Below are 57,671 nucleotides of genomic sequence, written 5' to 3'. Positions count from 1 at the left end.
GTCGCCGAGCCAGAAGCCGTAGTCCTTGGCCAGGCTGTTGGCGATGTCGGAGAACGTCGCCGTGCCCTTGTCGGCCGCGACGACGAGGTAGGTGTCGTCGCCGTCGTGGCGGACGACGTCGGCCGGGGGGACGACCTTGTTGTCGACCAGGTTGTCGGTGATGTCGAGCAGGCCGGAGATGAACTGGCGGTAGCAGGCCACGCCTTCCGCCATGAGCTCGTCGCGCCCGCCGCCCACTGGCGGACGTTTCACGACAAATCCACCCTTAGACCCGGTGGGCACGATGACCGTATTTTTCACCATCTGGGCCTTGACCAGGCCGAGGACCTCGGTCCGGAAGTCCTCCATGCGGTCCGACCAGCGCAGGCCGCCTCGCGCGACCTTGCCGAACCGAAGGTGCACGCCTTCCACCCGGGGCGAGTACACGAAGATCTCGTACTTGGGCCGGGGCAGCGGCAGCACGCTGATCGCCGAGGAGTCGAGCTTGATGGAGATGTACGGCTTGCGCCCGCCGTCCACCCGCTGGAAGGCGTTGGTGCGCAGCGTGGCCAGGATCATCTCCAGGTAAGCCCGCAGGATGCGGTCCTCGTCCAGCGAGGCGACCTCCTCCAGGGCCGCGAGCACCTCCTCGTGCAGGGCCTCGCCGAGGTCCTCCCTGGCGTCCTCCGTGCGGCGCGGGTCCAGCCTCGCCTCGAAGAGCCGTACGAGCAGGTTGGCCAGCCGGATGTTGCCGAGGAGCACCTTCTCGATGTAGCGCTGGCTGAAGGCGATGCCCGCCTGGCGGAGGTACTTGGCGTACATCCGCAGGATCTGGGTCTGCTCCCAGGTGAGGCCGGCGCCGAGCACGAGCCCGTTGAAGCCGTCGCTCTCGATCTCGCCCCGCCAGAGCGCCGCGAAGGCGTCCTGGAACAGCCGCTTGAACTGCTCGTGGTCGACCACCTCGGAGGGGGCGCAGCGCAGGCCGAAGTCGTAGATCCAGGCGGGCCGCTCGCCCTTCCTGGTGATCTGGTACGGCCGCTCGTCCACCACCTCGACGCCCATGCGCGACAGCAGCGGCAGGATCTCGGAGAGCGAGATCGCGGACCCGATGCGGTAGATCTTGAACCGCCGCTCCCCCTGGGTCAGGTCGCGCGGCTCGTACAGATCCATCCCGATCTGGCCGGGGGTGTCGGTGAGCCGTTCCAGGCGGTACAGGTCGGCGACGGCCGTACGGGGCGTGAAGTCCTCCTTGTAGCCCTCGGGGAACGCCGCGGCATAGCGGCGGGTCAGCGAGGCGGCCTCCTCCTCCCGGGAGAACTCGCCGATCGCCGCGGCGAGGTCCTCCTTCCAGGAGCGGGTGGTGGCCGCGATGCGGGCCTCCAGCTCCGCGAGGTTCACGTCGGTGCCGCCCATCGGCTTGCCGCGCTCGCCGCGGATCACCACGTGCAGGCGGGCCAGCGGCGACTCGCCGATCATGGTGCTGTAGTCGAGGGTGGTGCCGCCGAGCGACTGGATCAGGATGTCCTGCATCCGCAGGCGCACGTCGGTGGTGTACCGGTCGCGCGGCAGGTAGATCAGGCACGAGATGTAGCGGTTGTAGTCGTCGCGGCGCAGGAAGAGCTTGACCCGCTTGCGCTCGCGCAGGCGCAGGACGCCCAGCACCATCGGCACCAGATCGTCGGCCGGGACCTGGAACAGCTCCGCGCGCGGATAGGTCTCCAGGATCTCGATGAGGTCCTTGCCGTCATGGCTGTCGGCGGTGAGCCCCGCCTTGTCGAGCACCTCTTCGAGCCTGTGCCGCAGCACCGGGATGTGCCAGATCGACTCGCTGTAGGCCACGTGCGAGAACAGGCCGAGGAAGCGGCGCTCGCCGATCACCTCGCCCTCGGGCGAGAAGACCTTCACGCCGATGTAGTCAAGGTAGGCGGGCCGGTGGACGGTCGCCCTGCTGTTGGCCTTGGTCACGACCAGCAGCTGTTTCTCGCGGGCCTTGGCCCTGAGCTCGGGGGACATCGCGGCGAAGCTCGCCGAGCCGGCCTTGTCGGCCCGCAGGATGCCGAGGCCGGTGCCGGGCACGGCGCGCAGCCCGTCGCCGTCGGGGCCCACCTCCAGGCGGTACTCGCGGTAGCCGAGGAAGTTGAAGTGCTCGTCCGCGAGCCAGCGGAGCAGCTCCAGGCTGTCCTCCAGGTCGCCGGGCGGCAGCGGCGGCGGCGCGGCCTCCAGGCCGGTCGCGATCTGGAGGGCCAGGGCCCGCATCTTCGGGTAGTCCTCGACGGAGGACCGCACGTCGTGCAGGACTCGCTGGAGGTCCTTCTCCAGCTCCGCCAGCACCCCGGGGTCGGACTGCCGGTCGATCTCGATGTGCATCCACGACTCGACCAGCACCTGGCCGGTGAGGTCGGCCTGCTCCTGGCCGAGCATGCGGCCCGTCATGTCGCGGCGGACCTTCATCTGCGGGTGCACGATCAGGCGGGCCCCCGTCTCGTGACGGTCGAGCTCCATCGTCACCGAGTCGACGAGGAAGGACATGTCGTCGGTGACCACCTCGACGACGGAGTTCCCGAGGTCGAAGCCGTCCTCCTCGACCGTCGGGGTGTAGGCGCGGACCAGGGCCCGGCCCTGCGGGCGGTAGTCCGCCAGCCGCCGGTGCGCCATGGCGGGCCCGTACAGCTCAACGGGGTCGCGGTCGATCACGTCCTCTGGCGCGACATGCCGGTAGTAGAGCCGGAGAAACGCCAGGATGCTCTCACCGTCCAGATGATCGCTTCCGGGGGTCTCTGCACACAGTTCAGCAGCGGACCGCAGCAGCCGGTCCTTTGCCTCGTCGAGCGGCATGTCGCTCTCACTCCTTTGTGAGGGTTCGCCTTTGTTCCAGATGGTTACAACCTGGACCCCGGTCTCCGTTGACCGGATCCTCTCTGGCCGTACCCGATATCAGCCCATCACACGTGATACGTCAACTTGTCCGGAATCGTGCGCAATTCCCTGATCGGACGAGCCTCCTACCCCGCCACGTGCACCGTGACCGATCTGTGATAAACCAAGCCACTCTTACGGACGTCTCACTCAACGAGCGCGACCTTTCGCGACCGATGACCCGCCCTTGGGGGATGAGTGACCATGCGTCCCGCGCTCGACCGACGGAGCTTCCTCCGCGGGTCCGCCATAGCCGCCACGGTCGTGGCAGGAGGATGCGTCCACACCGGGGCCGCGGCGCGCACCGCGACGGGCACATTGGTGGGCACAGCCGCGGGCATGACGGCTCGTACCGGCCCCTCGCCGTCGGACTGGACGTCCCTGGGCAGGGGCCTGGCCGGGCGGCTGATCCGCCCCGGGGACGCCGCGTACGACGCGGCCCGCCGCCTGTACAACCCGTCGTTCGACGGCATACGGCCCGCCGCCGTGGCGTACTGCGCGAACCCGTCGGACGTGGCAGAGTGCCTGGCCTTCGCCAGGCGGCTCCGCGTGCCGGTGACCTCCCGGTCGGGCGGTCACAGCTACGCGGGCTGGTCGTCCGGCACGGGACTCGTCGTGGACGTCTCGCGCATGAACGGCGTGCGGGCCACATCGGGGCGCGCGGTCGTGGGCGCGGGCGCGCAACTGGTCGACGTGTACGACCGGCTGGCCTCGCATGGAGTGAGCATACCGGGCGGCTCCTGCCCGACGGTGGGCATCGCGGGGCTGACACTGGGCGGGGGCATCGGCGTCGTGGCCAGGAAGTACGGCCTGACCTGCGACGCGCTGGAGTCGCTCCAGATCGTCACCGCCGACGGCCGGGTGCTGACCTGTGACGCCGACCATGAACCCGAGCTGTACTGGGCCTCGCGCGGCGGCGGTGGCGGCAACTTCGGCGTCGCCGTGTCGTTCACCTTCCGCACGCACGCCACGCGCGACGTCACGCTGTTCTTCCTGCACTGGCCATGGTCGCGCGCCCGCAAGGCCGTCGCCGCCTGGCAGGCGTGGGCGCCCCACGAGCCGGACGCCATGTGGTCCAACCTGCACCTCACCCAGGACCCCGCGCTCGACCTGCAGATCGGCGGCCTCTACCTCGGCTCGCGCGCGGACTGCGAGCGGCGGCTCGAACCGCTGATCGCCAAGATCGGCGCCCAGCCCTCCACCCGCTACGTCACCCAGACCTCCTACCGCAACGCCATGATGATCGAGGCGGGCTGCTCCACCCGCACGGTGTCCCAGTGCCACCGGCCAGGGAGCCTGCCGGGGCAGACGGCCGACGGGCGCTTCCCGCGCGACGCGTTCAGCGCCAAGTCGCACATGGCCTACCGGCCCCTGTCGGCCTCGGGCATCGGCGCCCTGGTGGAGCAGACGGCCCGCCCGGGACGGCACGCCGTCCTCCTCGACGCGCTCGGCGGCGCGGTCGGGCGCGTGCGACCGGGCGCGACCGCCTTCCCGCACCGCACGGCGCTGTTCAGCGTGCAGTACTACGCGCACATGGCGGGCGCGGCCACCTGGCTGCGCGGCGCGCACGCCGCCATGGCGCCGCACTTCGGCGACCACGCCTACGTCAACTACATCGACCCGGCCCTTCCCGCCTGGCGTCAGGCCTACTACGGCGCCAACGCCGGCCGCCTCGCCAAGGTCAAGGCCGCCTACGACCCCGGGCGCCTCTTCCGCTTCCCCCAGGCGATCTGACCGCGTCCGCGCGGTGACCGGGGTCTTGTACGCCATGGAGTTCAAGGCGTTCGCCGACGACGCCCAGGTCTTCGCGACCTGACGGATACGCGACATGCGCAAAACATTGAAAAGTCAACTATCCGTAGTTCGTCCCGCTACTCTCATACGCCGTGATCAATCAGCAGATACCCGTAGAACATAGCTCTAGCAGCACAAACGGCGCGGCTGCCGCCCCCGAGGCCGCTCCCGCCGAGAAGGATCACGTCACCGTCATCGAGCTGATCGAGCGCATCGCCTCGGTGGTTCTGCCGATCGGCGTCGCCCTCTACGCGATGCTCTACATCGGCGTCGAGCAGATCTACAACGTCTTCGGCATCAGCCCTCAGCAGGCCGGCATCGACCAGGCCGTCCTGTTCGGCCGGCTCTCCAGCGCGCTGGTCCTGCTGCTGCTCGTGGTACTGCCCGCTCTGGGCGTGATCGTCGGGCTGGGCTGGCTGGCCAATAAGGTCACTTTGGGGCTGCTCGCCCGGCTGGTGCGGGCCATCCGGGAACGGCCGTGGGTGATCGCGGTGATCGCCGCGCTGTGGTGCGGCGCCACCTACTGGGGCTTCTTCAACCTCTTCGCCGACCTCGACCTCGCCGTCATGGTCACCATCGCGGTGGGCCTCGGCGTAGTGGCGTTCCTGGTGCCCTTCCGGCTGATGCGCCGCAAGCCGGTCGGCCGCGCCGGGATGAAGCTGCTCGTCGGAGCCATGACCGGGCTCGGCCTCGGCTTCCTGCTCATCCTCCAGATGACGACCGCGGCGGTGGACGCCTACACCACCGGCAAGACGAGCCTGCTGCTGGACGCCGTGGGCTTCCAGAACCAGTGGGCCGTCGTGAAGAACGGCGACGACAAGCCGCTCTACGACGGCCGCCGGATGATGCTCCTCGGTGAGGCCGACGGCGGCATCTACGTCTTCTACGACTGCGACAAGATGATCACCATCCGCCGCGCCGCCGACCACACCAACCTCGGCGAGCTCGAAATCGACCCCGACCAGCCCAAGGGCTTCGCCTGCGGTTCCAAGGCCGAGGAGCAGGCGGCCCAGTAGCCGCCGCCCCAAGGCCCCCGGCCGGGGCCGCCGTACGCCCGGCGGCCCGGACGCACGCCCCGGCCGCCGACCCCCCGGCGGCCCCGAAGTGATCTCTCGACGGCCCGGCATCCGGTCCGGCCTGTCCAGCCCGCCCGGCTTACGGGACGAAGTGCCGCAGAACCTCCGGGTTGGCCATGGCACCGGTGTTGGCGGCCTTCTCGACGGGGGTGCCGAGCAGGATCTTCCGTACCGGCACCTCCAGCTTCTTGCCGCTCAGCGTGCGCGGGATGCCCGGCACCTCGATGATCTCGTTCGGCACGTGACGCGGGGACAGCTCGCCCCTGAGCGCCTCCTTGAGCTTGGTGACCAGGGCGTCGGTCAGCGTGCCGCCCTCGGCCATCGTCACGTACAGCAGCAGCCTGCCCTCCTGCCCGAGCTGGCCGGTGTCGATCACCAGGCTGTCCTCGATCTCGGGGAACCGCTCGACGACGCGGTAGAACTCGCTGGTCCCCATGCGCACCCCGCCGCGGTTCAGCGTGGAGTCGGACCTGCCGTAGATCACGCACGAGCCGTCGGGCATGATCTTGATCCAGTCGCCGTGCCGCCAGACCCCCGGGTAGTCGGCGAAGTAGCTCTCCTGGTAGCGCGTGCCGTCGGGGTCGTTCCAGAACATGACGGGCATCGAGGGCATGGGCCGGGTCACCACCAGCTCGCCGACCTCGCCGACCACGGAGTCGCCCTCGGGGTCGTACGACTCCACGGACGCGCCGAGGCAGCGGCAGGGAATCACGCCCGCCCTGACCGGCAGCACCGGCACCGCTCCCACGAACCCCGTGCACACGTCCGTGCCGCCGGAGAACGATCCGAGCTGGACGCCGGGCAGTACGTCGTACAGCCAGCCGAACCCCTCGGGCGGCAGCGGAGAGCCCGTGGAGCCGACCCCCCTGAGCCTCTCCAGGCCGGACGGCCTCAGCTCGGCCCGCATGGAGGCGATGATGTACGGCGCGCCGGTGCCGAAGTAGGTGACGCCCTCCTCTGCCGCCAGCCGCCAGAGCGCGTCGGGCCCGGGATGCGTGGCGCTGCCGTCGTAGAGGACCACGGTGGCGCCGACGAGCAGGCCGCCCGCGAGGTAGTTCCACATCATCCAGCCGGTCGTCGTGTACCAGAAGAACACGTCGCCTTCGCCGAGATCCTGATGGAAGGTGAGCGCCTTCAGGTGCTCCAGCACGATGCCGCCATGGCCGTGGACGATCGGCTTGGGCAGCCCCGTGGTGCCGGAGGAGTAGACGATCCAGAGCGGGTGGTCGAACGGCACCGGCTCGAAGGCGGGCGGTGCCGGCTCGGCCCGCAGCTCGTCCCAGGAGTCCGTGCCGACCACCACGGTCGCGACCAGGCTCGGGAGCTTGGCGGCGATGTCGGCCACGACCGCGGAACGGTCGAACGAGCGGCCGTTGTAGCTGTAGGCGTCGACCGCGATCAGCACCTTGGGGGTGATCTGCGTGAACCTGTCCACCACGCTGGAGGCGCCGAAGTCGGGCGAGCAGGACGACCAGATGGCACCGAGGCTCGCGGTGGCGAGGAAGGAGATCAGCGCCTCAGGCGCGTTGGGAAGATACGCGGCGACGCGGTCTCCCCGGGTGACCCCGAGCCGCACCAGGCCCGCCCGGACCCGGGCGACCTCCTCCGCGAGCTCCCCGTATGTGAAGGAGCGCCGGGCGCCGGCCTCGTCGCGCGAGATCACGGCGAGACGGCCGGGATCTCCGCGCAGCGCGTTCGCCGCGTAGTTCAGGGTCGCTCCCTCGAACCATTTCGCGGCCGGCATCGTCCCACTGATGACGGGCCCGTCGCCACGATCGCCGACGACCGGGAAATAGTCCCAGACCGACGTCCAGAACTCCTCGGGAGCCTCGACCGACCATCGCCACAGATCCTCGTAATCGCGCTCGGAACGCCCCAGCCACGCGGCGAACCGGGTGATTTTCGCATCACGGATCACCTCGGGGGACGGCTCCCAGAGCAGCGCACCTTCCTCAACCATGGCCCTATCCTGCCGAAGCCCCCGCCCCACCGCCATCCCGCCCGCCCACACATCACCGCCCACCGGCCTGGTATCCCGTCTGTGCGGGGGGCGAGCGTCTGTGCGGGGGGCGAGCGTCAGTGCGCGAGGTGAGGGTCAGCGCCTGCGTGCGAGGGTGATGCCGTCCCGCACCGGCAGCATCACGGACTCGACCCGGTCGTCGCCGGCGATGAGATCGTTGAGGCCGCGCATCGCCAGGTGGTGCTCCTCCTGGTAGGCGGGATCGAGGACGCGGCCTCCGAGGAACACGTTGTCCAGGACGACCAGGCCGCCGGGGCGCAGCCGCCGCACGATCTCCTCGTAGTAGGCCGGGTAGTTGACCTTGTCCGCGTCGATGAAGGCGAAATCGATGGACGGCTCCGCGGGAAGCGCTCGCAGTGTCTCGATCGCCGGGCCGATCTTCAGGTCGATGCGATCGGCCACGCCCGCACGCTCCCAGTACGGCCTGCCGAGGGAGGTCCACTCGTCGCTGACGTCGCAGGCGAGAAGACGACCGTCCTCGGGCAGGCCCCGGGCGATGCAGAGCGACGAGTAACCGGTGAACACCCCCACCTCGACGGCACGCCGCGCGCCGACCATCCGGACCAGCATCGTCAGGAGCGTGCCCTCGTCGTGGGAGACCTGCATCCCGGCCGCGTCGCCGGTGGCCTCGCGGGTCTTCACGGCCAGTTCGCGGAGCACCTCGTCGGCCGGCGTGCAGTGCGTGAGCAGGTAGTCGCTGACGACGGGGTCGATGATCTGCATGGACTCCGCCGTCACGGGAGCCGTCCAGTCGACGGCGAGCTCCTCCTGGGTGGCGAAACGCAGCAGGTGACGCGTGATGACGTCCTGCACCCCGGCCAGGGCCTCGGCGTCTCCGGCCGTGGCGATCAGGTCCAGACCGCGACCCGATGGAACGAGCACGCACTGCCCTCGGCTGAGGGTGATCACCCCCCGGCCGTCGTCCGAGAGCTCCGTGGTGGCCTTGTGGCCCATGTGCGAGATCAGCTGCTTGATGTAGCGCTCGGGGCGGGTGGTGGCGACGTGCGCCGTCGAGGAGGGCATCGAGGTCCTTCGGCTAGGGATTTCGACGTGTGCGAGACTAGCCGGATGCGCCCACGGCGCCGGCCCGGGGCGTCAAGCGCGCGCCTCAGCCGGCCTTCCGGTCGAGGGGGCTGGTGAGCTGGGCGACGGCGGCGACCACCTCGGAGGCGTTGGTCAGATCCTGGAGGACGATGTCCGCGCCCGCCTCCCGCAGCTCGGCCGTGGTGGAGCGGCCCGACGCCACGGCGATCATCGCGGCCCCGGCGATGCGGGCGGCCTGCACGTCCCTGGCCGAGTCGCCGATCAGCACCGTGTTGGACCCGTCGCAGGCGTAGCCGTACATCTGCTTGACCCTGCCCTGGGCGACCTGGAGGAGGGTCGCCTTGGGGTAGACCTCCTCGCCGTACCCGCCGACCTCGAAGTCGACGTACTTCTCCAGGCCGAAGGCCTTCAGCTTGAGGATGGCGTTGCTCTTGATGGTGCCGGTGAGCACCGACTGGACCACCCCGTCGAGCCTCGCCACGGCCTTGAGCGCGTCCTTCGCGCCGGACATGACGCGCCCGTCCTTGTCGAGACGCTTGCGGCGGGCGGCGAACGCGCCGGCGAGGGCGTCGATGAACCGGGGAAGGTGGTCGTCACCGGTCACGATGCCGTTGATGGCGAGCGTCTCGAAGATGATCTCGGAGTCCGGACGGCCCATAGCGGGCGCCAGCTTCACCAGCGGTCGCCCGGTGACCTGCCGGAACGCGTCGGCATAGGCGTCACGGGTGACGATCGCCACGTCGACCAGGGTGAGGTCGACGTTCCACAGCACGAGACGGTTAATGGGGGGCCTCCGAACGCGTAAGGGATGCGCTCAGATTACGACGATCGCGCGCCCCAGAGGCCGACCGATGCCCAACTCGTCACCCTACGAGCGGAATGCCCCGGCCGGCCGCTCCCCGGACGACCGGTCATTTGGCGTGGTCGAACGCCTTGGACAGGGAGTCGACGACGGGGAAGCCGGAGGCCGCGAGGTCGGCGCGGCTGGTCATGCCCCCGGTGTAGAGGACCGCGTGAGCGCCCACATGCTCGGCCGCGTGGGCGTCGTCGATGCTGTCGCCGATCACGAGGATCTCGGACGGCTTCACGTCGAGCGACTCGATGTGGACCACCATGTGCTCGGCCTTGCCTCCGCCCGGCGCGCCGTTGCTCAGGCCGTCGATGCGGGCGAAGTAGCCGTCGATGCCGAGCTCGGATGCCTTGCGCACCAGCCGGTCGTGCGCCCACATGGACAGCAGCGACTGGGTGCGCCCGGAGTCGGCCCAGGTGCGAAGGCAGTCGAGCGCCTCCTCGGCGAGGGCGCACGAGAGCATCAACCGGTGGTAGTGGTCATGGAAGGCCTGGTCGAGCACCTCCCACTCTCCCTCGTGCAGGGGCCGGCCGAGAATGCGCTCGTAGGCCACCCAGATCGGGCGGGTGTACGCGGCCCGGAAGCCGTCGTTGTCGAACGCGGCCACGCCGTAGGGCTTGAAGACCTCGTTCGTGGCTCCCACCACGGCTTCGATGTCGTGAAAGAGCGTGCCGTTCCAGTCCCAGATGATGTGCTTCATATCGTGATCCAGGATAAACGAACCCCCCGGAACAGGCACCGGGATTTCAGGGGTGGCGGCCCGGCCGGTCAGGGGAGCAGGTCGGGGATCTCCTGGGTGGCGTACCACAGCAGCTCGTGGGCCTCGGCGCCGTCGACGTCGAAGCGCGCGTCCTCGTCGCCGTCGTCGGCGGCGAACACGGCCGCGAGCGCCGTCTCCACGTCGGGCACGGCCTGCGGGTCGTCCACGTGGACCGCGGCGATCTTCTTCGTCGGCACCGCGGCCGGGATCCGCACCCGGGAGCGGTCCTCAAGGTCCGTACCGGCCTTGACCTGGTCGTCCGGCACTTCGGCGGCGATCACCACGCGCCGCGCGGGGACCTCCACCCCGTCGGCGCGGCCGGCCGCCAGCATCCGCAGGGACGCCCTGGCGGCGTCCGTCAGGGCGACGTACTCGAGCTCCTCGGTGTCACCGGAGACGTACCACTCGACCAGCGCGGGGGTCACCGCGTAGCCGGTCAGCGGGGCCGGGCCGACCTCCCCCGTGGCGACCACACGGGCCAGCGCGGGAAGGGTGCACGGCAGGTAGACGCGCATGCGTTCGTTCCTCAATCACGATATTTCGGGATATCGGGGCCAGAGCGGCGCCCGATCGACTCCATGAGTGTGCCAGGCGCCGCGTCACCGCCCGTACAGGATCACGGAAGCCGGCCCGCGAAGCGTCACACCCCGGGGCGCAGCGGAAGGCTGCACAGGGCCTCCACCGCCGCTATGGTCGCGTCGGCGTCGCGGTGGTGCAGGCCGACGATGCCGAGCGCGCGGGCGGCCTCGATGTTCGCCTCGATGTCGTCGATGAAGACGCACTCCTCCGGGCGCAGCCCCACAAGACCCAGGGCGTGGTGGAAGATGCGCGGCTCGGGCTTGCGCATGCCGACCTCGCCCGAGATGACGACCTGGTCGAAGTAGTCGTCCCAGCCCTCCCGCAGGTAGTGGTCGCCCCAGGAGTTGGAGACCAGGCAGGTGGACAGGCCCGCCGTGCGGGCGGCGCGCAGCATCTCGTACATCGTCGGCACCGGCCGGAACCCGGCGAACATCCGCGCCAGCAGCCCCTCGGCGACCGGCGGCACGCCGTCGAGCGTCACGAGCTTCGCCGCCAGGTCGCGCTCGAACTCGCTCGCGTCGATCTCGCCGCGCTCCAGGGCGTGGATCGGGCTCTCCCCGTCGGCGCCCCCTTCGTAGGCATGGCGTATGAGCTCGCGCATCAGGTCGCGGTAGTGCGCGTCGTCGATGGCGTCGGCGACGAGCCACTCGGTGATGGCCTCCTGCAGGCTGGTGGTGAGCACGCCACCCCAGTCGATAAGCACACCCTTAACCACGTCTGCTCCCTATGTCCGGCTCGGCCTTTCAGAGTAAGCCGAGCCCGTTTCCTACCGGGTGCCCAGCCCCACCGGAAGGACCCCCTTGGGCTTGAGAGCCCCGCTCAGGGCCTTGGCGGCGGCCTTGAGCGACGCCTCGCCGTCGGAGTAGACGGCCAGGGCCGTGTCGTAGCCCCGCAGCCGCGCCAGCTCGTACGGAGCCCCCATCGAGACCACGACCACCCTCTTCCCGGTGCCCGTCATCGCGGACAGGAGCCGCGTCTGTGCGGGGCCGGCGTCCTTGGTGGTGACGACCACGGTGTCGGCGCCCGCGGCGGCGGACCGGGCGCGCGCGATCTCGGAGGCGGTCGGGGTGTCCCCGGTGCCCACCGCCGACGCGCCGTGGAGCATGCCCGCCAGACGCTTGCCGGCCGGGCCCGTGACCAGCACGTCGCCCTTAACGGGCAGGCCGCCCGCCCCCTTCACCGGCGTCACGGAGCGGTCGGCGATGCCCTGGGCGGCCTTGCGGTGCTCTCTCGAGCGCAGCACCTCGGCCGCCTCGTCGGCGTCCGCCACGGAGCCCTTGAGGATCCCCCTGGCGGCCTTCAGCGCCAGCAGGCGCGTGACCGACTGGTCGAGCCGCTCGCGCGAGATGCGCCCGGACCTGACCGCGGCGAGCACCGCGCCATAGGCCTTCGGGAAGTCCGGCGGCATCAGCAGCAGGTCGACGCCCGCGAGGATCGCCCGCACGGCCACCTCGGCGTCGCCGTACTTCTCCCGCACCCCCTTCATGTCGAGGGCGTCGGTGGTCACCACGCCGTCATAGCCGAGCTTCTCGCGGAGCAGCCCCGTGAGGATCGGCTTGGAGAGGGTCGCGGGGTCGCCGGACGGGTCGAGCTTCGGCATCACGACATGGGCGGACATCACCATGTCGACCCCGTGCTCGGCCGCCGCCCTGAACGGCGGCGCGTCGACCTTCTCCCACTTCGAGCGCGAGTGGCGGATCACGGGCAGGCCGCTGTGGCTGTCGACCTTCGTGTCGCCGTGCCCGGGGAAGTGCTTGGCCGCGCTGCCCACCCCCGCCTCGTGGAACCCGTCGACGGCGGCCCCGACCATGGCCGCCACCCGCGCGGGATCGGACCCGTACGAGCGGGCGCCGATCACCGGGTTGGCGGGGTTGACGTTGACGTCGGCGACCGGCGCGAAGTCGAGGTTGATGCCGAGCGCGCGCAGCTCCTCGCCGGTCACCCGCGCGGCCGTACGGGCGTCGCCTGGGTCGCGCGTGGCGCCGATGGCCATGCTCCCCGGCACGTCGGTCACCAGCGGGCTGAGCCGCGAGACCAGGCCGTTCTCCTGGTCGGCCCCGATGATCAGCGGGATCCCTGAGGCCTTCTGCAGGCCGCCCGTCAGCTTGACGAGCTGGCCCGCGCTCTCGACGTTGCCCGCCCAGGGGAACAGGATGACGCCGCCCGGACGGTATTTGCGGACCACGGCCGCGGGGGTGGCCGCGCCGAACCTCGCCTGGTTGTCGCCATGGGCCCCGTCGGGGCGCGAGCCGTACACGACCGGCATGAAGAGCTGCCCGATCTTGTCCTCCAGGCTCATCGCGGCGAGCGTCGCCGGGACGGACGGGCCGGGGGTCGCGCTCGCCCGGGGAGATGTGGTCACGGAGGGGGTGGGCCTGGACGGCGCGTTCGTGACCGGAGGGCCCTGCGCCGCGTCGGAAGGTGCCCCCGCGCACCCCGCGGCCATCGTCACGATCACCAGAAGCGCCGCCGCGCGCAGAGGTCCACCCATGGCGTCAACCGTATCGGCGCCATCGCGTGGCCGACCCGCCGTTCCGCGACCCGAGACCCCCGGAGCCCCGGGCCGGAGGCTCAGAGTGACCTGTCCCTGAGGCTCAGAGTGACAGGTCGGCGAGGCCGGGCAGGTGTGCGCGGGCGGCGGCGCGAGCGGCCTCGGCGGTGGTCGTGGCCCGCGCGGCGGCGGCCGCGGCCCGGCACTGGGCGAGGGTGTGGCGCGCCAGCGTGGCACGCACCCACGGGAGCGCGGGAGCGCCCATCGACAGCGAGGTCACGCCGAGGCCGACCAGCACGCACGCGAGCGCGGGATCGGAGCCCGCCTCCCCGCAGACCCCGCACGGGACGCCCGCCGAGGCGGCGATCGCGACGAGGTCGAGCATGACGGGCTGCCAGGGGTCCTGGTAGACGGTCAGCGCCCCCACCTCCCTGTCGGCCGCGAAGACGTACTGCGCGAGGTCGTTCGTGCCGACGGAGAAGAAGTCCACGGACGGCGCGAGGTCGGCGGCCCTGAGCGCGGCGGCGGGGATCTCGATCATGATCCCGGCCGACGGGAGGCCGGCCGCCCGGCAGGCGCCCGCGAACCAGGTGGCCTCCTCGGCGCTCGCCACCATGGGGGCCATGACGTGAAGCTCGGCCGAGGTGCCCTTGGCGGCCCGGGCGAGCGCCTGGAGCTGGCTCACCATCACGTCCGGAAATATCCGCAGAATTCGCAGCCCGCGCTCGCCCAGGGCGGGGTTGGGCTCGTCTCCGGTGGGCGGCAGGAAGCCCAGCGGCTTGTCCGCGCCCGCGTCGAGCACGCGCACCACGACCTGGCCGCCGGGGAAGGCCGCGAGGACCTCACGGTACGCGGCCTCCTGCTCCTCGTCCGAGGGGGCCACCTCGCGGTCGAAGAAGAGGAACTCCGTGCGGTAGAGCCCCACGCCCTCGGCGCCGTACTCCAGCGCCGCCGCGAGGTCACGCGGCCCTCCGACGTTGGCCAGCAGGGCCACGGGGTGCCCGTCCGCGGTCGCACCCGGCCCCTTGGCCGAGGACAGCATGGTCGCGCGGGCGTCCGCCGCCTCCATCGTCGCCGCGACCTCCTCCTCGGAGGGCACGAGCCCGACCATGCCCGTGGTGCCGTCGACGAGCACGTAGGTGCCGTTCACGATCGACGTGGCCCCCGGGCAGGCGACGACGGCCGGCACGCCCATGGCACGGGCCAGGATGGCGGTGTGGCTGGTGGGGCCGCCCTGCTCGGTGACGAAGGCCGCGACGACCTCCTTGGACAGCACCACCGTGTCGGCGGGCGCGAGGTCGCGGGCGACCAGCACGTACGGGCGCTCGCCCCTCTCGGGGAGCCCGGGCATGGGCATGCCCGTCAGCTCGGCGATCACGCGGTCGCGGATGTCGTCCAGGTCGGCGACCCGCTGGCCGAGGTATCCCCCGATCTCCGCCAGCATGTCGTGATATCTACCGAAAGCTTCGTAGACGGCCCGCTCGGCGGCCGTACCCGCGTCAATGAGCTCGGCGACCTCGGCGGACAGGGTGGGGTCGCGCGCGATCAGCGCCTGCGCCGCCAGCACGTCCCGCGCGTCGCCGCCCGCCGCCTCGCCACGGGCCGCCAGCTCGGCGGCGACCCGCTCCACGGCGGCCTCGGCCCGCGCCGTCTCGCCCACGGGATCGCCGTCGTGCCGCGATCCCGCGGGTGGTTCGGGGACGGTGCCCCCCAGAAGGTACGCAGGCCCGTACCCGGCGCCGGGGCTCACCCCGGCTCCCGTCAGCCTTTCCATCGCGACCCGTCTGAGGGGGCTCTCACGGGGCCGACACGATCGCGGCCAGCTCGTCCAGCAGCTGGTCGGCGCCCTCGCCCTCGGCGTGGATGACGATCGCCTCCCCGTTTTTCACGTCGAGCGCCAGGATGGAAAGGATGCTCTTCGCGCTGACCGGCGCTCCGCCGGGCTTGGCGACGGTGACGTCGATGGGCGCCTTGGCGGCGGTCTGCACGAACGTCGCGGCTGGGCGCGCGTGCAGGCCGACCTGGGACTCCACGATGACCTTGCGCTCGGGCACGGTTCCTCCTCAACTGGCCGGGGCGGTCCAGACCACCCGTTCAAATCAGTACGACTAGCGCGTTATTCCAAGAAGACGCCTTACAGCGATATCGGCCAGTCAACACCGGTTAGATCGGATACGACCAGATCAGCAGCGGACAGTTCGCTTACGTGGTGGGTTGTCGCCACCCCGACACAAGTCATACCCGCGGCCTTGGCCGCGGCGATCCCCGCGAGCGAATCCTCGAAGGCCACGCACTCCCCCGGCCGCACCCCGAGTGCCCGCGCTCCGGCGAGGAACCCCGCGGGATCGGGCTTTCCGACGGCGACGTCCTCACCGGAGATGATGGTCTGGACCACGTCGTCGATGCCGAGCAGTTCGAGGCAGCTCCGCGCCCACCACCGCCGCGCCGAGGTGACGAGCGCCACCGGAAGGCCGTGGCCGTCGATGCGCCGGACCAGCTCGGCCGCGCCCGGGACCGGGCTGACCGCGGGGAGCCCCGGCTGGTCGTAGTAGGACCTCAGCTCGGCTATGAGATCCTCGACGCGCCTGCCCGGGAACAGCAGGGCCTTCTCGGCCAGCACGTCGGGCCCGCGGCGTCCCATGAACTCCCTGAGCAGGTGCTCGTCGTGGTCGATGCCGTGGTTGACCAGCAGGGTGCTCCACAGCACGAGGCTGCGCCGCTCGCTGTCGACCAGCGTGCCGTCAAGGTCGAATAACGCGGCCTTCGCTGCCACCCGCCGTTCCCCCTGCCTCTCGATCGCGCCGGCCCCTGGGACTCAGTCCCACTGCAAGAGCCGGTCCCCGGCCCGTACGGGCCCGGCCGTGACGACCGCGCTCACAGTACCCGGCCGGGCGTCGAGGGCGACCACCGGACAGACCGGGGATCTCCCACCGGCCTCGATCGCCGCGGGGTTCCACGCCACGACGGGCTGCCCGGCCCGTACCCGCTCGCCCTCGCCGGCCAGGAGCCTGAACCCCTCGCCCCTGAGCTGCACGGTGTCGATGCCGAGGTGGACCAGGACCCCCCTGCCGTCCTCGCCCACGATCACGTACGCGTGCGGGTGGAGCTTGAGGATCCTGCCGTCGATGGGCGCCAGCACCTTGCCGGGCTCCCTGGCCGGGTCGATCGCCGTGCCGGGCCCCACCAGGCCTTCGGCGAAGACCGGATCGGGCACCGCGGCCAGCCCCACGACGGACCCCGCCACCGGGGCGAGAACAGTGGTCACAGGCCTCCCACCTTGGCGTCCCGGCGCGGGGATCAAGCGATGATGTCGTCGATGTCAGAGGCGATCGTGTCGGCGTCGGGGCCCACCACGACCTGGACGACGTTGCCCGCGGCCATGACGCCGTGGGCGCCCGCGGCCCTCAGCGCGGCGTGGTCGACCTTGGACGCGTCGCGGACCTCGGTGCGGAGGCGGGTGATGCACGGCTCGATCTCGATGATGTTGCCGGCGCCACCGAGCCCGGCGATGATCGCGTTCGCGTCTGCCGCCATTTCCGTCCTCCTCATTACGCCCGAGGTAAAGGTAATGAGGTTATTCGGTCTGCGTCACCTTGTTGAGGCCGCGAGGCGAGTCGGGGTCGATGCCGCGCCTGCGGGCGAGGGCCTCGGTGAGCATCTGCCCGGGCACGATGAGGCCCATCGGCGCCACCCACTCGGGCAGCGCCGGGCCGTTGAGCGCCGCCGTGGAGGCCGCCGCCAGCTCGGGGCCGCCGCCCACGCCGAAGGCGGACGCCCCGGCGCCGGTCACCCGCCGTGCGAGCGCGATGGTGCCCGACAGCGTCGGCCCCTCGTCGGCCGCCACGAGCAGCGCGGGGGTCCTCTCGTCCACGACCGCGATCGGCCCGTGCAGCAGGTCGGCGTACGAGAGGCCCATGGCGTGCAGGTAGCACGCCTCCTTGAGCTTGAGCGCGGTCTCCAGCGCCGTCGAGAACGCCATGCCACGGCCCGAAACGACCACGCCGGACACCTGGGCCAGCCCCTCGACGACCGCGTCCAGGTCGCCCGGGTCCGCGATCAGCTGCTCGACGGCGTCGGGCACGCGGTTGAGGTCGTCGGCGTCCACGTCCGCGCCGAGCCCGAGCGCCAGCACGGCCAGGGCCGCGAGCTGGGTGGTGTAGGTCTTGGTGGCCGGAACGGCCTTCTCCTCGCCCGCCTGGGTGCACAGGGCGAGATGGGCGGTCTGGGCGAGCGGCGACTCCTCGCCGCCGTTGGTGATCGCGACCGTGCTCGCGCCGCAGTCCTTGGCCCAGGCGAGGGTCTCGACGATCTCCTCGGTCCTGCCCGACTGCGAGAGCGCGACGGCGAGCACGCCGGTGAGGTCGAGTTTGCGCTTGTAGGTGGTGGCGATGGAGGGGGCCGCGAGCGAGGAGAGCCTGCCCGCGTGCGCCTCGATCAGGTAGCGGCCGTAGACCGCGGCGTTGTCGGAGGTGCCCCGGGCGATGAAGACGAGCTGCCGGGTCTGCCCGGCGAGCCTCTTCACCTCGTCGATCCGCGGGAGCAGGGCATCGAGGGTGGCCCGCAGCGCGGCCGGCTGCTCGGCGATCTCGCTACGCATCTTCGTCGTCATCCGTGCCCGTCCTTCAGCTGCGGAGGGCGAGATCGGGCCGTTATCGATCCGTCGCCGGTCCGTACGTTGACACTCATTTCTAGCGTGTGGTCTAGTCCGGACTAGACCAGCACAAACCCTAACTTATACCCGCACTGAGATCGAGAGGGGAGAGGATCAGTGGCCCAGATCGACCCCGACAGCCCCGTGCCGAAGTACTTCCAGCTTCGCGAGATCCTCCTCGACCTCATCGAGAACAACGAGCTGTCCATCGGGGCGGCTATCCCCTCCGAGCGGGAGCTCTGCCAGCGTTTCGGCCTGTCAAGGATGACCGTACGCCAGGCGGTGGACCACCTGGTCTCGGAGGGCCGGCTGCACCGTGTCGCGGGCAAAGGCACGTTCGTGGCCCGCCCGAAGATCGAGATGGCGCTGCGGCTCACCTCCTTCAGCGACGACATGCGGGCCCGCGGCATGGAACCGGGCTCCCGCGACCTGGACCGGCGGGTGGTCCGTGCCAGTGCCCACCTCGCGCGGGAGCTCGGCATCCAGCCGGGCGAGGCCGTGCACTTCATCGAGCGGCTGCGCACGGCGGACGGGGAACCGCTGTGCATCGAAAGGGCCCACATCCCGGTGTCCTTCGCGCCGGACCTGGAGACGTTCGACCTGTCGGGCCGGTCGCTCTACGCGCTCCTGGAGACGCGCCACGGGGTGGTGCTGGACGCGGGAGAGCTGACCATCGACGGCGGAATCGCCGATCCGGGCGACGCCGATCTGCTCAAGCTGCCCCGGGGCGGTGCCGTGCTGCTGCTCCAGCGACGGTCGTTCTCGGGCGGCGTCTGCGTCGAGTTCGGGGTCTCGACCTACCGCGCCGACCGGTACCAGCTCCGCACGGTGCTGGAGATCCCGACCCGGCGCAGCTGAGCCTCCCATCCCATTCCTGGAGGAAAGCCGATGAGCTCCGCCTCGGCCGACGCGGGCCCGCCCGCAGCCCCCTCATCCGCCTCCGTCCTGATGGCGATCATGTCCCGCATCGGCCGCTCGCTGATGCTGCCGATCGCCGCCCTGCCCGCGGCGGGGCTGCTGCTGCGGCTGAGCCAGGACGACCTCCTCGGACGGACCCAGAACGCGGCCCTCGACAAGATCGCCGAGGTGGTCGGGGGCGCGGGTGAAGTGCTCTTCGACAACCTCCCCATCCTGTTCGCCATCGGGGTCGCCGTGGGATTCGCCCGCCGCTCCGACGGGTCCACGGCGCTCGCCGCGCTGATCGGCTACCTGGTCTTCGACCGGGTGTCCAAGCTGCTGTTCTTCGACGCCTCCTCCGGGTTCGCCGTGCACAAGAGGGTCGCCCAGACGATCGTCGGGGCGGACGGCAGGCCCACGGAGGTGATCAACCTGGCGGCGGGCAACCCGACCGGCGTGCTCGGCGGCATCGTGATCGGGATCACAGCGGCCCTGCTCTACCAGCGCTACTACCGCGTCAAGCTGCCCACGTGGCTGGCCTTCTTCGGCGGCCGGAGGTTCGTGCCGATCGTCACGGCGTTCGTGGCGCTGCTGCTCGGCGTGGTCTTCGGGCTCCTCTGGCAGCCCGTCGGTGAGTGGATGACCAGCTTCGGCCGCTGGCTCGCGGACCACTCCACGGCCGGCGCGGGGATCTACGGCGTGTTCAACCGGCTGCTCATCCCCTTCGGCCTGCACCACTTCCTGAACTCCATCGTGTGGTTCCAGGTGCCCGACTGCACGGTCGCGGGCAGGCAGTTCGCGGGCGACCTCACCTGCTACCTGCAGGGCAACCCAGGATCCGGCGAGTTCATGGCCGGCTTCTTCCCCGTCATCATGTTCGGCCTGCCCGCCGCCGCCATCGCCATCTGGCGCGCCGCACCGCCGCACCGCCGTCCCGCGGTCGGCGGCATCATGATCTCGGCGGCGCTGGTGGCCTTCGTCACCGGGATCACCGAGCCGATCGAGTTCGCGTTCGTCTTCGTCGCCCCGCTGCTCTTCGTGATCCACGCCCTGCTGACCGGGCTCTCGATGGCCCTGGTCGCCGCCCTGGACGGGCACCTCGGCTTCAGCTTCTCCGCGGGGGCGATCGACGCGACGCTCAACGCCACCAAGTCCAACACCGACAAGTTCTGGCAGATCATGTTCCTCGGCCTGATCTACGCGGTGGTGTACTACGTGGTGTTCAGCTTTCTGATCAAGCGGCTCAACATCCTCACCCCGGGGCGCGAGCCCGAGCCGGACGTGGACGCAGGCGAGCCGGCCACCCGCTGAGCCGGTTTCGGACGGCCCTCGGTCCCGCGCGAGCGTGCCGCAAACCGCGCGCGTCGAAGCTCCGGACGATCCAACTCGCGGTGATCTTTAGCCCGCAAGCCGTACGAACCGGCCGCCGGAGCAGGAAGTTGGAGCCCGCCGTATCACCGGGCCTGGCCGGAAACTCATTAGTGCGTCAAGACTCGCCGAAGACACCGGAGTGCCCCGATGTCCAGCCTCCCCCGACGTTCCCCCCGACCGGTCACCCTCCCCCGCCTGCGTGCCGTCCCCCCGGCCGACCCTCCCTACGACGACGAGCGCGGCCCCGGCTCGCTGCCTGTGGCGCCGCCGCCGACGCAGGGGGCGCTCGCCCTCGCCTACGACCCGCCCTGCGAGCCCCGGGAGCCGAGGACGGGGCCGTACGCCCTCCGGGCGGGCGGGGCGGCGGGCTCGACGCCCGACGAGCGCGGGCTGCGGAGCCTCGGGCAGGCCATGGCCGAGATCCTGGCGGGCCGCCGCCCGCCGAGCACCGTCGCCGACCGCCTCACCGAGAGGGCGTACGCCGAGCTGGTGCGCGCCGGGAGGATGATCCACACCAGACGGCCGCCGATGGTGGGGCTGCCGCACGTCAACCAGCCACGTGACGGCGCCGTCGAGGCGTGCGTGCTGGTGCGCTGCGGCGAGCGCAGCCACGTGCTGGCGATCCGCCTCGAACGGCACGGCACGCAGTGGCTGTGCACGGACTTCGAGACCGCGTGACACGGATACTGCCCCGCGACCTGTGGTGGTCGCGGGGCCGTCCGGAGAAAGGTCAGACCTGGACGTTCTTCGGGTCGCCGTGGCAGCGCTTGTACTTCTTGCCGGAGCCACAGGGGCAGGGCGCGTTGCGCTCGACGTTGCCGTACGCGGCGCGCTCCTCCGCGGTGGTGCGGACCCGGGTCTGCTCCACCTCGCCGCTCTCACCGGGAGCGCTGTAGATCATCTCGGTGGGGCGCTGCGGCCGGCGCAGCGCCTTGGAGATGATCGCACCGGCCTCGGTGACGTTGGCGTCGACGGCGGCGACCTCCTCGACGATCGGGTTGTCCTGCACCTCGACCTCGAGGTTGAACAGGTAGCCGACCGACTCCTCCTTGATGCCGTCGAGCATGGCCGCGAACATGTCGAAGCCCTCCCGCTGGTACTCGATCAGCGGGTCGCGCTGGGCGTAGGCCCGGAGCGCGATGCCCTCCTGGAGATAGTCCATCTCGTAGAGGTGCTCGCGCCACTTGCGGTCGAGCACCGAGAGGATGACGCGCCGCTCCAGCTCGCGCACGGTCTCGGCGCCGAGCTCCTCCTCACGCCGCTCGTACGCCGCGAGAGCGTCGCCCTTCACCCAGTCGGTGATCAGCTGGGGCGTGAGGTTCTCGCGCTCGCCGTCGGCCTCGCGCTCGATCAGCTCGTCGACCGTGACGGAGATCGGGTAGAGCTGCTGGAACGCCTTCCACAGCTTGTCGAGGTCCCACTCTTCGGCGAAGCCCTCGGAGGTGGCCGCCTGGACGTACCCCTCGACGACCTCGGTGATGAAGTCGCGCACCTGGTCGCGCAGGTCGGCGCCCTCGAGGACCCGGTGGCGCTCGGCGTAGATCACCTTGCGCTGGCGGTTCATGACCTCGTCGTACTTGAGGACGTTCTTGCGGATCTCGAAGTTCTGCTGCTCGACCTGGTGCTGGGCCGAGGCGATCGCCTTGGAGACGATGCCCGACTCGATCGGCACGTCCTCGGGGATGTTCAGCCGCGTCATGATCATCTCGACGCGGGCGGAGTTGAACAGCCGCATGAGGTCGTCTTCGAGCGAGAGGTAGAACCGGGACTCGCCAGGGTCGCCCTGACGGCCCGACCGGCCTCGGAGCTGGTTGTCGATGCGCCGGGACTCGTGGCGCTCGGTGCCGAGGACGTACAGGCCGCCGAGCTCGGTGACCTCCTCGTGCTCGGCCTTGACGGCGTCCTTGGCCTTCTCGAGCGCCTCGGGCCAGGCCTTCTCGTACTCCTCGGGCGTCTCCGACGGGGACAGGCCGCGCTGGTGGAGCTCGATGTCGGCCCGGAACTCGGAGTTGCCGCCGAGCATGATGTCGGTGCCTCGGCCGGCCATGTTGGTCGCGACCGTGACGGCGTGCTTGCGGCCCGCCTCGGCGATGATCGTGGCCTCACGGGCGTGGTTCTTGGCGTTCAGCACCTCGTGCTGGACGCCGGCCCGCTTGAGCGCCTTGGAGAGCCTCTCGGACTTCTCGACCGAGGTGGTGCCGACGAGGACCGGCTGGCCCCGCTCGTAGCGCTCCTTGATGTCGATCACGCAGGCGTTGAACTTGGCGTCCTCGCTCTTGTAGACCACGTCGGCCTGGTCCCTGCGGACCATCGGCCGGTTGGTCGGGATCGGGATGACGCCGAGCTTGTAGGTCTGGTGGAACTCGTTCGCCTCGGTGGTGGCCGTGCCGGTCATGCCGGACAGCCTGGAGTAGAGGCGGAAGTAGTTCTGCAGGGTGATCGTGGCGAGGGTCTGGTTCTCGTCCTTGATCTTCACGGACTCCTTGGCCTCGATGGCCTGGTGCATGCCCTCGTTGTAGCGGCGCCCGTGGAGCACGCGACCCGTGAACTCGTCGACGATCAGGACTTCACCGTCGACGACGATGTAGTCCTTGTCCTTCTTGTAGAGCTCCTTGGCCTTGATGGCGTTGTTGAGGAAGCCGACCAGGTGGGTGTGCTCGGGCTTGTAGAGGTTGTCGATGCCGAGCCAGTCCTCGACCTTCTCGACACCGGCCTCGAGGACGCCGACCGTGCGCTTCTTCTCGTCGACGATGTAGTCGCCGGTGCTCTCCTCGCCCTCCTTGCCCTCGACGCCGCGGCGGAGGCGGGGGACGATCTTGGCGAACTCCTGGTACCACTTGCCGGACTGCTCGCCGGGACCGGAGATGATCAGCGGCGTACGGGCCTCGTCGATGAGGATGGAGTCGACCTCGTCGACGACGGCGAAGGCGTGGCCCCGCTGCACGCACTCATCCAGCGACCACGCCATGTTGTCGCGGAGGTAGTCGAAGCCGAACTCGTTGTTCGTGCCGTAGGTGATGTCGGCGTTGTACTGCTTGCGGCGCTCGTCCGGCGGCATGTTCGCCAGGATCACGCCGACCTCGAGACCGAGGAAGCGGTGCACCCGGCCCATGTTCTCGGCGTCACGCTTGGCGAGGTAGTCGTTGACCGTGACGACGTGCACGCCCTTGCCGGCGATCGCGTTGAGGTACGCGGGCAGCGTACAGGTCAGGGTCTTGCCCTCACCGGTGCGCATCTCGGCGATGTTGCCGAGGTGGAGCGCGGCCCCGCCCATGATCTGCACGTCGAAGTGGCGCTGGCCGAGGACCCTGCGGGCCGCCTCGCGCACGGCGGCGAACGCCTCGGGAAGCAGGTCGTCGAGGGACTCGCCATCGGCGTGACGCTGCCTGAACTCAGCGGTCAGCGCGCGCAGCTCGGCGTCGCTGAGGCTGGTGAAGTCGGACTCGATGGAGTTGACCTGCTCGGAGATCCGCTTCAGCTTACGCAGGACCTTGCCCTCGCCGGCGCGAAGAATCTTGTCGAGAATGGCTGGCACTTTTTGTAAAGCTCCTCGCAGGTCTGTACCGCGGCCCGACGGCTGCGGACATGAGGACGAGACATGGTTCCCCGTAGCCATGGTAGGCGGTTTCACCACCGGACACAGCCATCGTCAACGACGCTGTACGGAGCACGAAGGTTCCCCGACCCCTCCCACCTGAGGCCTTTACAGGGCACGGCCTGCGGGAGGGGGAGTGACGTTGTATATCGTGCGATGGTAAGGGGAGGGAATCTTTGCCTCGGGGCGCCCCTCTGGCGACATGGGAATTTGGACGAAAACAGGGAGTCAGGATGGCCGACAGCGCACCGGCGCAGGCACACAGCGGGCAGTCTCACGCGGGAAGGCCCACGTCGTGGCTCGCCGTCACCGTGATCCTGCTGGGGTTCACCATCGGCGGCATCGCCCTGGTGATGGGTCCCAACTGGTTCCTCTTCTGGACCGGCGCCGGCGTCATCGCGGTCGGCGGCGTGCTGGCCCTGGTGTTCGACATCTTCTCCGATGTCATCGAGGACGCCCCCCGCACCATCGCGATCCAGGAGCACCACTCCCCGTTCGAGCGTCACACCGACAGCGTCTGACCGCTCTTCGCTGAGCCTCGCCCCGGAAGACCGGGCCGCCCCCGCCGTGCACCGCCGCGGCGGGGGCGTTCTCTTTCGCCGCGACACCTGCGTATCGGTTTTGTCGGTGGCACGCCCTACCATCGAGCGCATGCCGAATGGTTTCCCCGCCCCCGCGCTGGAGCTCTCCGCCGACGAGGCGCGCCGGTTCATCCTCCGCGCCCAGGGCTTCCTCGGAGCAGACTCCCGGCGTGGCGGGGTGACCGCCATGCTGCGCCGCCTGGCCGCCGTGCAGCTCGACACCATCTCCGTGCTCGCCCGCTCCCACGAGCTGGTGGCGTACGCGCGGCTGGGGCCGGTCGGCAGGGCCGAGGTCGAGCGGGCCTACTGGCACGAGCCCGCCCTCGCCTTCGAGTACTGGTGCCATGCGGCCTGCGTCGTGCCGATCGCCGACTGGCCGCTCTACTCCTTCCGCCGCCGGGCCTACCGCGAGCGGCGCTTCCGGTGGCACGAGGTGCCGCCCACGGTCGACAAGGTGCTCGAGCAGGTCAGGAACGAAGGGCCGCTGACCACCACCGAGCTGGGCGGAGCCAAGAACGGCGGCCCCTGGTGGGACTGGTCCGACGTCAAGATCGCCGTGGAGTTCCTCCTCGACATCGGCGAGGTGGTCTGCACGCGCAGGGTCGGCTGGCGCCGCGTCTACGACATCGCCGAGCGCGTGGTCCCCACTCCCCTGCTCGGCCAGGAGCTCACCGACGCCGAGTGCGTCACCCGCCTCACGGGCATCGCGGGCGCCGCCCTGGGCGTCGCGACCCGCGCCGACCTCGCCGACTTCATCCGCGTGCGCGGCGCCCACGGGGCGATGCTCGACCAGGCGCTGCTCGACGGCACGTCCGGGCTGGTGCCGGTGCGCGTGGCCGGCTGGTCCGACGGCAGGGGCGGTGGCGGGGCCGCGCGGTCCAACGCCTGGGCGGACCCCGCCGCGCTGGAGACCGTGCCGAAGGGACGCCACCGCACCACCCCGCTGTCCCCGTTCGACTCCCTGGTGTGGGACCGCGCCCGCACCGAGCGGGTGTTCGGCTTCACCCACCGCCTGGAGGCGTACGTGCCGAAGGACAAGCGCGTCCACGGCTACTTCACGATGCCGGTGCTGGCCGGGGGGCGGCTGATCGGGCGGGTCGACCCCGCCCGCGAGGGGTCGACCTTCGTGGCCAGGCAGGTGGGGTTCGAGCCGGCGGCGGGCCGTGCTGCGGGCGCGGTGCGCGCCGGGTCGGTGGAGGCCATGGCCTCGGCGCTGTGGGAGGCCGCGGCCTGGGTCGGCTGCGACGACGTGCGCGTGGAGCGGGTCGGCACGCCGGAGCTGGCGGCGCCGCTCCAGGCGGCCCTGCGGCGGTAGGGCCGCAGGGCTCGCGTGGGCTCAGGTGATCTCGAGGAGGCGTTCCCGCACGGCGTAGACCACCGCTTCCATCCGTGAGTGCAGCTGGAGCTTCTCCAGGATGTTGCGCACGTGGTTCTTGACGGTGTTCTCGGAGATGAACAGCTGCTTGGCGATCTCGCGGTTGTTCATGCCCTTGGCGACCAGGCGCAGCACCTCCATCTCGCGCTCGGTCAACCGCGGCACAGGGAGCTGCGGCGGGCGCTCGGCCTCCTTGCGGCTCATGTTGGCGAACTCGCTGATGAGCTTGGCCGCCATGGCCGGGTTGATGAGCGACTGGCCCTCGTGGACGCCGCGCACGGCGTCCGGCACCTCGTCGATCTGCACGTCCTTCAGCAGGTAGCCCGTGGCACCCGCCTTGATGGCCTCGAAGAGGTCCTCCTCCTCGTCGCTCACGGTCAGCATGACGATGCGCGCGCTCGGCACCGATGCCTTGATGACCCTGGTCGCCTCGATGCCGCCCTGCCTGGGCATCCGGACGTCCATCAGAACGACGTCGGGCAGAAGGCGATCGGCTATCTCGACCGCCTCCTGACCGTCGCTCGCCTCGCCGACCACCTCGATGTCCGGCTCCGCGGCCAGCGCCAGCTCCAGGCTCCGCCGGATCAACGCGTGATCGTCAACGATCAGCACGCGGATCGGCTCTTCACGCCCGGAGTGGCCGGCCGTTTCGTCGGTCTGCGTCACGCCTCCTCCTCGTGGGGAGCCAGATCGCGCCAGGTAGGTCGATCCCTACCGCGCGACGCTCCCGCGCCGTCGGAACCGCCATCATTACATGGGTTTCCGACGCGCGGGGGTGGTCGAGAGGATCTTCGAACGCGTTGGTTACTGTTCTACGAGCCGCAAGACGCCATAGGCATACCCGACACGCCGGTAGACGACGCTGGGTTGCCCGCACTCCTTGTCCCTGAACAGATAGAAATCGTGCCCGACGAGCTCCATCTCCAGCAGCGCCTGGTCGATGGTCATCGGGTCGGCCTGGTGGAACTTCTCGCGGACGACCAGGGGGCCGTCCCCCTCCATCTCGATCGGAACGATCGGTTCGGGGTACTCGGCCTCGCTCGGCGGCGACTTCTCGGCCGCGGCCCTCTCCTGTACCTGGGGCTCTACGGGAAGCGGCTCGGGCAGCGGCTCGTAGTTGTCGGCCAGAGCGGAGGTCAGCTCGGCGACCGAGGGGGGGCAGTGATTGCCGTGGTGGACCTTGCGGCGGTCGGCGATGCGCCTGAGCCGCCCTTCGAGCTTGCCGAGGGCGATGTCGAGCGCCGCGAACCGGTCATCGGCGGACGCCTCCGCCCGGACGGCGGGGCCCTTGGAGTGGATCGTCAGCTCCACCCGCTCGCGGTCGTCGGTCGCCCGGACGTTCGCTTCCTTGGACACCTCCACGTCCACTCGTATGAGCTTGTTGTCCAGTCGTTCGATCCTGGCCAATTTGGTCGTCACATGATCGCGGAACCGGTCACTCACACTGGTGTGCCGTCCCTTGACAATGATGTCCACTCAAAGGCCCCCCTTCGTCTCGACTGCGAGGAGGGCACCCGTCCGGCCGACCTGGTCTTCGTCCCCACATCCGCCTGCTGAGGAGTTCGCGGCTCAGTCGCCACTACTGTCCTTCTCTTCTGACGGAGGGCATCTGACCCTCCGGGAAGGCAGGACTTACCTCTAAGCCGCACCGTGATCGGTCGACGAAGAGTCGCCTTACGTGGGCCGTTTCGCCTGCGGCTGGCATCGGCTAGCCAGTCCGGTCCCCTTGCGGGGGTCGGTCCGGCGCAACCACGGACCCGAACGGGTGCCATGGCTCGAACGCTAGTCGCTACCGGCGCGAATGTCAGCCGTGAGATCAGCGAAAGGATCACTGTAAGTGATCTCCTTACGGGGCCCAGCCCGTTGGCGGACGGGAAGTTGACGATGCTCGGAGCCGTTGTGCGAGGGCTTCTCGCATCCGTTGACCTGCGAGATCGGAGGTTCCGGCCAGCAACATGTGACTGCGGGGGCAGGCTCCGGATTTGACCAATTCATTACCCTTCGTAATCTTTTAGAGTTGGATCTAACCCGGGCGTGTCGCGCGCCTCCCGTCACTCGGACGATCACCGTGAGCGCCCCGGGAATGCCTCGTGCCCGCGTCCGGTCAGCGCACGGTCATGGACGACCGCGCCGGGGCACGCCGACGCCATCAGCGCGCCCGGCGTGGCGTGGCGGCCAGGGTGACCGCCAGCGGAACCTTCACGCCCTCGCGGCGCAGCGCCACCGCGGCCTCCGCCAGCGTCGTGCCGGTGGTCACGATGTCGTCGACGAGCACCGCGACCGGGCCGGACCGCCCCCACAGAGGATGCTCGCGCGCGCTTCCGGCGTGCCGGACCCCGAAGGCCCCGGCGAGATTCGCGGCTCTCTGCGAGGCGCTCAGGCCCGCCTGGTCGCGCACCCGCCGCCGCTGCGCGAGGACCGGCGCGAGCGTCACCGGCCCGCCCTGCGACCGCAGGGCCCGTACGGCCAGCTCCGCCAGCCGCCCGACGGGATCATGGCCGCGCCGCCGCACGGCCCCACGGGAGCTGGGGATCGGGACCAGGGCGAACGGCGCGTCGAGGCCGGTCGCCCGCAGGGCCGCCACGAGGGTGGCGGTCAGGGACGCGGCGAGCGGGCGCGCGAGCGCCGTACGCCCGCGCTCCTTGTACGCGAGGACGGCGCGGCGGGGCGCTCCCTCGTAGCGGGCGGCCGCCCAGCAGTCGGGCAGTCCGCGAGGAGGCGGGCTCGGCGCCCTCGGGCACGGATCGGCGTCGAGCTCCGCCGCGCAGGCGGGGCACACCACCGCGCCGGCCCGGGCGCACCCGGCGCAGCGAGCGGGCAGGACCAGATCGAGGAACGCGGTCAGCACCCCGCCACCATGCGCCCCGCCACCGACAGAAACCGCGTGCCGCCCGGCACTTGCGCACAGGTCGCACGTCACACGGCACTTGCCGGCTCTGGCGGGCCCGGTCAGCCGAGGGGGTAGACCGGGGCGCCGGCTCCGCTCTTGACCAGGGTGCTCCACTGGCGCTTCTGCGGGTCCCACATCAGCAACTCGCCCGCCGCCGTGCCGGCCAGAAGCGAGATGGGGTCCGGGCCCGCGGTGATGGTCTCGATGCGGGCCGCCGCCTTGGCCGTCTCGACCCGCACCCCCTGCGTGACCGACCAGGGGGTCAGCTCGCGGTCGGACTTGGTGTCCGTGAGGACCAGGAGCGTGCTGGCGTCCCGCCACGCGATTTCGACGATCCGCTGGCCGTCGTCGGCGGGCACGAGCGGGCGGAGGTTCTCCACGGCCCAGGTGGTCCTGTTGATCGAGCCCACCAGGACCTGCTCGCCGTGCCCGTCGTCCGCGATGACGGCCACCCGGGCCCCGTCCCGCGCGACGCGGAAGGCCTTGACGTCCATGGACTCCAGCTCGGGCGCGCTGACCGTGAACTGCCGCGAGGGGTCGTGCGCCCTGAGCACCTGCGACTTGCGGGGGCCCTGCCGCGAGACCGACCAGACGTCCCCGTAGCGGTCCCAGGACGGCGGGGTGAGGCCCGGCCCCTCGATCCAGCGCTGCCACTGGCTGCCGGGGGTGATGCCGGTGACCCAGACGCCGCCGTTCTTCTCCAGGGCCGCCATCTTGGGCGGCTCGTCGTTGGACACGGCCAGGTGCGTGAACTGCCGCGCCGGGCCTCCCGTGCCGAGCGTCACGGGGCTGTCGCTGTCCCTGTCGATCCTGTGGAGCTTGCCCTGCTGGAGGTAGTAGGTCGTGGGCTGGGAGGACAGCACGTCCGGATTGAAGCGCTCGTAGTCGCGCGGGTCGATGACCCACGGAGCGCCGGGGAACTGCTCGCCGTTGACCCTCACCTCGATGCGCCGCGACTCGGTCAGCGGTTTGAGCGTCCAGGAGAGCTGGGCCGACAGCGCCTCTCTGTTCCCGGCCACCAGGGCCGAGTCGACGATGCCGTAGGTGAAGTCGGCGACGACCGTGTCACCGTCGGCGGAGACCCTGTTGACGTCGACGTTCGGCCCGAACGCGGATTCGACCGCGCCCCTGAGCGGCGTGGTCGGCCCGTCGAGCAGCCGGCGGACCAGCGACTTGCCCAGCCCCTCGCCGGGGTTGATCGGCACCCTCACCTGGTCGGCGACCAGGCCCGCCGACTGATAGGCCGCGAAGTACAGGTCGAAGGACCGGTAGGCGCGCTTGAAGTCGTCGTTGGAGAGCAGCAGCCCGGGCGGCGCGGACGAGATGCGCCACTGGCCCCCCACCTTCACCAGCGTGAAGCCCTTGTTCAGCCCGGTGCCCGCCGAGGCGTCGCTCGGCACGTAGTGGCCGTCGACGTCGAGCGCGCCGAGCATGGTGCCCTTCAGGGCGACGTGCGCCTGCTGGACGTCGTCCCGCGGCGTGTCGGTGCTGGGCTTGGCGTCGTCGTAGATCGTGACGGCGTCGAACGGGCTCCAGGTGCGCTGGGCCTCCCCCGTCAGGTACTGCCTGGCCAGGGCGCGAAGGGGGTCGTCGAAGCTCGCGGCCGCGGCGAGGAAGCCGACGACGATCTCCAGAGGCGAGCCGTTCGGCTTCGGCGGCCCTGCGAGGATCCGTACGTACGGCTGGCTGAGCGGGTCGCCTCCGCCCGCGTCGCGCGCGGGGAAGATGCTGCCCCCGGTCGGCACCGTGGAGCACGACGCCGAGGCGAGGACGACGGCGGCGAGGGCGAACGCTCGCAGCCCGCGCGCTCGGGACCTAGTCGGCATCGAAGCCCCCCTCGATCGCCGGGGAGAGGACCGGCGTGGCCTGCCCTCTCCAGGTGCGCCGCATCTCGACCTCGGGCGGCACGAGCGGCAGCGGCGACCCGCGCAGTTCGGCCCCGGCCTGGCGGGGCAGCGATAACCGGAACTGCGACCCCTCGCCGTGCATGCCCCACGCCTGGAGCCAGCCGCCGTGCAGCATAGCGTCCTCGCGCGAGATCGCGAGGCCGAGGCCGGTGCCGCCGATGGTGCGGGCCCGGGAGGGATCGGCCCGCCAGAACCGGTCGAAGACCATGTTCTCCTCGCCGGGCTTGAGCCCGACCCCGTGGTCGCGCACCGCCACCGCCACCGCGTCGCGGTCGGCGCCCAGCGTGACCACGATGTCGCGGCCCTCGCCGTGCTCGATGGCGTTGAACAGCAGGTTGCGCAGGATGCGCTCGACCCTGCGGCTCTCGACCTCGGCCATGCACGGCTCGTTGGGCAGCCGCAGGTCGAGCCGGGTGGACTTGCGCTCGGCCAGCGGCTGGGAGTCGCCGACCGCCCGCAGGACGACGTCGCGCATGTCGACCGAGTCGATGTCCAGCGTCGCGGCCCCGGCGTCGTACCGGCTGATCTCCAGCAGGTCGGCGAGCATCGACTCGAAGCGTTCGAGCTGGTTCTGCATGAGCTCGGCCGAGCGCGCGGCCGCGGGCTCGAAGTCCTCGCGGCTCTCGTACAGCAGGTCGGCCGCCATGCGCACGGTGGTCAGCGGGGTGCGCAGCTCGTGGGAGACGTCGGACACGAACTGCCGCTGGACCTGGGAGAGCTCCTCCAACTGGTGGATCTTCAGTGCCAGGTTGGAGGCCATCTCGTTGAAGGAGGTCGCGAGGCGGGCGAGGTCGTCCTCACCGCGCACCTTCAGCCGCTCGGACAGCTTGCCCGCGGCGAGGCGCTCGGCGGCCTGGCGGGTGAGCCGGACCGGGGTGACCACCTGCCGGGTCACCAGCGAAGCCACGGCGGCGAGCAGGAGCACCAGTGCCACGCCCACCACGATCAGCCACCGCTGGACCATGGTGAGGGTGTACACGTCGTCGGTCAGCGGGAAGAAGTGGTAGACCTCGTAGTCGCCGCCGTAGATGTTCGTCACCAGGGAGCCGATGGCGAGGGCCGGCACCGGCTTCGGGTCGTGTAAGTAGTAGATCGAGGTGTACTGCCACCACTGGGGCGGATCCTTGACCTGCCGCACCTTGTCGCGTAGCTGCCGGGGCACGCTCTTCGGATCGACGTTCCCGGTGCCGCGGTCCTGGCCGACCTCGTCTGCGTTGAGTATCACCACGCTGTAACGGGCGTCCGACCGCATGGCGAGGGCCAGCGCCGCCTGTTCGAGCGGAGCGCCCATGACGATCTCGGAGCTGTCCTCCTGCGAGGCCACCGACTGCTTGGACACCGCCGCCTGGGGCTGGTTGAGGTAGCTCGTCACCGTGGTGACGTTGGCCTGCGCCTCGGCGATCGCCGCGTGCACGCGGCCGTCGAGGACCGCCTTGCTGATCATCTGCGTGAGGAAGGTGCCCAGCACCGCGACGACGATCATGGAGATGACCATCGTGCTGGTGACCACCCTGAGCTGCAGCGAGCGCCGCCAGACGCGGCGCACCCGGCCCACGGCGCGGCGGGCCCGCCTGCGGGCGCCGCGCACGATCTGGCGCGGGGTGCGCCGGGTCTTCCGCTTCGCCTTGGGCCTGGACGCGGTGCGGGCGGCGCCTGAGGACGAGGTCGGGGAGGCCATGGGGATGTCCGGGGGTCACAGCGCGGGCACGGCGGGGCCGCCTACGCCGGACCGGCCTTGTAACCGACGCCGCGTACCGTCACCACGATCTCGGGGTGCTCCGGATCCTTCTCGATCTTGGCGCGGAGACGCTGGACGTGCACGTTGACCAGCCGCGTGTCGGCCGCGTGCCGGTAGCCCCAGACCTGCTCCAGCAGCACCTCGCGGGTGAACACCTGGCGCGGCTTGCGGGCGAGCGCGACCAGCAGGTCGAACTCCAGCGGGGTGAGGTTGACGGTCTCCTCTTCCCGCTTGACCGAGTGGCCGGCGACGTCGATGGTGATGTCGCCGATCTGCAGCACCTCGGGGGTCGGCTCGTCGGTGCGGCGCAGCCGCGCGCGCACCCGTGCGACGAGCTCCTTCGGCTTGAACGGCTTGACGATGTAATCGTCGGCCCCGGACTCCAGGCCGAGCACGACGTCGATGGTGTCGCTCTTGGCCGTCAGCATGACGATCGGCACGCCGGACTCCGCGCGGATGCGGCGGCACACGTCGATGCCGTCGGCCCCAGGCAGCATCAGGTCAAGAAGCACCAGGTCAGGGCGCGTGTCGCGGAATGCGTCGAGTGCCTTGTCTCCGTCGGATACGAACGACGGCTCGAAGCCCTCGCCCCGAAGGACAATGCCGAGCATCTCGGCGAGAGCGGCGTCGTCGTCGACGACCAGCACGCGTCCTTTCATGGCCCCTCATTCGTTGCACAGTTGGAGGTTGCGGCGAGAGCCGTACGACCGACCGAAGGCTACCCGCGAGTCATCGCATGGTGATAAACGATCGAACAATAGCTTCACCAAAAGCCGAATTTTAGGCGCACGTTACTGAACCCGCCAATGATCTGGCTCGATGAGCTTGTGGCGTGGCGTGGCGCGGGTCCGTGCGGCCCCTCCCCAAGTCTGCGCCAAGTCCGCATATTCGGCCATCCCCTGCCTTGATCGCTTGGCTGGCCACCACGGAGAGCGGTGCGACATGCCAGGATTGGGATATGTCAGACGGTCACGGCTCCACGCCCGCCACGCCCCCGGGTTGGGCGGAGAACCAGCCTCCGCCGTACTCCGGCCAGGACCGGACGCCGTGGACCGCTCCCGGCGGCTCAGGCCCGCCCGCGGGCGAGCCCGCCCCATCACCCGGCCAGACCCCCTACGACCAGCCCGGTTATGGCCGGCCCGGTTACGGGCAGGCCCCTGACGGCCAGGCGGCGCCGGTTCCGCCCGGTCACGACCCGAACGCGCAGGCCCCGCACCAGCCTTCCTACGGCCAGGGCCCGTACGGGCCGTACGGGCAGGCGCCCGCCTACGGGCAGCCGTACGGCTACCGCCCGCCGCCCCAGGCCCTGCGCCCGGGCATCATCCCGCTGCGCCCGCTCGGCCTCGGCGACATCCTCGACGGCACCATCAAGCTGATCCGCTCCAACCCCAAGGCCACACTCGGCCTGTCGGCCATCGCCGCCGCGATCGGCACGCTGCCCCTGGCGGTCGGCCAGGCGGTGTACTACCGCTCCATGGGCGACCTGCTGGCGAACCCCGCGGCGATCGAGCCGGGCGCCGGCGTGCCGATGGGCGGGCTGATCGCCCAGCTTGGCGGGGCCGTCCTGTCGATGATCGTGCAGTTCTTCCTCGTCACCATGCTGACCGGCGTCCTGACGAGGGTCCTCGGCCGTTCGGTCTTCGGCGGCAGGATCACCATCGGCGAGGCCTGGCGGCTCACCCGCTCGCGGCTGGCCGCCCTGTTCGGGCTGGCACTGCTCACCGGGCTGATCGCGCTCGCCCCGCTCGCCGTGGGGGTCGCGCTCCTCGTGGCCCTCGGCGCCGCCGGTGCGAGCGTGACCGCCATCCTGCTCACCGGCCTGGTGCTCGTCCTGGCCTACGTCGCCTACGCCCTGTTCATCAGCACCCGCTTCTCCCTGGCCGCAGCGGCGGTCGTGCTGGAGCGGCGCGGCGTCGTCGACTCGATGCGCAGGTCGTGGGGGCTCGTCAGCGGGGACTTCTGGCGGGTGCTGGGCATCCTGATCCTGACCCAGCTCCTGGTCGGCGTCCTCGGCGGCGTGCTCTCCGTGCCGGTCAACATCATCAGCATCGTCGTGTCGTTCGGCGGGCAGGGCAGCGTCGCCGCCACGGTGGTGACGACCATCCTGTTCACCGTGGGCGGCATCCTCAGCTCGATGATCACCTATCCCATCCAGGCCGGGGTCAACGGCCTGCTCTACACCGACCGGCGGATGCGGGCCGAGGCGTTCGACCTCGTGCTGCAGACCGCCGCGATCGAGCAGCAGCGCCAGGGCTGGGTGCCGGCCACGGCCGACGACCTGTGGCACCCGTCCCACGCCGCGGGTCCCCACGCGTCCGGCCCCACCGGGCCGCACGGTCCCGGGCCTGGCGGGCCGTACGGGGCCGGGCCGTACGCGCCCGGGCCGTACGCGCCCGGGCCGGCCGGGCCGCACACCACCGGCACCCCCGGAGCACCGTGATCATCTCTGTGATCGGCGCCCTGGCCGACGCCGTGGTCCTCGACGACATCGGGCGGGACGAAGCGCGCCGCAGGGCCGTGGAGGAGCTCGTCAGGCCCGAGTACCAGCAGGAGTCGCTGATCGACCGGCTCTTCAGGACCGTGGAGGAGTTCCTCGACGGCCTGCTCGACAGCGCGCCCGGAGGCGTCCCCGGGGGTGTGTTCGCGCTGGTCATCGTGCTGCTGCTCGTCGCCGCCCTGGTCCTGCTGATCGCCTGGCAGGCCAAGCGGGCCACGCGGAGCCGCCGGGCCGCCGCCGACGGGCTCTTCGGCACCCGCGAGCGCACGGCCGACGAGCACCGGGCCGAGGCCGAGCGCCTCGCGGGGGAGTCGCGCTGGGCCGAGGCCATCCGCGAGCGGCTCAGGGCCATCGCACGCGACCTGGAGCACCGGGCCATCGTCGCGCCGCAGCCCGGAAGGACGGCGGACGAGCTGGCCGACGCCGCGGGCCGGGAGCTCCCCGCGTTCGCCGCGCGGCTGGCCGTGGCGGCCCGCCTGTTCGACGACGTGACCTACGGCGAGGCGCCGGGAACCGCGGAGGGCTGCCAGGCCATGTCGGAGCTCGACCGGGACCTGCGCGCCGCCAGGCCGGCGGCGGTCACCCCGGCCGCGGCGGGCGCCCGATGACCGCCACGGCGCCGAGGCGGCCGGCCGCCGGATCCGTCAGGGGAGACGCCCCATGACGGTCACGGCACCGGAGCGAGCGGCCCCGAGCGCCCCCGCGACCTCGACGTCCCCGACCGCGCGGAGCATCTGGCGCGGCGGCCGGGGCATCGTGCTCTTCGGCGTGATCGTCATCGTCGTCGCGGCGCTCACCGCGCTGGTCACCGGCACCTCCACCGAGGGCCGGCGTCTCGACCCCGCCGACGCGACGCTCACCGGCGGCAAGGCCCTCGCCGAGATCCTCGGCCGGCGCGGGGTCCGGGTCGAGCGGGTCTCCACCGCGGAGGACGTCGTACGCCTGGACGGGCCGGGCGCGCAACTGCTCGTGTCCAGCACCGCCTACCTCGGCGACGACGACATCGCCACGCTCTCGCGCACCCGCGCCGACCGGCTGATCGTCGGTACGACCCCGGGCCTGCTCGGCCTCGCTCCCGGGATCACGGCGAGCGGCCAGGCGGCCGTACGGTCGAGGGAGCCGCGATGCGACCTTCCCGCCGCCGTCCGGGCGGGCAGCGCGTTCACCGGAGGCGCCGCCCTCAGCGTGCCCACCGGGTCGGTCGGCTGCTATCCGAGCGGCGACGGGCCGAGCCTGGTGCGCTCTTTCAGCTCCCGTGTGGTGACCGTGGTGGCCGACGGCGCGTTCATGACGAACCAGCGGCTCGCGGAGGACGGCAACGCCGCGCTGGCGATCAACCTCGCGGGCGCCAGGCCGGTCCTGATCTGGCTGGTGCCGGACGAGTCGGGGCTGATCCCCGGCTCGGGGGACGCCTCCGCCGGTGACCTGGTCCCCGCCGGAGTGCCCTGGGCAGTGCTCCAGCTCGGCGTCGCGCTGCTGCTGGCGGCCTTGTGGCGGGGCCGCCGTCTCGGCCCCGTGGTGGTCGAGGCGCTGCCCGTGGTCGTGCGAGCGGCGGAGACCGTCGAGGGGCGTGGCCGCCTCTACCGCGCCCGCCGGGCCCGCGACCGCGCCTCCGCCACCCTGCGGGCGGCGACCGCCGCCCGGCTCGCCCCGAGGCTCGGGCTGTCCGGTGACGCGACGCCCAACGAGATCATCGCCGCGACTGCTCTCCGGACCGGGCAGGATGCGGTTTGGGTGCGTTCGGTCATGTACGGCCTGATACCGGCGGATGACGCCGGGCTCGTCGCCCTGGCCAGCCACCTCGACACCTTGGAAAGGCAGGTACGAGAGCCGTGACCACACCTCCGCCCGGAGGCCCTTTGAGCGGATCGCCCGGTCACCCCTCGGCGGCTCCCGGAGGTCCAGGACTTCCCGAGCCCGCCGAAGGCCAGGGCCCTTCGGGATATCCAGGTCCTTCCACACCTCCCGGGCCGTCCTACGGGCCTTCCGGGACGCCGCCGCCCCCGGCCGGCGTCCCCGCGGACGTCCCGCCGCCCCCGGCCCGCGAGCCGTCCGGCTCCATCCCCGGCGACCTGGCCAGGGACGCCCTCGGAGCGCTGCGCGCCGAGGTGGGCAAGGCCGTCGTGGGGCAGGACGCCGTGGTCACCGGACTGGTGATCGCCCTGCTGTGCAAGGGGCACGTGCTGCTGGAGGGCGTCCCCGGCGTGGCCAAGACGCTGCTGGTGCGCACGCTGTCCGCCACCCTGTCCATGGACTTCAAGCGGGTGCAGTTCACGCCCGACCTGATGCCGGGAGACGTCACCGGCTCGCTGGTGTACGACGCCAAGACGGCGGAGTTCGCCTTCCGCGAGGGCCCGATCTTCACCAACCTCCTGCTCGCCGACGAGATCAACCGCACGCCTCCGAAGACCCAGGCCGCGCTGCTTGAGGCCATGGAGGAGCGGCAGGTCAGCGTGGACGGCTCGCCGGTGAGGCTGCCCGACCCGTTCGTGGTGGTCGCCACGCAGAACCCCATCGAGTACGAAGGCACCTACCAGCTGCCGGAGGCGCAGCTCGACCGGTTCCTGCTCAAGCTGACCGTTCCGCTACCGCCGCGCGACCAGGAGATCGCGGTGCTCGAACGCCACGCGCTCGGCTTCGACCCGAAGGACCTGTCGCACGTCAAGCAGGTGGCGACGGCCGCCGACCTCGCCGCGGCGCGGGCCGAGGTCGCCAAGGTCCACGTGGCTCCCGAGGTGCTCGGGTACATCGTCGACCTGGCCCGGGCCACCCGCCTGTCCCCGTCCCTGCAGCTCGGCGTGTCCCCGCGTGGCGCGACCGCGCTGCTCGCGGCCGCCCGTGCCTGGGCCTGGCTGTCCGGCCGGTCCTACGTCACCCCGGACGACGTGAAGGCCCTGGCCAAGCCCGCCCTGCGGCACCGCGTCCAGCTCCGTCCCGAAGCCGAGCTGGAGGGCGCGACACCGGACGGGCTGCTCGACGGCGTGCTCGCCTCGGTCCCGGTCCCCCGCTGATGGCGCTGACCGGCCGCGCGGGGCTGATCGCGGCGCTGGGCGCCGTGGGCGTGCTGTTCGCCCCGCGACCCGCCTACGCCGTGCTGGGCCTGCTGCTGTTGCTGTGCGCGCTCGTCGCGGTCGACCTGCTGTTCGCCGGGGGCGTGCGCCCGCTGCGCTTCCGGCGCGCCGGCGAGCACCTCGTACGGCTGGGCGAGTCGGTCGCGGTGGAGCTGGTCGTCGAGAACCCCGGACGCCGGCGCGTACGCGGCACGCTGCGTGACGCCTGGCCGCCGTCGGCCGGCGCGAGCCCGCGCCACCTGCGCCTCGACGTCCCGGGCGGCGAGCGCCGCCGCCTCGTCACGACGCTCACGCCGTCGCGGCGCGGCGACCGCCAGGCCGTCACGATCACGGTGCGGTCGCTCGGCCCCCTCGGCGTGGCCGCCCGCCAGGGGTCGCACCACGTGCCCTGGACCGTGCGGGTGCTGCCGCCCTTCCTCAGCCGCAAGCACCTGCCCGCGAAGCTGTCCAAGCTCCGCGAGCTGGAGGGACAGCATCCGGCCCTGGTGCGCGGCCAGGGCACGGAGTTCGACTCCCTGCGCGAGTACGTCGTGGGCGACGACGTGCGCTCGATCGACTGGCGTGCCACCGCCCGCCGCTCGGACGTGGTCGTCAGGACCTGGCGCCCCGAACGCGACCGCCGCGTCCTGATCGTCCTCGACACCGGCCGCACCTCGGCCGGCCGCGTCGGCACCTCCCCCATCCCCGCACCGCCCGGCCCCGGCAGCGGCACCTCCCCGCTTCTCCCGGCTCTCCCGGCGGGCGGGGCGGGGCGCCGCGCGGACGGCGTCGCGGCCACGACCGCCGCCGGATGGCCGCGTCTCGACTGGTCGATGGACGCGGCCCTGCTGCTGGCCGCCCTCGCGACCCGCGCCGGGGACCGCGTCGACTTCCTCGCCCACGACCGCGCCGTACGGGCGTGGATGTCCGGCGCCTCCCGTACGGACTCGCTGTCGGCGCTGGTCAACGTGATGGCGCCCATCGAGGCCGAGCTGGTCGAGGCGGACTCCGCGAGCATGGTCGCGGCCGTACTGGCCAGGGCCAAGCGGCGGTGCCTGGTCGTCCTGCTCACCGACCTGAACCCGGCGGCCATGGAGGAGGGCCTGCTCCCTGTGCTCCCCCAGCTCGCCTCGCGCCACGTCGTGCTGGTCGCCGCCGTCGCCGATCCGCGCGTCGCCGAGATGGCGGCGGGCCGTGGCACGGCCGAGCAGGTCTACGACGCGGCGGCGGCCGAGCACCTGCGCGGCGAGCGCGCACGGCTCACGGCCCGGCTACGCCGGCACGGCTGCGAGGTCGTGGACGCCACTCCTGACGACCTGGCCCCCGCCCTCGCCGACACCTACCTGGCCATGAAAGCCACCGGCCGCCTCTGACCGATCTCCGGCGCGCCGCCGCTAGCGGGCGGGGTCGACCGCGATCCCGTACGGAGTGGAACCGACCGGGATGGTCGCGACGACCCTGTTCGCCGCCGGGTCGATCACCGCGACGTCGCCGTCGCCCTGGTTGACGACGTAGATGGCGTCCCTTCCGACCGCGACCGCGAACGGATCCGTGATGCCCGGGGTGCCGTCCTTGATCCTCGCCACGACCCGCCGGGTGCCCGTGTCGACCACCGGCACGGTGGCGGTTCCGAGGCCCGCCACGTAAGCGTGCCCCCGACCTACCGCCACGCCGAAGGGCCCCACGCCGACCGGCACGTTCGCCACCACCCGCGAGGCACGTGTGTCGATCACCGAGAGGCTCGCGGCGTCCTCGTTCACGACATAGGCGGATCTTTCATCGGGGCTGACCGCCACGCCGACCGGCCCGGCCCCCACCGGCACCGTCGCGGTCACGCGGCCGGCGCGGGTGTCGATCACCGACACGGTGTTCGATCCCTCGTCGGCTGTGTAGGCCCTGCGACCGTCCGGGCTCACCGCCACGCCGACCGGCTCCGTCCCGACCGGTACGGTCGCGGTGACCCGGCGGGCGCTCACGTCGATCACCGACACGCTGTTCGATCCGCCGCGGGCGACGTAGGCGAACCGCCCGTCCGGGCTCGCCGCCACAGCCGTCGGCGCCCCGCCGACCCGTACGGCCGCGACCGCCCGCCGCGCACGCGCGTCGACCAGCCACAGGTCGCCGGAATCCTGGTCGGCGACGTAGACCAGATGACCGTCCGGGCTCACCGCCACCCCCGACGGGGCACTGCCGACCTGAACGGTCGCGGTCACCTTTCTCGCACGCGTGTCCACCACCGACAGCGTGCCGTCGAACTGGTTGCTCACGTACAGGAGCGAACCGGCCGGCCGTCCCCCATCAGCGACGGCACGCACGGTGCCGGAGGCCGGAGCGATCCCCGCCACCAGGACGAGGAACCACAGACCGATCAGCCTCTCCCGGGCCAGACGTCGCATCCGCATCCCCGATCAGGTCGCCAGCAGGCCGCTCGCGTAGTGGTCATGGGTGTCCCGCACGCCGGGCAGCACGAAGAAGTAGCCGCCGCCGAAGGGGCTGATGTACTCGACCAGGGGCTCGCTCTCCAACCGGGTCTGCATGGCGATGTACGTGTGCAGTTCCCGCTGGTAGCAGCAGAAGACGTGCCCCATGTCCGTCGCGCCGCCCGGGCCGGGAGCCCGGTCGAACTGGTAGCTGCGGCGCAGGATCGCGCTGGTGGCGGCCGTCTCCGGCGTCTGCGGGTTGGCCAGGCGGATGTGGGCGTGCAGCGGGGTCAGCCTGCCCTGCGGATCGTTGGTGTACACCGGGTCCTGGCTCTCGTCGGTGCCGTACAAGGGGGCGCCGGTGGCCTTGCGGCGGCCGATGATGCTTTCCTGCCGCCCGATCGGAACCGTGTTCCATTTCTCGATGAAGAAGCGGACGACGCGAACGGCCTGGTACGTGCCGCCGGCCGTCCAGGCGGGCTCCCGCGTCCGCGGCTGCGCCCAGACCAGCTGGTTCATCTGCCGCGCGTCGCCGGTGTCGGGGTTGGCGATGCCGTCCTTGAAGCCGAGCATGTCGCGCGGGGTGCCGCTCGGGCGGGGCGGGTTCCGGAACCCGTCCGCCCGCCAGCGCGGCCGGAGGGCTCCGTCGGTGTGCGCCATGATGTCGACCAGCGCGTGCGCCAGCACGTCCTGGTGGTTCGCGCACAGCTGTAGCAGCAGGTCACCGTGGCATTGCTCCTCATCGAGATCGTCGTGCTCGAACGCCCGCATCCTCTCCAGCTGTACGGGCTTGCGCGGGGCGAGGCCGTATCTGTCGTCGAACAGCGACGCGCCGACGGCTGCGGTGATGGTGAGGCCGTCAGGCACGACCATCGCGCCCAGGAGGTCGTTGTCCCGTGGCGCCGTGTTCGGCGGCGCGCCACCGGAGGCGAGGAAGCGGGCACGGTCGGTGAGAGCGCGGAAGAGGTCGGTGAGCTGGTTCCGGTTCGCCGCGGTCACCTCGAACGAGGCGAAGCCGGCGACCGGCTGGGCCTGCGTCGGAGGCGGCCGGTCGATCCCGGCCTGGTGAAGCCCGTGGAACGGGAACGTGGAGGGGCCGTGGCCTGTCGCGGCGCGCGCGGTGGCCTCGGGCATCCTGCCTGCCGCGACGCCCGCCGCGCCCAGCGCCATCGCGCCCTTGAGGAACGAGCGCCGCCGAACCCCGGCGCCCTCCCCTTGAGCGCCGCCGATCGCACCTCGGCCGATACGCCCATGGGAATCGTCCATCACAGCCCCCCGATTCACCCCATTCGCGAAGTTTATACCCCTATATCCGATTTAAGTCGCACGCCCTTGCCGCAGGCGCGGGCATGCGCAGAGCGTCGTGTCCGCCGCCACATAGTCCGATCAGGTCGTCGTGCGGAGGTGCCGGTGCGGGCGCGCAGCGTGCCTCAGCGCCGGGGAAGCGGGCGCCGACCGCGCGGCCGAGGAGTTCCGGCCCGCATTCAATTGACGCTTTAGCGGCGAGCAATCTGCCGTTCAAGGAAAAAGCCTGGTCCACGCTTGTTGCCGCGTTTACGATCTTTTCGCTGGTATACACGCGTGGAAACCGGGCGGTGTCAACTGCATGCGCGAGCGATGGCCTCTCGTGATGATCGCATTGGTGGTGGCGATCATCGCGTTCGGCGTGTACGCGCTGGTGGCCGGTCCGGGCCCTGTGGACGCCTCGCCACGGGCGCGGCAGTCCCCCGCCCCCGTACGGTCGACCGGCGGGGCGCCACCGGCCTCGGCGCCCGCGCCGACCCTCCTGCCGGCCGAGACGCCGCCGCCGATGGAGGCCACGACCCAGGCGCCCCCGCCCGCCGCCGCGACGTCCCAGGCGGCCGTGCCGGCGGGTCCCGAGGCGACCGCGACGCGCTACTTCGACGCCTGGCGGGCCGGAGACTTCGCCACCATGGCCGCACTGGTCGACGGCCCTCCGGCCGACTTTGCCGATCGTCACCGGCGGTTCACGGCCGACCTGCGGATCGCGTCCCTCTCGCTCAGCCCGGGCGCGGTGCGCCGCCAGGGCGAGGAGGCGGCCGAGGTGCCCTTCCAGGGGGTCCGGGAGGTCACGGGGCTGGGCCGCTGGCCGTTCTCCTCGGTGTTGCGCCTGGCGTCCCGGAACGGGGCCTGGAAGGTGCTCTGGGCCCCCGAGACGCTGCACCCCTCCCTCAAGGACGGCGGGAGCCTCCGGCTCAAGGAGACCCAGGTCCGAAGGCCGTCCACGCTCACCCGCGAGGGCCTGCCCTTCCCCGCAGACAGCAGGGCGGGCGACTACTTCACCGGGCTGGACGCGACGGTGGTCACCCTGAAGCTGGAGGAGGTGCCCTCGGGCCGGGTGCTCCTGGCCTCCCCCACCCCGCCGCAGCCGGAAACGCGCAGCACGATCTCCCAGGCCGTCCAGGCGGCCGCCGCCCGCGCGCTGGACGGCGTCGGGCAGCCCGCGGCGATCGTGGCCATGGACGCCCGGTCCGGCCAGATCCGCGCGGTGGCGGACACGCTGGGCGGCAGGCGGGCGTTCAACGGCCTGTACCCGCCGGGTTCGGCGTTCAAGGTGGTGACCTCCGCCGCCCTGTTCGGCACCGGCCTGACTCCGGAGTCGCAGGTGGCGTGCCCGGGGAGCTACACCATCCCGAACGCCAGGACCTTCACCAACGACGGGGGCGCCGACCACGGCACCGTGACCCTCACCACGGCGTTCGCCCTGTCCTGCAACACCACCTTCGTGCGGCAGACCTACGAGCGGCTGCGCGACGACCGGCTTCGCGCCGAGGCCGCCGACCGCTTCGGGTTCCGCGAGAAGCCCGGCCTGAGCTTCTGCCGGATCAGCCCGTACAAGGACCTGAACGAGCTGGGCTCCGACGCCATCGGCCAGAACTCGGTGCAGGCCAGCCCGCTCTGCATGGCCGAGGCGGCCGCCGCCGTCGCGAGCGGCGTCTGGAAGCCCGCCATCATGACCGACGCGCCCCCCGCCGGCTCACCGGCCCAGGTGCCGCTGGACGGCGGCGTGGTCTCCGGTCTGCGCGCGATGATGGGCGCCGTGGTCACCCGGGGCACCGCCGCGCAGGCCGGTCTCCCCTCGGGAACCGCGGGCAAGACCGGCACCGCCGAGGTCGCGGGGGCGAAGTCGCACGCGTGGTTCATCGGCTACCGGGACGACCTGGCGTTCGCGGTGCTCGTCCAGAACGGCGGCACCGGCGGCGGCGTGGCCGCGCCGATCGCCGCGAAGTTCCTGAAGGCGCTGTAGCCCGACTTTCCGCAGGTCACAGGCTCGGAGTGTCACGGAGCGGCTGGCTTCCCCCGCAGAGCGGCTGTGGCAGCATACGACAAGATCGTTACTCACAGTAATCGGTTCGCGGTCCGGCCCGGTGGCGTCGGGGACATCTCGCGTGGCTCGCACGCCACGAGGTTCGCGCCGCCGTCCGATGACGACTCGTGAAGGAGAAGCCGTGGCAGGACTCATGGGCCGGCTCGCCGTCCTCGGCACTGGGCGCCCCACGCGCGGGTGATCACCGTCGGCTACCCGTTCATCATCCCCGAGGACGCCACGAACTGCACCTACGGCAGCCTCCTCGGCTTCGGCACCATCACCCACGACGACCTGGCGTGGCTGCGCGAGGAGGTGCTGGAGAAGCTGAACGAGGTGATCCAGGCGGTCAGCGCCGACCACGGCGCGACCTACGTCGACCTGTACGAGTCGGGCCGCGGTCACGACGTGTGCGCGAAACCCGCGGCCCGCGCGTGGGTGGAGGGCTTGCTGGCCAAGCTGATCCCGCTTGAGCACGCTCTGGTCCACCCCAACGCCGCCGGTCACGCGAACGCGGCGAAGTACGTCGAGGACGCGATGCTCAGAGTTCTCGCGCCGTAGCCCCCCTGATGAACGGGACCGGCGACCGGCCGTCGCTCGACGGGGCGACGTCGGGGGCGCGTTCGAGGTCGCCGGTCTCGCCGGCCCGCAGGGCTCGGCGGCCGAAGAACACGACGTACGCCAGGAACGCGGCCTCGGCCACAACCCCGATGCCCACGCGCGCCCACGTGGGCAGGGCCGAGGGGGTCACCATCGCCTCGATGAGCCCCGACACCAGCAGGACCACCACCAGGCCGAGCGCGACGGCGACCACGGCCCGTCCCTGCTCGGCGAGCGCCTCCGTGCGCTTCCTCGGCCCCGGGTCGATGGCGGTCCAGCCGAGGCGCATGCCGACGGCGGCGGCGAGGAAGACGGCCGTCAGCTCCAGCAGGCCGTGCGGGGTGATCAGGCCGAAGAAGACGTCGAGCCGGTCGCGGGAGGCCATCAGCCCGGCGGAGACGCCGACGTTCGCGGCGTTCTGCCAGAGGATGTACGGGATCGGGATGCCGAGCAGCACGGAGGTGGCGATCACCTGCATCGAGACCCAGGCGTTGTTGATCCACACCTGCCCGGCGAACGCTCCCGCCGGATGCTCGGAGTAGTAGTCGGCGAAGTCGTGCTCGACGAGCTGCTTGATCTGCTCAGGTCCGGCGATGGCGGCCTGGACGTCGGGGTTGCGCGCCACCCACATGCCGACCGCCAGGGAGACCAGCAGGAACACCGCCGAGGTGACGGCCCACCACCACCGGGCACGGTAGGCGACCACCGGGAACGAGACGGTGAAGAAGCGGATGAAGTCCCGCCAGGCCGGCGTGTGCGCCCCCGTGACCGCCGAGCGCGCCCGCGCGACGAGCGCCGAGAGCCGGCCCACCAGGAGCTGGTCGGAGCCCGTCCTCACGATGGACAGATGCGTCGCGACGCGCTGGTAGAGGTCGACCAGCTCGTCCACCTCGGGCCCGCTCAGCGAGCCGCGGCGCCGCACCAGGGTCTCGAGCCGGTCCCACGTCGGCTTGTGCGCGGAGACAAACGCGTCGATGTCCACGCACGAGAGCCTATTGGCCCGATGGATAGGGTGGGGGACGTGGCAGATGTCGTAACCGGCGAGGCCGTCGTCGTAGAGGTACGGGTGGCCCAGCTGCCGAGCCGGGCCCTGGCGTTGCTGATCGACATGGTGCTGCAGTTCCTGGCCATCCTGGGGCTGAGCCTGCTGCTCGGCATGCTGTCGTTCGTCGCGGAGGAAGCGGTCGCGGTGGCGCTCACGATCCTGCTGAGCGCGCTGGTCATCGTGGGCTACCCCGTGATCTTCGAGACGCTCAGCCGGGGCCGCAGCCTCGGCAAGCTGGCCATGGGCCTGCGGGTCGTCAGCGACGACGGCGGCCCGGAGCGTTTCCGGCAGGCGCTGTTCCGCGGCCTGTCGGGGCTCCTGGAGTTCTGGATGTTCTTCGGCGCCCCCGCGCTGATCAGCTCGCTGATCTCCCCGCAGGGCAAGCGGCTCGGTGACGTCTTCTCCGGGACCATCGTGATCTCCGAGCGGGCCCCGCGCCAGGCCCCGCCGCCAGAGATGCCCGCGCCGCTCGCCCGCTGGGCGACGACTCTGGAGCTCTCCCGGCTGCCCGAGGACCTCGCCGCCACCGCGAGGCAGTACCTCTCGCGCTGGCACCAGCTCTCCCCCGCCGTCCGGCACGACATGGGGTCCCGGATCGCCGCCCAGTTCGCGACCTTCGTCTCGCCGCCGCCCCCGCCGGCCGCGCCTCCTCACGCGTATCTGGCCGCCGTGCTGGCCGAGCGCCGCCGCCGCACCGAGGTACGGCTGGCGCGCCAGATGCGGCAGCACTCCTCGCCGTACGGAGCGGTCCCCCCTCTCCCCGGGCCCCCCGTCCCGCTCCCCCCGCCCTCCTGGCAGCCGGCGGTTTCGTACGGTGCGCCGACCGCCGCTCGGCCGTCCCCAGCAGGGGAAACACGGCCGACGGCGGGTGGTTTCATCCCTCCGGCGTAGATTTTTCGGCAAGCCTGTGCATACATGCGGCATGCACGGGCACGGGATGTTCCAGCGGGCTACTGGGGCATTAGCCCGCTACGTGGGAACGGGTATGGCCCGGCGCGTGAGGGAGAGGTCGCGCCGGCCATACCCACCTCTCAGTCCCCGTCAGGCGAGCCGCACCCTCGCGTCCAGCAGGGCGTACGCCACGTCGACCAGCAGGTTCGCCACCACGACCGCCGCCGCGGTGATGAGCACGACCCCCATGATCACCGGCAGGTCGCCGCTGACGAACGCCTGGACCACCGCCTGCCCGACCCCGCCGAGGCCGAACACCGACTCGGTGACGACCACGCCCCCGATGAGCGTGCCGACGTCCACGCCGAGCTGGGACACCACCGGTGTCAGCGCCGACCGCAGGCCGTGCCGGACGATCACCCGGCGCTCGGGCACCCCCTTTGCGCGGGCCGTGCGGATGTAGTCCTCGCCCAGCACGTCGAGCATCGACCCCCTGGTGAGCCGCAGGTAGGTCGCGGCCTGCACGGTGGCGAGCGTGACCCAGGGCAGGATCAGGTGCCGCGCCCATTCGCCAGGGTTCTCGGAGAGGCCGACGTACGAGTCGGGCGGGAAGATCGGCACACCGGCCTTGGTGAGCTGGAAGAACAGCAGGTACAGCAGGAGCAGCCCGATGACGAAGGTCGGCATCGAGACTCCCGCCAGGGCCAGGAACGTCAGCGCCCTGTCCAGAAGCGAGCGCGCCCGGGTGGCGCTGAGCACCCCGGCGCTGACGCCGACCAGGAACCACAGCACCGCGCCGCCGAGGACGAGCGACAGGGTGGGCGGCAGGTCGGCGGCGACCAGCTTGCCCACCGACTCCCCGTTGAAGTACGACTTGCCGAGGTCACCGTGGAGCAGCCGGCCCATGTAGTCGCCGTACTGCACGAGGATCGGCCGGTCGAGGCCGAGGTCGCGGCGGATCAGGTCGACCTGCTCGGGGGTCGCCTGCCGCCCCGCCAGCGTCCGCGCCGGATCGCCGGGCGCCACGAAGAACATGAAGAACGTCCCCAGCGTGACCAGCCACAGCACGACCACGCCGAGCAGCACCCGCCTGATGAGGAAGCGCCGGAACATCGGATCAGCCCTCCCTGCTCTTCACGCTCTTCTTCCTGCCGCTCCGCCTTCGCAGGATGCCCCTGCGCCTGCTGAAGAGCCGTTCGGTCCTCGGGTCGATCGCGTCGCGGACGCCGTCCCCGAGCAGGTTGAACGCCAGCGTGGCGAGCAGCAGGCTTCCCGCCGGGAAGGTGAGGTACCACCACGCGACCCGGTAGAAGCCCTGTGCCTCGCTGAGCAGGTTGCCCCAGGAGGGGGTGGGCGGGACGATGCCGAGGCCGAGGTAGGACAGCGTCGACTCGAACACGATCGCCGCCGGCACCAGCAGGGTCACCAGCACGATCACCGGGGCCAGCAGGTTGGGCAGGATGTCGACGAACATGATGCGCGCGTCGCTCGCGCCGAGCGACCTGGCGGCCTCGACGTACTCCCGCTGGTTGATCGACAGGGTCTGCCCGCGCACGATCCTGGCGATCGCCGCCCAGGAGTAGAAGGCGATCACCCCGATCGTCGCGGTGAGCGACGGCCCGGCGATGGAGACGACCGCGATGGCGAAGATCAGGTAAGGGAACGACAGCACGACGTCCATCAGCCGCGACAGGAGCGTGTCGATCACGCCGCCGTAGAACCCGGCCAGCAGCCCCACGGCGACCCCGAGCAGCGCCGCGAACCCGGTGGACACCACGCCGACGACCAGCGAGACGCGGGCGCCGTACAGGACGCGGATGAACAGGTCGCGGCCAAGGCGGTCGGTGCCGAACCAGAACGTCCCGTTCGGCGCGACCGGCAGGCCCTGGTCGGTGATGCCGATGTCGCGGAACTGGTCGTCGGGGCCGTGGCCGCTCCACTGCGCGATGAGCGGCGCGGCGGCGGCGAGCACGAGGAGCAGGACCACGATGACCGCCGAGGCCAGGGCCACCTTGTCGGTGCGGATGCGCGCCCAGGCAAGTGCCCACGGGCTGCGCCCGGCGATGACCTTGCCGGGCACCGCCTCCGGGCGTATCTCGGTGAGCGTCACCTCGTCCCCCCGTCCACCGGCTGATCGATCGGGAAGTGGCAGGCCGTCAGGTGCGCGGTTCCTCCCAGCACAGGACCCTCCGGCACAGGACCCTCCAGCGCAGGACCCTCCGGCACGGTTCCCTCCAGCGCGGGCTGCTCGGCCGCGCAGACCTCCTGTGCCCTCGGGCAGCGCGGGTGGAACCGGCAGCCGGACGGCGGGTCGATCGGCGAGGGGACGTCGCCGGTGAGGATGACGCGCTCGCGCCGGTCGGCGGCGTCCGGATCGGCCACGGCCGTGGCCGACAGCAGGGCGTCGGAGTACGGGTGGCGGGGGCGCTCGTACAGCTCGTCGGCGTCGGCCAGCTCGGCCACCCGGCCGAGGTACATCACCGCGATGCGGTCGCTGACGTGCCGCACCACCGACAGGTCGTGCGCGATGAAGAGGTACGTCAGCCCGAAGTCGTCCTGGAGGTCCTTGAGCAGGTTGAGGATCTGGGCCTGGATCGACACGTCGAGGGCCGACACCGGCTCGTCGCAGATGATCAGCCGCGGGCGCAGCGCGAGGGCGCGGGCCACGCCGATGCGCTGCCGCTGGCCGCCGGAGAACTCCGCGGGGAAGCGGTTGTAGTGCTCCGGGTTCAGCCCGACGCGTTCCATCAGCTCCGCCACCGTGCGCCGCCGCTCCTGGGAGGTGCCGACACCGTGGATGACCAGGGGGTCGGCGATGATCGATCCGACGCGCCTGCGGGGGTTCAGCGAGCCGTACGGGTCCTGGAACATCACCTGGATGTCCCTGCGGAACGGCCGCATGGCACTGCGCGAGAGGTTGGTGATGTCCTGACCGTCGAAGGTGACCTTGCCGGAGGTCACCGGGTGCAGTCCCGCGATGCAGCGGGCCAGCGTGGACTTGCCGCAGCCGGTCTCGCCCACCAGGCCGAGGGTCTCGCCGGGCGCCAGCGTCAGGCTGACCCCGTCGACGGCGTGCACCTGCCCGACCGTGCGGCGCAGCACGGCGCCCTCGTGGATCGGGAAGTGCTTGACCAGGTCGTCCACTTCCAGAAGGTTCACCGGGCCTCCGTTCGCGGGGGCCGCGTTCACCGGGCCTCGGTTCCCGAGGCGCGCAGCCGTACGGCCTCCGCCTCCTCGCCGAGGCCGATGGCCTGGTGCGGCAGCCAGCAGGCCGAGGCGTGGTCGCCGTCTCCGGTGACCCGGCCGAGGGGCGGGCGCTCGGCCGCGCACACGGGCATGGCGTACGGGCAGCGCGGGTGGAACGCGCAACCGGAGGGCACCGCGATCATGCTGGGCGGCTGGCCGGGGATCGGCCGGAGCCTTCCCTGCCGCACGCCCGTGCTGCCGGGGATCGACTCCAGCAAACCCTTCGTGTACGGATGATGTGGGCGGTAGTAGATCGTGCGCCGGTCGGCCCGCTCCACCGGCAGCCCGGCGTACATCACCATGACCTCGTCGGCGACCCCCGCGACCACCCCGAGGTCGTGGGTGATCAGCACCAGTGCGATGTCGAACTCCCGCTGGAGATGGGTGATCAGGTCCAGGATCTGCGCCTGGACGGTCGCGTCGAGCGCGGTGGTGGGCTCGTCGGCGACGACGAGCTTGGGGTTGAGCGCGAGGGCCATCGCGATCATCGCCCGCTGCCGCATGCCGCCCGAGAACTGGTGCGGGTAGTCGTCCACCCTGCGGTCAGGGCGGGGGATGCCGACCAGGCCCAGCAGCTCCACCGCGCGCCGCCTGGCCTGGGCGCGGCCCACCCCGGAGTCGTGGACGCGGATCAGCTCCGCGATCTGCCAGCCCACCTTGTACAGCGGGTGCAGGCTGGTCAGCGGATCCTGAAATATCACGCTTATCTCGGAGCCTCGGATCTGGCGGAGCCGTTCCTCGTCGAGCGAGAGAAGGTCCACGCCCTCGAAGACCGCGCTCCCCGAGATGTCCGCCTCGGGGAGCAGCCCGAGGATGGCCTGCGTGCTCACCGTCTTGCCGCTCCCCGACTCCCCGACGATGGCCAGCGTCCGCCCCGGCTCGACGCTGAACGACAGGCCTCGGACGGCCTGGACCAGGCCGTCCGCGGTCGGGAAGCCGACGGTGAGATCCTTGACTTCGAGAAGGGTCATGGGGTCGGCGGGTCCAGCCAGAGGTTGGTGAGGTCGAAGAGCTGGAACGACGGCAGGTAGAGCGCGTTCTTCACCCGCTTCGCGTGGTAGATGGGCGTGTTCTGGTTCTGGAACGGCACGATCACCGCGTCGGCCAGCACCTTCTGGTCCACCTGGTGCCACAGGACCGCCGCCTTGGTCTGGTCGGGCTCGGCCAGCGCCCGCTTGATCAGGTCGTCGACCTGCGGGTTGCTGTAGCAGCCGTAGTTCGACGTGCCCGGGGTGCAGTTGGTCTGGAACAGCGGCTGCGACACCGACCGGCCGTTGTTGCCGTACCAGTCCGGGATCCATCCCGGCGCCGAGATGTCCCACTTGCTGTCCTTGGCAAGCGACGGGTTCTGCAGGAAGGCGCCGTAGTAGTCGCCCTGCCGCACGGGCAGTCCCTTGACCGTGATGCCGCACTTCTGCAGGTCCGCGGAGTACGACTGGAACACCGACGGGTGGTTGCCCGCGTTGCGGAACGCCCCGATGAGCGTGAGGCCGTTCGGGTAGCCCGCCTCCGCGAGCGTCTGCTTGCACTTGGCCGCGTCGCCCTCGTCGTTCGGCGTCGGGTACGGGTTGTACTCCTGGTACCCGATGTTGCCCGGCGGGATCGCCGTGTGCAGCGGGGTGTTGAGCTCCTTGCCGCCGTAGATCTTGCCGATCGCGACCTTGCTGATGGCGTACTCGATGGCCTGGCGGACCCCGAGCTTGCCCATGGCCCCGTTCTCGTTCTTGCTCTGGAGGTTGAACACCAGGTACGGGTTGGTGATCGCGCCCGGGTAGACCTTGTAGTTCGGGTCGCCGGAGGAGCTCAGCCGGGGAAGCTGCGCGGTCGGCACCGGCAGGTCCCAGGCCAGGTCGGCGCTGCCGGCCTCCAGCTGCTGCTGCACGCTGTCCGGCTCGGTGACGCCCTCCTTGACCTCGATGGCCTGGACGTACTGGTGGCGGACCGGGTCGGACTCCTGCTTCCAGGCCGGGTTGCGCTCCAGCCGGATCTCCTTGGTGGCCACGTACTTGGTGATCTTGTAGGGCCCGTTGGAGATCACGTGCTGCCGGAAGTCCGCGTCGTCGGGGGCGTACTGGTCGTACTCCTGGGGAGCCGCCGAGGCGAAGTTCAGCGCGAGGATGTTGAGGAAGTCACCCGCGGGCTGGACCAGCGTGAAGACGATCGTCTTGTCGTCCTTGGCCCGCACGCCGGCGATGTCGTGCGAGTTCTGGAAGTCCGCGAGGGCCTTCGGCGTGGGCGTGTCCTTCTCGAACGCCTTCGCGTAGGCCGCGCAGTACTCGGCCATCCCCTTGATCGTGCTGGTGTAGTAGCCCGGCGCCCCCGCGCCCGCCACCGGGTTGCAGAGCCGCTTGAAGCCGCGCACGTAGTCCTGCGCCGTGACCGCGCGGGGCGGCGAGGTGTCCCACTGGACGCCGTCGCGCATCTTGATCGTGTACGTCAGCAGGTCCTGGCTGAGGCCGCCGTTGGACGTCGTCGGGATCTCGGTGGCGACGTCGGGGACGACCTCCACCGCCTTCTTGGGGTCCGCCGACCCGGGCAGCGTGAAGAGCTGGCGGGCGTAGGTCCGCAGGATCTGGTTGGTCACGACGTAGTACGTGCTCGTGGGGTCGAGGTGGTCGACGTCGCCGCCTCCGACGAGCCGCAGCGTGCCGCCCTGCACCGCCTTGCCCGTCTGCTCGGGAGTCGCCGAGTTGCCCGTACCGCCGCCGCCGCTGTCCGTCTGACAGGCCGTGGCGAGCAGCGTCGCCGCCGCCACGACCGCGATGGTGAGATGGCGCGTGTTGGCCATGCGCCCTCCTCGTGCCGAGATGGGGAACCTGTGTGGCCGATAGCAGGGCTTCCGCCGGTACCGTGACGCGCCCTGCGGCTTGCTGGGGCTAGCTCCTGAATGAAGGAACCCATCCCGGAGGGGTGGCTGTCGAGGGTGGTTACCCAACCGTTGGCGAGGCGCGATCCGCAAGTGATGCCGGTTCGATGATGAAACGTCAGCGAATCGCGACATATCCGCCTAGCGGGCCGGGAGCATGGTCCTGGCCTGCGCCGATGATCCGGAGACGGTTAACGGGGGCGAAGAACGGGCCTCAGGAGCCGAAGCGCCACGAGCGCAGGTAGTCGCTCTGCAGGGGGGTGAGCGTGTCGATGTCGATGCCGGCCGCGGCGAGCTTCAGCCGGGCCACCTCCGCGTCGATCTCCGCCGGCACGTCGTACACGCCGGGCGCGAGCCGTACGCGCTCCTCGGCCAGCCACGCGACGGCCAGCGCCTGGGCGGAGAACGACATGTCCATGACGGCCGCGGGGTGCCCCTCCGCGGCGGTCAGGTTGACCAGGCGGCCCTCGGCGAGCAGCAGCAGCCGCCGCCCGTCGGCGAGGACGTACTCGTCGGTGTGGGGCCGCACGCCGAGCCGGACCTCGCTCGCCATGCCCTCCAGGGCGCGCACGTCGATCTCGACGTCGAAGTGCCCGGCGTTCGCGAGGATGGCCCCGTCCTTCATCTCGGCGAGGTGCTCGCCCCTGATGACGTCGCGGTTGCCGGTGACGGTGATGAACAGGTCGCCCGCGCGCGCCGCCTCGACCATCGGCAGCACCTCGTAGCCCTGCATGCTGGCGTCCAGCGCCTTGACCGGGTCGATCTCGGTGACGATGACCCGGGCGCCCTGCCCCCTGGCCCGTTCGGCCACGCCGCGCCCGCAGAAGCCGAACCCGGCGACCACGATCGTGCGGCCCGCGAGCAGCGTGTTGGTCGCCCGCATGATGCCGTCGAGCGTGGACTGGCCGGTGCCGTACCTGTTGTCGAACATCCGCTTCGTGCGGGTGTCGTTGACCGCGACGACGGGGAAGCGCAGGGCGTGCTCGGCCGCCATCTGGCGCAGCCGGATGATGCCGGTGGTGGTCTCCTCGCACCCGCCCGTGACCCCGTCGAGCAGCTCGACGCGCTCGGTGTGCAGCGTGATGACCAGGTCGCAGCCGTCGTCGAGCACGATGTCGGGCCCGATGTCGAGGGCCTGGTGGAGGTGCCGGTAGTAGGTGTCGCGGTCCACGCCCGCGCGGGCGTGCACCGCCACGCCGTACGTCCGCAGGGCTGCCGCGACGTCGTTCTGCGTGGACAGGGGGTTCGAGGCCGCCAGGGCGATCTCGGCGCCGCCGGCCTTCAGCGCGCCGACGAGCACCGCGGTCTCCGCGGTCACGTGGAGGCACGCGGCGATCTTCAGGCCGTCGAGCGGGCGCGCGGCGTCGAACCGCGCCCCGATCGCCCGCAGCACGGGCATCGAGCGCAGCGCCCAGTCGATGCGCCGTTCACCCGCCTCGGCGAGCGACGCGTCCGCGACATCCACAGTTCCCCCTGTACACCCCAGTGTGCGAAAGGTCCCCGCGCGACCTCGCGCGGGGACCTCGCCTGGCCGGAAGGCCGGTCGATCAGTAGCGGTAGTGGTCGGGCTTGTACGGACCCTCGACGTCCACGCCGATGTACTCGGCCTGCGCCTTGGTGAGCTGGGTCAGCTTGACGCCGAGCGCGTCGAGGTGGAGGCGCGCGACCTTCTCGTCCAGGTGCTTGGGCAGCACGTAGACGCCGATGGGGTACTCCTCGGTCTTGGTGAACAGCTCGATCTGCGCGATCACCTGGTTCGTGAAGGAGTTGGACATCACGAAGCTGGGGTGGCCGGTGGCGCAGCCGAGGTTCATCAGGCGGCCCTCGGCCAGCACGATGATCGCGTGGCCGTCGGCGAAGGTCCAGGTGTGGACCTGCGGCTTGATCTCGGTCTTCACGATGCCCGGCAGCTTGGCCAGGCCGGCCATGTCGATCTCGTTGTCGAAGTGCCCGATGTTGGACACGATCGCGTTGTGCTTCATCCGGCTCATGTGGTCGGCCGTGATGATGTTGAAGTTGCCGGTCGTGGTCACGAAGATGTCCGCGATGCCGACGACCTCGTCGAGCGTGGTGACCTGGAAGCCGTCCATGGCCGCCTGGAGCGCGCAGATCGGGTCGATCTCGGTGACGATCACGCGGGCGCCCTGGCCGCGCAGCGCGTCGGCACAGCCCTTGCCCACGTCGCCGTACCCCGCGACCACGGCGACCTTGCCGCCGATGAGGACGTCGGTGGCGCGGTTGAGGCCGTCGATGACGCTGTGGCGGCAGCCGTACTTGTTGTCGAACTTCGACTTGGTCACCGAGTCGTTGACGTTGATGGCCGGGAACAGCAGCGAGCCGGCCTTGAACATCTCGTAGAGACGGTGGACGCCGGTCGTGGTCTCCTCGGTGACGCCCTTGATCTCCTTGGCCACGGCGGTCCACCGGCCCTCGGAGGACACCGTGCGGCGCAGGAGGTCGAGGATGATCTTCCACTCCTCCGCGTCGTCCTCCGCCGCGGTCGGCACGGCGCCGGCCTTCTCGTACTCGGCGCCCTTGTGGACGAGCAGGGTCGCGTCACCGCCGTCGTCGAGGATCATGTTGGGGCCGCCGCCGCCGGGCCAGGCGAGCGCCTGCTCGGTGCACCACCAGTACTCCTCCAGCGTCTCGCCCTTCCAGGCGAACACCGGCACGCCCTTGGGGGCGTCGACGGTGCCCTCGGGGCCGACGACGACCGCGGCGGCCGCGTGGTCCTGGGTGGAGAAGATGTTGCAGCTCACCCAGCGGACGTCGGCGCCGAGCGCTACCAGCGTCTCGATGAGCACCGCGGTCTGGATGGTCATGTGGAGCGAGCCCATGATCTTGGCCCCGCTCAGCGGGCGCGCCTCGGCGTACTCGCGGCGGATGGCCATCAGGCCCGGCATCTCATGCTCGGCGAGCTGGATCTCCCTGCGGCCGAAATCGGCCAGCGCAAGGTCGGCGACCTTGAAGTCCATAGCGTTGTTCCCCTCAACCCGGTCATTGCGTCACTGCGAGTTTAAGAGGCGCGCGCACCCCAATGCATCCCCAGATCTGTGAACCTGACAAAAGAATGTAAGAATTGGGCTCATGCGCATCACTGAGGCGGCGAAGCGTCTTGGACTGTCCCCGCGGATGCTCCGCTATCGGGAGGCCCTCGGCCTGCTGCCCCCGACGCGCGAGCGGGGCTCGCACCGGCGGTTCGGCCCGGAGGAGCTCGCGGCGGTCACCCAGGCGATGGAGCTGGAGCGGCGCTTCGACGTGTCCCCCGCCGAGCTGGCGTTCGGCATGCGCGTCCTCAGCGAGCCCGCCGTCGCCCAGGCCGTGCGCGACCTGGGGCTGCGCATCGGCCGCCTCCACGCCCCGCGCCGCGCGCTGGACTTCGAGAAGGAGAAGGCCCTGCGCCTGCTCCGCCGCGACCGCTGATCGATCGCGTCACCCAGCCGGCCGGCGGGGCTCAGGCGTGCGCTTCGCCGACCCCGTTCGAGGAGGAGGCCGCCTGGCCGGCACGGTAGAGATCGGGCTCCAGGTAGATGACCCGGGCGATCGGCACGGCCTCGCGGATGCGCCGCTCTGCCTCGTCGATGCCCCTGGCGATGTCGGCGGCCGTGTCGCCGCCCTCCACCGCGATCTTCGCCGCGACCAGGAGCTCCTCGGGGCCGAGGTGCAGGGTGCGCAGGTGGATGACCCTGCTCACCTCGGGCGCGTTCTCGAGCGCCTCGCAGATCTTCTCCTCGATCTCCGGCGTGGCGCTCTCGCCGATGAGCAGGGACTTGGTCTCGATCGCGAGGATCACCGCGATGATCGCCAGCAGGATGCCGATCATGAGCGTGCCGACGCCGTCCCAGACGCCGTTGCCCGTGACCACGGCCATCGTCACGCCGAAGAGCGCGAACAGCAGGCCCAGCAGTGCCCCGAAGTCCTCCAGCAGCACGACGGGGAGCTCGGGGGCCTTGGCCCTGCGGATGAAGTTGAACCAGGAGGCGTCGCCCCTGATGGTGTTGGACTCGACGATGGCGGTGCGGAAGGAGAACCCCTCGGCGACGATCGCGAAGATCAGGACGGCGAAGGCCCAGATCGGGGACTCCACGTGGTGGGGATTCATGATCTTCTCGATGCCCTCGTACAGGGAGAAGACCGCGCCGATCGTGAACAGCACGACCGCGACCACGAACGCGTAGAAATAGCGCTCGCGGCCGTACCCGAAGGGATGCTTGCGGTTCTCGCGCTTCTTCGACTGCTTGCCACCGAGCAGCAGCAGCGCCTGGTTGCCCGAGTCGGCGACCGAGTGCACAGACTCGGCCAGCATCGAGGAGGAGCCCGTGAAGACGAACGCCACGAACTTCGCCACCGCGATCGCCAGGTTCGCCCCCAGCGCCGCGATGATCGCCTTGGTACCGCCGCCCGCGCTCACCCGCAGTCTCCACCCATCCGTAACACCGTGCTCTGATCCCGTCGGTTAAAAGCGGTCAAGGAGATCTTATTGGGAAAGCCTTGCCTTAAGTTCCGAGATGGCGCTCACGGGAGTGGGATCGACGCCCAAGCCCAGCGCCAGATAGACGCTCCCGTAGTCCACCAGACCCACCAGCGAGGCAAGCCGCTCAAGCGGATGCTCGCCCTCGGCGGTGATCTCGCTGACCGGCACGCCACGATCTTGCGCCAGGCGCACCGACATCGCGCGCCGCTTGCTCACCTGGGGATGCTCCTCCAGGTCGCGCAGCACGATCAGCCGCAGGGCGAGGGACGGCTCGTCGCCGAAGATGTCGCGCTGGGCGAGCGGCCCGTCCAGCGCCACCACCTGGTTGTGATCGACCTCCGGGATCTCACCCCAGAGCGCCGGGTACTTGGCGTTCTCGTTGAGCTGGGTCGCCAGCCGGTGCGCCGCCGCGGTCGCCACCGGCGAGGACCCCCAGACCATGGGGATCGAGTCGGCCATCTCCAGCGCCAGTGTCTTGCCGGGGTTGATGAACGACTCGCTCGACGGCCGGCAGCGGTGCGCGATGTCCTCCAGGCGCTTGGCCGTGGCCTCGACCGCGCCGGCGTCCACCTCGGCCAGCCCGAGCGCCGACGCGATGGCGACCAGGGGCATGGTCAGGCCCCAGAGGTTCGCCCGGGGCAGCCGGACCGCCCCCTGCACCGGCACGACCGGCAGGTGCAGGGCGGACGCCTGCTCGGCGATCGCCGCCAGCGGCGACCCCGCGCGGCCCACGGTGATCA

General features: G+C 71.1%; 48 protein-coding genes and 1 pseudogene (2 of these 49 cut by a window edge). 16 read left to right on the top strand and 33 right to left on the bottom strand.

The window, feature by feature from the left end:
- On the bottom strand, positions 1-2,814 hold the 5' portion of the coding sequence (locus tag OG589_RS44195; RefSeq protein WP_405144917.1) for an NAD-glutamate dehydrogenase. Its footprint begins 2,052 nt before the window's first position; the window shows 2,814 of its 4,866 coding nt (coding positions 1-2,814); it begins with the start codon at positions 2,812-2,814; the stop codon falls past the left edge of the window.
- Between the two features lie 420 nt (positions 2,815-3,234).
- Here OG589_RS44195 and OG589_RS44190 point away from each other — a divergent pair, with 420 nt between their 5' ends.
- Both OG589_RS44190 and OG589_RS44185 read left to right on the top strand, forming a co-directional pair.
- Entirely contained in the window at positions 3,235-4,629 is a 1,395-nt protein-coding gene (locus tag OG589_RS44190; RefSeq protein ID WP_405144916.1) for an FAD-binding oxidoreductase, read from the top strand.
- A gap of 152 nt (positions 4,630-4,781) precedes the next feature.
- Entirely contained in the window at positions 4,782-5,705 is a 924-nt protein-coding gene (locus OG589_RS44185; protein ID WP_405144915.1) for a hypothetical protein, read from the top strand.
- A gap of 139 nt (positions 5,706-5,844) precedes the next feature.
- On the opposite strand, the gene OG589_RS44180 is transcribed toward OG589_RS44185, so the two are convergent.
- The 13 genes from OG589_RS44180 to OG589_RS44120 form a co-directional block, all read right to left on the bottom strand.
- On the bottom strand, positions 5,845-7,725 hold the full coding sequence (locus OG589_RS44180) for an acetoacetate--CoA ligase (protein WP_405144914.1): 1,881 nt from the start codon (positions 7,723-7,725) through the stop codon (positions 5,845-5,847).
- A 135-nt stretch (positions 7,726-7,860) separates the two neighbouring features.
- Positions 7,861-8,808 carry a DUF2218 domain-containing protein gene (locus tag OG589_RS44175; protein ID WP_405144913.1) on the bottom strand — a complete coding sequence of 316 codons (948 nt, stop codon included), beginning with the start codon at positions 8,806-8,808 and terminating at the stop codon, positions 7,861-7,863.
- Positions 8,809-8,893: 85 nt separating this feature from the next.
- Positions 8,894-9,601 carry an HAD family hydrolase gene (locus OG589_RS44170; RefSeq protein ID WP_405144912.1) on the bottom strand — a complete coding sequence of 236 codons (708 nt, stop codon included), beginning with the start codon at positions 9,599-9,601 and terminating at the stop codon, positions 8,894-8,896.
- A gap of 139 nt (positions 9,602-9,740) precedes the next feature.
- Positions 9,741-10,379 carry an HAD family hydrolase gene (locus OG589_RS44165; RefSeq protein WP_405144911.1) on the bottom strand — a complete coding sequence of 213 codons (639 nt, stop codon included), beginning with the start codon at positions 10,377-10,379 and terminating at the stop codon, positions 9,741-9,743.
- A 68-nt stretch (positions 10,380-10,447) separates the two neighbouring features.
- The gene (locus tag OG589_RS44160; RefSeq protein ID WP_405144910.1) at positions 10,448-10,954 is read right to left on the bottom strand and encodes a DUF6912 family protein; all 507 of its coding nucleotides are present in this window, start codon (positions 10,952-10,954) and stop codon (positions 10,448-10,450) included.
- A 125-nt stretch (positions 10,955-11,079) separates the two neighbouring features.
- On the bottom strand, positions 11,080-11,733 hold the full coding sequence (locus OG589_RS44155; RefSeq protein WP_405144909.1) for an HAD family hydrolase: 654 nt from the start codon (positions 11,731-11,733) through the stop codon (positions 11,080-11,082).
- 51 nt (positions 11,734-11,784) lie between these two features.
- The gene (locus OG589_RS44150) at positions 11,785-13,509 is read right to left on the bottom strand and encodes a glycoside hydrolase family 3 protein (protein ID WP_405144908.1); all 1,725 of its coding nucleotides are present in this window, start codon (positions 13,507-13,509) and stop codon (positions 11,785-11,787) included.
- Between the two features lie 103 nt (positions 13,510-13,612).
- Positions 13,613-15,283: a phosphoenolpyruvate--protein phosphotransferase gene (gene ptsP / locus OG589_RS44145; protein WP_405144907.1), complete on the bottom strand. Its 1,671-nt coding sequence runs from the start codon at positions 15,281-15,283 to the stop codon at positions 13,613-13,615.
- A 22-nt stretch (positions 15,284-15,305) separates the two neighbouring features.
- A complete protein-coding gene (locus tag OG589_RS44140; RefSeq protein WP_405144906.1) occupies positions 15,306-15,563 on the bottom strand; it encodes an HPr family phosphocarrier protein in 258 nt (85 codons plus the stop codon).
- Positions 15,564-15,643: 80 nt separating this feature from the next.
- Positions 15,644-16,282 (bottom strand): HAD family hydrolase, encoded by a 639-nt coding sequence (locus tag OG589_RS44135; protein WP_405144905.1) that lies wholly within the window; start codon positions 16,280-16,282, stop codon positions 15,644-15,646.
- Between the two features lie 42 nt (positions 16,283-16,324).
- On the bottom strand, positions 16,325-16,774 hold the full coding sequence (locus OG589_RS44130; protein ID WP_405144904.1) for a PTS glucose transporter subunit IIA: 450 nt from the start codon (positions 16,772-16,774) through the stop codon (positions 16,325-16,327).
- Positions 16,775-16,806: 32 nt separating this feature from the next.
- Complete coding sequence (locus OG589_RS44125) at positions 16,807-17,043, bottom strand: glucose PTS transporter subunit EIIB (protein ID WP_405144903.1); 237 nt, start codon at positions 17,041-17,043, stop codon at positions 16,807-16,809.
- Between the two features lie 40 nt (positions 17,044-17,083).
- Positions 17,084-18,118 carry an SIS domain-containing protein gene (locus OG589_RS44120; RefSeq protein WP_405144902.1) on the bottom strand — a complete coding sequence of 345 codons (1,035 nt, stop codon included), beginning with the start codon at positions 18,116-18,118 and terminating at the stop codon, positions 17,084-17,086.
- A gap of 159 nt (positions 18,119-18,277) precedes the next feature.
- On the opposite strand from OG589_RS44120, the gene OG589_RS44115 reads away from it, so the two are divergent.
- The 3 genes from OG589_RS44115 to OG589_RS44105 all read left to right on the top strand — a co-directional run bounded on the left by OG589_RS44115 (position 18,278) and on the right by OG589_RS44105 (position 21,106).
- Complete coding sequence (locus OG589_RS44115) at positions 18,278-19,018, top strand: GntR family transcriptional regulator (RefSeq protein WP_405144901.1); 741 nt, start codon at positions 18,278-18,280, stop codon at positions 19,016-19,018.
- Positions 19,019-19,048: 30 nt separating this feature from the next.
- Entirely contained in the window at positions 19,049-20,368 is a 1,320-nt protein-coding gene (locus OG589_RS44110; protein ID WP_405144900.1) for a PTS transporter subunit EIIC, read from the top strand.
- Between the two features lie 207 nt (positions 20,369-20,575).
- On the top strand, positions 20,576-21,106 hold the full coding sequence (locus OG589_RS44105; protein WP_405144899.1) for an Rv3235 family protein: 531 nt from the start codon (positions 20,576-20,578) through the stop codon (positions 21,104-21,106).
- 52 nt (positions 21,107-21,158) lie between these two features.
- On the opposite strand, the gene secA is transcribed toward OG589_RS44105, so the two are convergent.
- Positions 21,159-23,963, bottom strand: a complete 2,805-nt coding sequence (secA, locus tag OG589_RS44100; protein WP_405144898.1) for a preprotein translocase subunit SecA — start codon at positions 23,961-23,963, stop codon at positions 21,159-21,161.
- 293 nt (positions 23,964-24,256) lie between these two features.
- On the opposite strand from secA, the gene OG589_RS44095 reads away from it, so the two are divergent.
- Both OG589_RS44095 and OG589_RS44090 read left to right on the top strand, forming a co-directional pair.
- Positions 24,257-24,544: an HGxxPAAW family protein gene (locus OG589_RS44095; RefSeq protein WP_405144897.1), complete on the top strand. Its 288-nt coding sequence runs from the start codon at positions 24,257-24,259 to the stop codon at positions 24,542-24,544.
- Between the two features lie 130 nt (positions 24,545-24,674).
- Positions 24,675-25,919, top strand: coding sequence for a winged helix-turn-helix domain-containing protein (locus OG589_RS44090; protein ID WP_405144896.1), 1,245 nt, complete (start codon positions 24,675-24,677; stop codon positions 25,917-25,919).
- A gap of 21 nt (positions 25,920-25,940) precedes the next feature.
- Here OG589_RS44090 and OG589_RS44085 read toward each other — a convergent pair whose 3' ends face one another.
- From OG589_RS44085 to mtrA, 6 genes are all read right to left on the bottom strand, one after another.
- Positions 25,941-26,645: a response regulator transcription factor gene (locus tag OG589_RS44085; protein ID WP_363912482.1), complete on the bottom strand. Its 705-nt coding sequence runs from the start codon at positions 26,643-26,645 to the stop codon at positions 25,941-25,943.
- A gap of 138 nt (positions 26,646-26,783) precedes the next feature.
- Entirely contained in the window at positions 26,784-27,455 is a 672-nt protein-coding gene (gene hpf, locus OG589_RS44080) for a ribosome hibernation-promoting factor, HPF/YfiA family (RefSeq protein WP_405144895.1), read from the bottom strand.
- A gap of 673 nt (positions 27,456-28,128) precedes the next feature.
- Entirely contained in the window at positions 28,129-28,827 is a 699-nt protein-coding gene (locus OG589_RS44075; protein WP_405144894.1) for a ComF family protein, read from the bottom strand.
- A gap of 101 nt (positions 28,828-28,928) precedes the next feature.
- Complete coding sequence (locus tag OG589_RS44070) at positions 28,929-30,695, bottom strand: LpqB family beta-propeller domain-containing protein (RefSeq protein WP_405144893.1); 1,767 nt, start codon at positions 30,693-30,695, stop codon at positions 28,929-28,931.
- On the bottom strand, positions 30,685-32,454 hold the full coding sequence (gene mtrB / locus OG589_RS44065; RefSeq protein ID WP_405144892.1) for an MtrAB system histidine kinase MtrB: 1,770 nt from the start codon (positions 32,452-32,454) through the stop codon (positions 30,685-30,687). Before mtrB ends, OG589_RS44070 begins: the two co-directional genes overlap by 11 nt.
- 41 nt (positions 32,455-32,495) lie before the next feature.
- A complete protein-coding gene (gene mtrA / locus OG589_RS44060) occupies positions 32,496-33,173 on the bottom strand; it encodes an MtrAB system response regulator MtrA (RefSeq protein WP_114031473.1) in 678 nt (225 codons plus the stop codon).
- 299 nt (positions 33,174-33,472) lie between these two features.
- Between mtrA and OG589_RS44055 the strand changes: the two genes are divergently transcribed.
- The 5 genes from OG589_RS44055 to OG589_RS44035 all read left to right on the top strand — a co-directional run bounded on the left by OG589_RS44055 (position 33,473) and on the right by OG589_RS44035 (position 39,434).
- Positions 33,473-34,954, top strand: coding sequence for a hypothetical protein (locus OG589_RS44055; RefSeq protein ID WP_405144891.1), 1,482 nt, complete (start codon positions 33,473-33,475; stop codon positions 34,952-34,954).
- Complete coding sequence (locus tag OG589_RS44050) at positions 34,951-35,619, top strand: DUF4129 domain-containing protein (RefSeq protein ID WP_405144890.1); 669 nt, start codon at positions 34,951-34,953, stop codon at positions 35,617-35,619. The genes OG589_RS44055 and OG589_RS44050 overlap by 4 nt, the downstream gene beginning before the upstream one ends.
- A 52-nt stretch (positions 35,620-35,671) precedes the next feature.
- Positions 35,672-36,847 (top strand): DUF4350 domain-containing protein, encoded by a 1,176-nt coding sequence (locus tag OG589_RS44045; RefSeq protein ID WP_405144889.1) that lies wholly within the window; start codon positions 35,672-35,674, stop codon positions 36,845-36,847.
- Between the two features lie 224 nt (positions 36,848-37,071).
- Positions 37,072-38,022: an AAA family ATPase gene (locus OG589_RS44040; protein ID WP_405152242.1), complete on the top strand. Its 951-nt coding sequence runs from the start codon at positions 37,072-37,074 to the stop codon at positions 38,020-38,022.
- Entirely contained in the window at positions 38,022-39,434 is a 1,413-nt protein-coding gene (locus tag OG589_RS44035) for a DUF58 domain-containing protein (protein ID WP_405144888.1), read from the top strand. The genes OG589_RS44040 and OG589_RS44035 overlap by 1 nt, the downstream gene beginning before the upstream one ends.
- A gap of 21 nt (positions 39,435-39,455) precedes the next feature.
- On the opposite strand, the gene OG589_RS44030 is transcribed toward OG589_RS44035, so the two are convergent.
- Entirely contained in the window at positions 39,456-40,457 is a 1,002-nt protein-coding gene (locus OG589_RS44030) for a cytochrome D1 domain-containing protein (RefSeq protein WP_405144887.1), read from the bottom strand.
- Between the two features lie 12 nt (positions 40,458-40,469).
- Positions 40,470-41,747 carry a Dyp-type peroxidase gene (locus tag OG589_RS44025; protein WP_405144886.1) on the bottom strand — a complete coding sequence of 426 codons (1,278 nt, stop codon included), beginning with the start codon at positions 41,745-41,747 and terminating at the stop codon, positions 40,470-40,472.
- A 364-nt stretch (positions 41,748-42,111) separates the two neighbouring features.
- Here OG589_RS44025 and OG589_RS44020 point away from each other — a divergent pair, with 364 nt between their 5' ends.
- Together OG589_RS44020 and OG589_RS44015 are read left to right on the top strand one after the other, a co-directional pair.
- A complete protein-coding gene (locus OG589_RS44020; protein ID WP_405144885.1) occupies positions 42,112-43,749 on the top strand; it encodes a penicillin-binding transpeptidase domain-containing protein in 1,638 nt (545 codons plus the stop codon).
- A 255-nt stretch (positions 43,750-44,004) separates the two neighbouring features.
- Positions 44,005-44,370 (top strand): annotated as a pseudogene (locus OG589_RS44015) (GDSL-type esterase/lipase family protein); the annotation flags it as partial.
- Here the strand turns inward: OG589_RS44015 and OG589_RS44010 are convergent.
- Positions 44,351-45,391 carry a stage II sporulation protein M gene (locus OG589_RS44010; protein WP_405144884.1) on the bottom strand — a complete coding sequence of 347 codons (1,041 nt, stop codon included), beginning with the start codon at positions 45,389-45,391 and terminating at the stop codon, positions 44,351-44,353. The pseudogene OG589_RS44015 and the gene OG589_RS44010 sit on opposite strands and share 20 nt — an antisense overlap.
- A 39-nt stretch (positions 45,392-45,430) precedes the next feature.
- Between OG589_RS44010 and OG589_RS44005 the strand changes: the two genes are divergently transcribed.
- A complete protein-coding gene (locus OG589_RS44005) occupies positions 45,431-46,345 on the top strand; it encodes an RDD family protein (protein ID WP_405144883.1) in 915 nt (304 codons plus the stop codon).
- A 150-nt stretch (positions 46,346-46,495) separates the two neighbouring features.
- On the opposite strand, the gene OG589_RS44000 is transcribed toward OG589_RS44005, so the two are convergent.
- The 7 genes from OG589_RS44000 to ahcY form a co-directional block, all read right to left on the bottom strand.
- Positions 46,496-47,458, bottom strand: coding sequence for an ABC transporter permease (locus tag OG589_RS44000; RefSeq protein WP_405144882.1), 963 nt, complete (start codon positions 47,456-47,458; stop codon positions 46,496-46,498).
- 4 nt (positions 47,459-47,462) lie between these two features.
- A complete protein-coding gene (locus OG589_RS43995) occupies positions 47,463-48,455 on the bottom strand; it encodes an ABC transporter permease (RefSeq protein WP_405144881.1) in 993 nt (330 codons plus the stop codon).
- On the bottom strand, positions 48,452-49,504 hold the full coding sequence (locus tag OG589_RS43990) for an ABC transporter ATP-binding protein (RefSeq protein ID WP_405144880.1): 1,053 nt from the start codon (positions 49,502-49,504) through the stop codon (positions 48,452-48,454). The genes OG589_RS43995 and OG589_RS43990 overlap by 4 nt, the downstream gene beginning before the upstream one ends.
- Positions 49,505-49,530: 26 nt before the next feature.
- Complete coding sequence (locus tag OG589_RS43985) at positions 49,531-50,562, bottom strand: ABC transporter ATP-binding protein (RefSeq protein WP_405144879.1); 1,032 nt, start codon at positions 50,560-50,562, stop codon at positions 49,531-49,533.
- Positions 50,559-52,379, bottom strand: coding sequence for an ABC transporter substrate-binding protein (locus tag OG589_RS43980; protein ID WP_405144878.1), 1,821 nt, complete (start codon positions 52,377-52,379; stop codon positions 50,559-50,561). The genes OG589_RS43985 and OG589_RS43980 overlap by 4 nt, the downstream gene beginning before the upstream one ends.
- Positions 52,380-52,671: 292 nt before the next feature.
- On the bottom strand, positions 52,672-53,922 hold the full coding sequence (locus tag OG589_RS43975) for an adenosylhomocysteinase (RefSeq protein ID WP_405144877.1): 1,251 nt from the start codon (positions 53,920-53,922) through the stop codon (positions 52,672-52,674).
- An 82-nt stretch (positions 53,923-54,004) separates the two neighbouring features.
- Positions 54,005-55,432, bottom strand: coding sequence for an adenosylhomocysteinase (gene ahcY, locus OG589_RS43970; protein ID WP_405144876.1), 1,428 nt, complete (start codon positions 55,430-55,432; stop codon positions 54,005-54,007).
- A 112-nt stretch (positions 55,433-55,544) separates the two neighbouring features.
- Between ahcY and OG589_RS43965 the strand changes: the two genes are divergently transcribed.
- A complete protein-coding gene (locus OG589_RS43965) occupies positions 55,545-55,880 on the top strand; it encodes a MerR family DNA-binding transcriptional regulator (RefSeq protein ID WP_405144875.1) in 336 nt (111 codons plus the stop codon).
- Positions 55,881-55,911: 31 nt separating this feature from the next.
- On the opposite strand, the gene OG589_RS43960 is transcribed toward OG589_RS43965, so the two are convergent.
- Together OG589_RS43960 and OG589_RS43955 are read right to left on the bottom strand one after the other, a co-directional pair.
- Entirely contained in the window at positions 55,912-56,868 is a 957-nt protein-coding gene (locus tag OG589_RS43960) for a cation diffusion facilitator family transporter (protein ID WP_405144874.1), read from the bottom strand.
- Between the two features lie 66 nt (positions 56,869-56,934).
- Positions 56,935-57,671 carry the 3' portion of an SIS domain-containing protein gene (locus tag OG589_RS43955; protein ID WP_405144873.1) on the bottom strand. The gene runs 385 nt beyond the window's last position, so 737 of the gene's 1,122 nt are visible here — the last part of the coding sequence; its start codon lies off the right edge, out of view; it ends in the stop codon at positions 56,935-56,937.

It is taken from the genome of Sphaerisporangium sp. NBC_01403 (assembly GCF_045040145.1).
In the GTDB taxonomy this organism is placed as follows: Bacteria; Actinomycetota; Actinomycetes; order Streptosporangiales; family Streptosporangiaceae; genus Sphaerisporangium; species Sphaerisporangium viridialbum.
The sequence above is the reverse complement of the archived record's forward strand: the minus strand, read 5'-3'. Positions and strand labels throughout refer to the sequence as shown.

What these genes read in the sequence shown, in the direction of transcription:
- OG589_RS44190 (WP_405144916.1), top strand. Translation starts at nt 3,235, where the DNA reads ATGACGGCTCGTACCGGCCCCTCGCCGTCGGACTGGACGTCCCTGGGC.
- OG589_RS44180 (WP_405144914.1), bottom strand. Translation starts at nt 7,725, where the DNA reads ATGGTTGAGGAAGGTGCGCTGCTCTGGGAGCCGTCCCCCGAGGTGATC.
- OG589_RS44175 (WP_405144913.1), bottom strand. Translation starts at nt 8,808, where the DNA reads ATGCCCTCCTCGACGGCGCACGTCGCCACCACCCGCCCCGAGCGCTAC.
- OG589_RS44165 (WP_405144911.1), bottom strand. Translation starts at nt 10,379, where the DNA reads ATGAAGCACATCATCTGGGACTGGAACGGCACGCTCTTTCACGACATC.
- OG589_RS44160 (WP_405144910.1), bottom strand. Translation starts at nt 10,954, where the DNA reads ATGCGCGTCTACCTGCCGTGCACCCTTCCCGCGCTGGCCCGTGTGGTC.
- OG589_RS44150 (WP_405144908.1), bottom strand. Translation starts at nt 13,509, where the DNA reads ATGGGTGGACCTCTGCGCGCGGCGGCGCTTCTGGTGATCGTGACGATG.
- ptsP (WP_405144907.1), bottom strand. Translation starts at nt 15,283, where the DNA reads ATGGAAAGGCTGACGGGAGCCGGGGTGAGCCCCGGCGCCGGGTACGGG.
- OG589_RS44125 (WP_405144903.1), bottom strand. Translation starts at nt 17,043, where the DNA reads ATGGCGGCAGACGCGAACGCGATCATCGCCGGGCTCGGTGGCGCCGGC.
- OG589_RS44120 (WP_405144902.1), bottom strand. Translation starts at nt 18,118, where the DNA reads ATGACGACGAAGATGCGTAGCGAGATCGCCGAGCAGCCGGCCGCGCTG.
- OG589_RS44110 (WP_405144900.1), top strand. Translation starts at nt 19,049, where the DNA reads ATGAGCTCCGCCTCGGCCGACGCGGGCCCGCCCGCAGCCCCCTCATCC.
- OG589_RS44105 (WP_405144899.1), top strand. Translation starts at nt 20,576, where the DNA reads ATGTCCAGCCTCCCCCGACGTTCCCCCCGACCGGTCACCCTCCCCCGC.
- OG589_RS44095 (WP_405144897.1), top strand. Translation starts at nt 24,257, where the DNA reads ATGGCCGACAGCGCACCGGCGCAGGCACACAGCGGGCAGTCTCACGCG.
- OG589_RS44090 (WP_405144896.1), top strand. Translation starts at nt 24,675, where the DNA reads ATGCCGAATGGTTTCCCCGCCCCCGCGCTGGAGCTCTCCGCCGACGAG.
- OG589_RS44070 (WP_405144893.1), bottom strand. Translation starts at nt 30,695, where the DNA reads ATGCCGACTAGGTCCCGAGCGCGCGGGCTGCGAGCGTTCGCCCTCGCC.
- mtrB (WP_405144892.1), bottom strand. Translation starts at nt 32,454, where the DNA reads ATGGCCTCCCCGACCTCGTCCTCAGGCGCCGCCCGCACCGCGTCCAGG.
- mtrA (WP_114031473.1), bottom strand. Translation starts at nt 33,173, where the DNA reads ATGAAAGGACGCGTGCTGGTCGTCGACGACGACGCCGCTCTCGCCGAG.
- OG589_RS44055 (WP_405144891.1), top strand. Translation starts at nt 33,473, where the DNA reads ATGTCAGACGGTCACGGCTCCACGCCCGCCACGCCCCCGGGTTGGGCG.
- OG589_RS44045 (WP_405144889.1), top strand. Translation starts at nt 35,672, where the DNA reads ATGACGGTCACGGCACCGGAGCGAGCGGCCCCGAGCGCCCCCGCGACC.
- OG589_RS44035 (WP_405144888.1), top strand. Translation starts at nt 38,022, where the DNA reads ATGGCGCTGACCGGCCGCGCGGGGCTGATCGCGGCGCTGGGCGCCGTG.
- OG589_RS44030 (WP_405144887.1), bottom strand. Translation starts at nt 40,457, where the DNA reads ATGCGACGTCTGGCCCGGGAGAGGCTGATCGGTCTGTGGTTCCTCGTC.
- OG589_RS44025 (WP_405144886.1), bottom strand. Translation starts at nt 41,747, where the DNA reads ATGGACGATTCCCATGGGCGTATCGGCCGAGGTGCGATCGGCGGCGCT.
- OG589_RS44020 (WP_405144885.1), top strand. Translation starts at nt 42,112, where the DNA reads ATGATCGCATTGGTGGTGGCGATCATCGCGTTCGGCGTGTACGCGCTG.
- OG589_RS44000 (WP_405144882.1), bottom strand. Translation starts at nt 47,458, where the DNA reads ATGTTCCGGCGCTTCCTCATCAGGCGGGTGCTGCTCGGCGTGGTCGTG.
- OG589_RS43985 (WP_405144879.1), bottom strand. Translation starts at nt 50,562, where the DNA reads ATGACCCTTCTCGAAGTCAAGGATCTCACCGTCGGCTTCCCGACCGCG.
- OG589_RS43980 (WP_405144878.1), bottom strand. Translation starts at nt 52,379, where the DNA reads ATGGCCAACACGCGCCATCTCACCATCGCGGTCGTGGCGGCGGCGACG.
- ahcY (WP_405144876.1), bottom strand. Translation starts at nt 55,432, where the DNA reads ATGGACTTCAAGGTCGCCGACCTTGCGCTGGCCGATTTCGGCCGCAGG.
- OG589_RS43965 (WP_405144875.1), top strand. Translation starts at nt 55,545, where the DNA reads ATGCGCATCACTGAGGCGGCGAAGCGTCTTGGACTGTCCCCGCGGATG.